This is a genomic window from Citrobacter sp. KTE151 (genome assembly GCF_000398845.1).
Classification (GTDB): domain Bacteria; phylum Pseudomonadota; class Gammaproteobacteria; order Enterobacterales; family Enterobacteriaceae; genus Citrobacter; species Citrobacter braakii.
The window spans coordinates 575,815-633,485 of sequence record NZ_KB976059.1 but is presented as its reverse complement, the minus strand read 5'-3'; the positions used below and the strand labels follow the sequence as shown (position 1 = coordinate 633,485).

Annotated in this window: 50 protein-coding genes and 1 pseudogene (1 of these 51 running past the window's edge); 21 read left to right on the top strand and 30 right to left on the bottom strand. The window is 53.7% G+C overall.

Features of this window, described 5'->3' with window-relative positions; translation table 11 throughout:
- Window positions 1-270 precede the first annotated feature (270 nt).
- From ispC to rpsB, 5 genes are all read right to left on the bottom strand, one after another.
- Complete coding sequence (ispC, locus tag WC7_RS21350; RefSeq protein ID WP_016151761.1) at window positions 271-1,467, bottom strand: 1-deoxy-D-xylulose-5-phosphate reductoisomerase; 1,197 nt, start codon at window positions 1,465-1,467, stop codon at window positions 271-273.
- Between the two features lie 218 nt (window positions 1,468-1,685).
- The gene (gene frr, locus WC7_RS21355) at window positions 1,686-2,243 is read right to left on the bottom strand and encodes a ribosome recycling factor (protein WP_016151760.1); all 558 of its coding nucleotides are present in this window, start codon (window positions 2,241-2,243) and stop codon (window positions 1,686-1,688) included.
- 139 nt (window positions 2,244-2,382) lie between these two features.
- Entirely contained in the window at window positions 2,383-3,108 is a 726-nt protein-coding gene (pyrH, locus tag WC7_RS21360) for a UMP kinase (RefSeq protein ID WP_005132114.1), read from the bottom strand.
- 145 nt (window positions 3,109-3,253) lie between these two features.
- Window positions 3,254-4,105 carry a translation elongation factor Ts gene (gene tsf / locus WC7_RS21365; protein WP_016151759.1) on the bottom strand — a complete coding sequence of 284 codons (852 nt, stop codon included), beginning with the start codon at window positions 4,103-4,105 and terminating at the stop codon, window positions 3,254-3,256.
- Between the two features lie 134 nt (window positions 4,106-4,239).
- Complete coding sequence (gene rpsB, locus WC7_RS21370; protein WP_016151758.1) at window positions 4,240-4,965, bottom strand: 30S ribosomal protein S2; 726 nt, start codon at window positions 4,963-4,965, stop codon at window positions 4,240-4,242.
- Between the two features lie 449 nt (window positions 4,966-5,414).
- On the opposite strand from rpsB, the gene map reads away from it, so the two are divergent.
- The 4 genes from map (at window position 5,415) to WC7_RS21390 (ending at window position 10,348) form a co-directional block, all read left to right on the top strand.
- Window positions 5,415-6,209: a type I methionyl aminopeptidase gene (gene map / locus WC7_RS21375; protein WP_016151757.1), complete on the top strand. Its 795-nt coding sequence runs from the start codon at window positions 5,415-5,417 to the stop codon at window positions 6,207-6,209.
- A 114-nt stretch (window positions 6,210-6,323) separates the two neighbouring features.
- Entirely contained in the window at window positions 6,324-8,996 is a 2,673-nt protein-coding gene (glnD, locus tag WC7_RS21380; RefSeq protein ID WP_016151756.1) for a bifunctional uridylyltransferase/uridylyl-removing protein GlnD, read from the top strand.
- A 31-nt stretch (window positions 8,997-9,027) separates the two neighbouring features.
- Window positions 9,028-9,852 (top strand): 2,3,4,5-tetrahydropyridine-2,6-dicarboxylate N-succinyltransferase, encoded by an 825-nt coding sequence (gene dapD, locus WC7_RS21385; RefSeq protein ID WP_003829186.1) that lies wholly within the window; start codon window positions 9,028-9,030, stop codon window positions 9,850-9,852.
- 109 nt (window positions 9,853-9,961) lie between these two features.
- Window positions 9,962-10,348: a DUF3461 family protein gene (locus tag WC7_RS21390; protein ID WP_003018562.1), complete on the top strand. Its 387-nt coding sequence runs from the start codon at window positions 9,962-9,964 to the stop codon at window positions 10,346-10,348.
- A gap of 42 nt (window positions 10,349-10,390) precedes the next feature.
- Here the strand turns inward: WC7_RS21390 and cdaR are convergent, their stop codons facing one another.
- The 3 genes from cdaR to dgt all read right to left on the bottom strand — a co-directional run bounded on the left by cdaR (window position 10,391) and on the right by dgt (window position 14,777).
- A complete protein-coding gene (cdaR, locus tag WC7_RS21395; protein WP_016151755.1) occupies window positions 10,391-11,548 on the bottom strand; it encodes a DNA-binding transcriptional regulator CdaR in 1,158 nt (385 codons plus the stop codon).
- A 148-nt stretch (window positions 11,549-11,696) separates the two neighbouring features.
- Window positions 11,697-13,130: a serine endoprotease DegP gene (gene degP / locus WC7_RS21400; RefSeq protein ID WP_016151754.1), complete on the bottom strand. Its 1,434-nt coding sequence runs from the start codon at window positions 13,128-13,130 to the stop codon at window positions 11,697-11,699.
- A 129-nt stretch (window positions 13,131-13,259) separates the two neighbouring features.
- Window positions 13,260-14,777 (bottom strand): dGTPase, encoded by a 1,518-nt coding sequence (dgt, locus tag WC7_RS21405; protein WP_016151753.1) that lies wholly within the window; start codon window positions 14,775-14,777, stop codon window positions 13,260-13,262.
- 83 nt (window positions 14,778-14,860) lie between these two features.
- On the opposite strand from dgt, the gene mtnN reads away from it, so the two are divergent.
- Genes mtnN through WC7_RS21420 form a run of 3 tightly spaced genes read left to right on the top strand, consistent with a single transcriptional unit; the run spans window position 14,861 to window position 17,013 of the window.
- The gene (gene mtnN / locus WC7_RS21410) at window positions 14,861-15,559 is read left to right on the top strand and encodes a 5'-methylthioadenosine/S-adenosylhomocysteine nucleosidase (protein WP_016151752.1); all 699 of its coding nucleotides are present in this window, start codon (window positions 14,861-14,863) and stop codon (window positions 15,557-15,559) included.
- Window positions 15,552-16,352: a vitamin B12 ABC transporter substrate-binding protein BtuF gene (btuF, locus tag WC7_RS21415; protein WP_016151751.1), complete on the top strand. Its 801-nt coding sequence runs from the start codon at window positions 15,552-15,554 to the stop codon at window positions 16,350-16,352. Before mtnN ends, btuF begins: the two co-directional genes overlap by 8 nt.
- A 37-nt stretch (window positions 16,353-16,389) precedes the next feature.
- Window positions 16,390-17,013: a TRIC cation channel family protein gene (locus tag WC7_RS21420; protein WP_006686772.1), complete on the top strand. Its 624-nt coding sequence runs from the start codon at window positions 16,390-16,392 to the stop codon at window positions 17,011-17,013.
- A 119-nt stretch (window positions 17,014-17,132) separates the two neighbouring features.
- Here WC7_RS21420 and erpA read toward each other — a convergent pair whose 3' ends face one another.
- The 3 genes and pseudogenes from erpA to clcA all read right to left on the bottom strand — a co-directional run bounded on the left by erpA (window position 17,133) and on the right by clcA (window position 18,980).
- A complete protein-coding gene (erpA, locus tag WC7_RS21425) occupies window positions 17,133-17,477 on the bottom strand; it encodes an iron-sulfur cluster insertion protein ErpA (RefSeq protein WP_003018581.1) in 345 nt (114 codons plus the stop codon).
- Window positions 17,470-17,535 (bottom strand): annotated as a pseudogene (gene yadW / locus WC7_RS26910) (small protein YadW). The gene erpA and the pseudogene yadW overlap by 8 nt, the downstream one beginning before the upstream one ends.
- 23 nt (window positions 17,536-17,558) lie before the next feature.
- Complete coding sequence (gene clcA / locus WC7_RS21430) at window positions 17,559-18,980, bottom strand: H(+)/Cl(-) exchange transporter ClcA (RefSeq protein ID WP_016151750.1); 1,422 nt, start codon at window positions 18,978-18,980, stop codon at window positions 17,559-17,561.
- Window positions 18,981-19,148: 168 nt separating this feature from the next.
- Between clcA and hemL the strand changes: the two genes are divergently transcribed.
- Entirely contained in the window at window positions 19,149-20,429 is a 1,281-nt protein-coding gene (gene hemL, locus WC7_RS21435) for a glutamate-1-semialdehyde 2,1-aminomutase (protein WP_016151749.1), read from the top strand.
- Window positions 20,430-20,529: 100 nt separating this feature from the next.
- Here hemL and fhuB read toward each other — a convergent pair whose 3' ends face one another.
- The 6 genes from fhuB to hrpB form a co-directional block, all read right to left on the bottom strand.
- On the bottom strand, window positions 20,530-22,512 hold the full coding sequence (gene fhuB, locus WC7_RS21440) for a Fe(3+)-hydroxamate ABC transporter permease FhuB (RefSeq protein WP_016151748.1): 1,983 nt from the start codon (window positions 22,510-22,512) through the stop codon (window positions 20,530-20,532).
- Window positions 22,509-23,399 (bottom strand): Fe(3+)-hydroxamate ABC transporter substrate-binding protein FhuD, encoded by an 891-nt coding sequence (gene fhuD / locus WC7_RS21445; RefSeq protein WP_016151747.1) that lies wholly within the window; start codon window positions 23,397-23,399, stop codon window positions 22,509-22,511. Before fhuD ends, fhuB begins: the two co-directional genes overlap by 4 nt.
- Window positions 23,399-24,196, bottom strand: a complete 798-nt coding sequence (gene fhuC / locus WC7_RS21450) for a Fe3+-hydroxamate ABC transporter ATP-binding protein FhuC (RefSeq protein ID WP_003845793.1) — start codon at window positions 24,194-24,196, stop codon at window positions 23,399-23,401. The genes fhuD and fhuC overlap by 1 nt, the downstream gene beginning before the upstream one ends.
- Window positions 24,197-24,243: 47 nt before the next feature.
- Window positions 24,244-26,493, bottom strand: coding sequence for a ferrichrome porin FhuA (fhuA, locus tag WC7_RS21455; RefSeq protein ID WP_016151746.1), 2,250 nt, complete (start codon window positions 26,491-26,493; stop codon window positions 24,244-24,246).
- Window positions 26,494-26,725: 232 nt separating this feature from the next.
- Entirely contained in the window at window positions 26,726-29,266 is a 2,541-nt protein-coding gene (mrcB, locus tag WC7_RS21460; RefSeq protein WP_016151745.1) for a bifunctional glycosyl transferase/transpeptidase, read from the bottom strand.
- A 135-nt stretch (window positions 29,267-29,401) separates the two neighbouring features.
- Window positions 29,402-31,831: an ATP-dependent helicase HrpB gene (hrpB, locus tag WC7_RS21465; RefSeq protein WP_016151744.1), complete on the bottom strand. Its 2,430-nt coding sequence runs from the start codon at window positions 31,829-31,831 to the stop codon at window positions 29,402-29,404.
- A 73-nt stretch (window positions 31,832-31,904) separates the two neighbouring features.
- Here hrpB and thpR point away from each other — a divergent pair, with 73 nt between their 5' ends.
- The 9 genes from thpR (at window position 31,905) to panD (ending at window position 39,065) form a co-directional block, all read left to right on the top strand.
- Complete coding sequence (gene thpR / locus WC7_RS21470) at window positions 31,905-32,435, top strand: RNA 2',3'-cyclic phosphodiesterase (protein ID WP_016151743.1); 531 nt, start codon at window positions 31,905-31,907, stop codon at window positions 32,433-32,435.
- 15 nt (window positions 32,436-32,450) lie between these two features.
- Window positions 32,451-33,155 carry a DNA/RNA nuclease SfsA gene (gene sfsA, locus WC7_RS21475; RefSeq protein ID WP_016151742.1) on the top strand — a complete coding sequence of 235 codons (705 nt, stop codon included), beginning with the start codon at window positions 32,451-32,453 and terminating at the stop codon, window positions 33,153-33,155.
- 177 nt (window positions 33,156-33,332) lie between these two features.
- Window positions 33,333-33,788 (top strand): RNA polymerase-binding protein DksA, encoded by a 456-nt coding sequence (gene dksA, locus WC7_RS21480; protein WP_003018625.1) that lies wholly within the window; start codon window positions 33,333-33,335, stop codon window positions 33,786-33,788.
- Window positions 33,789-33,858: 70 nt separating this feature from the next.
- Window positions 33,859-34,755 carry a tRNA glutamyl-Q(34) synthetase GluQRS gene (gene gluQRS / locus WC7_RS21485; protein WP_016151741.1) on the top strand — a complete coding sequence of 299 codons (897 nt, stop codon included), beginning with the start codon at window positions 33,859-33,861 and terminating at the stop codon, window positions 34,753-34,755.
- Window positions 34,756-34,826: 71 nt separating this feature from the next.
- A complete protein-coding gene (gene pcnB, locus WC7_RS21490; protein WP_203457720.1) occupies window positions 34,827-36,221 on the top strand; it encodes a polynucleotide adenylyltransferase PcnB in 1,395 nt (464 codons plus the stop codon).
- Window positions 36,218-36,697 (top strand): 2-amino-4-hydroxy-6-hydroxymethyldihydropteridine diphosphokinase, encoded by a 480-nt coding sequence (gene folK / locus WC7_RS21495; RefSeq protein ID WP_016151739.1) that lies wholly within the window; start codon window positions 36,218-36,220, stop codon window positions 36,695-36,697. Before pcnB ends, folK begins: the two co-directional genes overlap by 4 nt.
- 120 nt (window positions 36,698-36,817) lie before the next feature.
- Window positions 36,818-37,609, top strand: a complete 792-nt coding sequence (gene panB / locus WC7_RS21500) for a 3-methyl-2-oxobutanoate hydroxymethyltransferase (protein ID WP_016151738.1) — start codon at window positions 36,818-36,820, stop codon at window positions 37,607-37,609.
- 125 nt (window positions 37,610-37,734) lie between these two features.
- Window positions 37,735-38,589 (top strand): pantoate--beta-alanine ligase, encoded by an 855-nt coding sequence (gene panC / locus WC7_RS21505; RefSeq protein WP_016151737.1) that lies wholly within the window; start codon window positions 37,735-37,737, stop codon window positions 38,587-38,589.
- A gap of 95 nt (window positions 38,590-38,684) precedes the next feature.
- Entirely contained in the window at window positions 38,685-39,065 is a 381-nt protein-coding gene (panD, locus tag WC7_RS21510; RefSeq protein ID WP_000621526.1) for an aspartate 1-decarboxylase, read from the top strand.
- Between the two features lie 6 nt (window positions 39,066-39,071).
- Here the strand turns inward: panD and WC7_RS21515 are convergent, their stop codons facing one another.
- The 4 genes from WC7_RS21515 to WC7_RS21530 all read right to left on the bottom strand — a co-directional run bounded on the left by WC7_RS21515 (window position 39,072) and on the right by WC7_RS21530 (window position 42,600).
- Complete coding sequence (locus tag WC7_RS21515; RefSeq protein ID WP_016151736.1) at window positions 39,072-40,301, bottom strand: polysaccharide deacetylase family protein; 1,230 nt, start codon at window positions 40,299-40,301, stop codon at window positions 39,072-39,074.
- A 61-nt stretch (window positions 40,302-40,362) separates the two neighbouring features.
- Window positions 40,363-40,803, bottom strand: a complete 441-nt coding sequence (locus tag WC7_RS21520) for a PTS sugar transporter subunit IIA (protein WP_016151735.1) — start codon at window positions 40,801-40,803, stop codon at window positions 40,363-40,365.
- Between the two features lie 103 nt (window positions 40,804-40,906).
- Entirely contained in the window at window positions 40,907-41,677 is a 771-nt protein-coding gene (locus tag WC7_RS21525; RefSeq protein WP_003829467.1) for an ABC transporter permease, read from the bottom strand.
- On the bottom strand, window positions 41,674-42,600 hold the full coding sequence (locus WC7_RS21530; RefSeq protein WP_016151734.1) for an ABC transporter ATP-binding protein: 927 nt from the start codon (window positions 42,598-42,600) through the stop codon (window positions 41,674-41,676). Before WC7_RS21530 ends, WC7_RS21525 begins: the two co-directional genes overlap by 4 nt.
- A gap of 101 nt (window positions 42,601-42,701) precedes the next feature.
- Between WC7_RS21530 and can the strand changes: the two genes are divergently transcribed.
- Window positions 42,702-43,391: a carbonate dehydratase gene (gene can / locus WC7_RS21535; RefSeq protein WP_016151733.1), complete on the top strand. Its 690-nt coding sequence runs from the start codon at window positions 42,702-42,704 to the stop codon at window positions 43,389-43,391.
- A 70-nt stretch (window positions 43,392-43,461) separates the two neighbouring features.
- Here the strand turns inward: can and hpt are convergent, their stop codons facing one another.
- Entirely contained in the window at window positions 43,462-43,998 is a 537-nt protein-coding gene (gene hpt, locus WC7_RS21540) for a hypoxanthine phosphoribosyltransferase (protein ID WP_016151732.1), read from the bottom strand.
- Window positions 43,999-44,201: 203 nt separating this feature from the next.
- On the opposite strand from hpt, the gene WC7_RS21545 reads away from it, so the two are divergent.
- A complete protein-coding gene (locus WC7_RS21545; protein WP_032931273.1) occupies window positions 44,202-46,592 on the top strand; it encodes a glucose/quinate/shikimate family membrane-bound PQQ-dependent dehydrogenase in 2,391 nt (796 codons plus the stop codon).
- Window positions 46,593-46,626: 34 nt separating this feature from the next.
- On the opposite strand, the gene WC7_RS21550 is transcribed toward WC7_RS21545, so the two are convergent.
- Together WC7_RS21550 and cueO are read right to left on the bottom strand one after the other, a co-directional pair.
- Complete coding sequence (locus WC7_RS21550; RefSeq protein WP_016151730.1) at window positions 46,627-47,148, bottom strand: hypothetical protein; 522 nt, start codon at window positions 47,146-47,148, stop codon at window positions 46,627-46,629.
- A 121-nt stretch (window positions 47,149-47,269) separates the two neighbouring features.
- Window positions 47,270-48,886, bottom strand: coding sequence for a multicopper oxidase CueO (gene cueO / locus WC7_RS21555; RefSeq protein WP_016151729.1), 1,617 nt, complete (start codon window positions 48,884-48,886; stop codon window positions 47,270-47,272).
- A 153-nt stretch (window positions 48,887-49,039) separates the two neighbouring features.
- Here cueO and WC7_RS21560 point away from each other — a divergent pair, with 153 nt between their 5' ends.
- On the top strand, window positions 49,040-49,387 hold the full coding sequence (locus WC7_RS21560; protein ID WP_003018667.1) for a YacC family pilotin-like protein: 348 nt from the start codon (window positions 49,040-49,042) through the stop codon (window positions 49,385-49,387).
- 30 nt (window positions 49,388-49,417) lie between these two features.
- Here the strand turns inward: WC7_RS21560 and WC7_RS21565 are convergent, their stop codons facing one another.
- The 6 genes from WC7_RS21565 to acnB form a co-directional block, all read right to left on the bottom strand.
- Window positions 49,418-50,185 (bottom strand): DeoR/GlpR family DNA-binding transcription regulator, encoded by a 768-nt coding sequence (locus WC7_RS21565; RefSeq protein ID WP_016151728.1) that lies wholly within the window; start codon window positions 50,183-50,185, stop codon window positions 49,418-49,420.
- Window positions 50,186-50,194: 9 nt separating this feature from the next.
- Window positions 50,195-51,178, bottom strand: a complete 984-nt coding sequence (locus tag WC7_RS21570) for a D-threonate 4-phosphate dehydrogenase (protein ID WP_016151727.1) — start codon at window positions 51,176-51,178, stop codon at window positions 50,195-50,197.
- Window positions 51,168-52,439 (bottom strand): D-threonate kinase, encoded by a 1,272-nt coding sequence (locus tag WC7_RS21575; protein WP_016151726.1) that lies wholly within the window; start codon window positions 52,437-52,439, stop codon window positions 51,168-51,170. The genes WC7_RS21570 and WC7_RS21575 overlap by 11 nt, the downstream gene beginning before the upstream one ends.
- Window positions 52,436-53,389 carry a 2-keto-3-deoxygluconate permease 1 gene (locus tag WC7_RS21580; protein WP_016151725.1) on the bottom strand — a complete coding sequence of 318 codons (954 nt, stop codon included), beginning with the start codon at window positions 53,387-53,389 and terminating at the stop codon, window positions 52,436-52,438. Before WC7_RS21580 ends, WC7_RS21575 begins: the two co-directional genes overlap by 4 nt.
- A gap of 179 nt (window positions 53,390-53,568) precedes the next feature.
- Window positions 53,569-53,931: a protein YacL gene (gene yacL / locus WC7_RS21585; protein WP_016151724.1), complete on the bottom strand. Its 363-nt coding sequence runs from the start codon at window positions 53,929-53,931 to the stop codon at window positions 53,569-53,571.
- A 174-nt stretch (window positions 53,932-54,105) separates the two neighbouring features.
- The gene (acnB, locus tag WC7_RS21590) at window positions 54,106-56,703 is read right to left on the bottom strand and encodes a bifunctional aconitate hydratase 2/2-methylisocitrate dehydratase (RefSeq protein ID WP_016151723.1); all 2,598 of its coding nucleotides are present in this window, start codon (window positions 56,701-56,703) and stop codon (window positions 54,106-54,108) included.
- 447 nt (window positions 56,704-57,150) lie between these two features.
- Between acnB and WC7_RS21595 the strand changes: the two genes are divergently transcribed.
- On the top strand, window positions 57,151-57,671 hold the beginning of the coding sequence (locus WC7_RS21595; protein WP_016151721.1) for a DUF3300 domain-containing protein. Its footprint extends 1,081 nt past the window's final position; the window shows 521 of its 1,602 coding nt (coding positions 1-521); it begins with the start codon at window positions 57,151-57,153; its stop codon lies beyond the right edge, outside the window.

Sequence of the window (57,671 nt, the reverse complement as noted above, 5' to 3'; positions counted from 1 at the left end):
ATACTGAAGCCTTTTGCGCTTCATCCTTCAGGCTGCTCCTTCGTCGGCTGTGATCTTCGCCCAAGTCACATACTCTTTGTATGCTCCAGGGGACTCATCCACTTGCCACCTTGATGCAACCTGAATGATTTTGTGCATCCACAAAAAAGCCGTGTCAAACCACGGCTTACCCGACCGAAAAAAAACAAATACCCGCGATCGAGTGGCGCAGACTATATCACTGAAGCCCAACGCTAACAAATAGCGCGATTCTCCGAGGAGGGATTATCATCAGCTTGAGCGTCGCATCACTTCTTTTCTGGCGACTTCCCGCGCGATAGCATCAACCTTCAGCACGTCATCAACGCTCTGTGGCTCCTGCAAATCCATCTTATCCAGTACGGATAAATTCAGGTCAGCAATATCGGTAAATCGGATCTGCTGCGCCAGGAATGCGGCAACGGTAATTTCATTCGCTGCGTTCAAAGCGGTCGTCGCCGCCTGCCCTTGCTCAAACGCGTCCATCGCCAGTTTCAGGCATGGATAACGCTGGTAATCAGGTGCGGAAAACGTCAACGCACTGAGCTTGCAAAAGTCGACAGGCTTAACGCCGGACGTCACTCGTTCTGGCCATGCCATCGTATGAGCAATAGGTGTACGCATATCAGGTTCCCCCAACTGCGCCAGAACGCTACCATCCTGATAACGCACCATCGAATGAATAACCGACTGCGGGTGAATCAGCACTTCCATCTGGCCTGCATTGGCATTAAATAACCAACGCGCTTCAATGTATTCCAGACCTTTATTCATCATGGTGGCTGAATCGACAGAGATTTTTCGTCCCATCGACCAATTCGGATGACGACATGCCTGATCGGGGGTCATAGAAACCAGATCGCGCAATGGCGTTTCACGGAAAGGGCCACCAGACCCGGTAAGCAAAACTGAAATGACGCCATTTTGCTCAAGGTCAGCGTATCCCAGATTGTGTTGGATAGGTTGCGGTAAACTCTGAAAAATCGCGTTATGTTCGCTATCTACCGGCAAAAGCTGTGCTTTGTGGCGTTGCACGTCGTCCATAAACAGACGCCCGCAGGTCACCAGAGACTCTTTATTCGCCAGCAAAATGCTTTTGCCCGCGCGGATTGCCGCCAGCGTCGGTAGCAAGCCCGCCGCGCCGACAATCGCCGCCATAACCTGATCAACATCATCCAGCGCAGCCATATCACAGGCAGCCTGCTGCCCGCTCATAACCTCAGTACGACTGCCCTGCTCCAGCAGAGCTGCTTTTACCAACGCAGCGCTTTTTTCATCGTCCATTACTGCATAGCGAGGAGAAAATTCCAGACATTGCTCAACCATACGGACGACATTTTTACCCGCCACCAACGCAGCAACACGAAATTTTTCCGGGTTATGGCGTACTACATCCAGCGTACTGCAACCAATGGAACCGGTTGATCCCAGGATGGTTAATTGCTTCATCAGACATCCAGAAGAATTTTACTCGTCATATTTCAAGTTGCATGTACGTTGGCTCTCCTCGTTCACCCCTGTCACGCACGGGTGTACGCTCCCGGGGATGCCCTGCGTCGCCGCCTTCCTGCAACTCGAATATTTAGAGTATATAGACAGAAAAAAGCAAAACGCCGCCATCCAGCCTTCTCAGGCCTTCTAAGCGGCGTTTTTAGCGTACAGGCGAATCAGAACTGCATCAGTTCCGTTTCTTTCTCTGCCAGCGCCGCATCAACTTTCTTGATAGCTGCGTCAGTCAGTTTCTGTACGTCGTCCTGAGAACGGCGATCGTCATCTTCGCTGATCTCTTTTTCTTTCAATAACGCTTTCACTTTGTCGTTGGCATCGCGGCGTACGTTACGTACGGCAACGCGCGCGCCTTCAGCTTCGCCACGCACGATCTTGGTCAGATCTTTACGACGTTCTTCAGTCAGCGGCGGCAGCGGAACGCGGATGTCGGAACCCGCAGAGCTTGGATTCAGACCGAGGTCGGAAGCCATAATTGCTTTTTCAACGGCTGGCCCCATAGAACGGTCGAACACGTTGATTTTCAGGGTACGGGAATCTTCAACCGTTACGCTTGCCAACTGGCGCAGCGGGGTCGGTGTGCCGTAATATTCCACGACAATACCATCCAGCAGGCTAGGAGAAGCACGGCCCGTGCGAATTTTGCTGATTTGGTTTTTGAACGCTTCGACGCATTTGTCCATGCGTACTTCAGCATCTTTTCTGATATCGTTGATCACGTTACGAATCCTTGAAAGCTTGTTTCAGTCAGACCATACCCACCACGCAAGATGTGACAAGTATAGTCTTGATTAATTTTGAGGGACGTATCCCGCGACATTAAAGCGGAATATTACCTGCATTTAGCCGCAACGGGAATTATTCCGTGATTAACGTGCCTTCTTTTTCACCCATAACAACACGGCGCAGCGCACCCGGTTTGTTCATGTTAAAGACACGAATCGGTAATTTGTGGTCACGAGCCAGTGTAAACGCCGCAAGATCCATCACTTTCAGCTCTTTATCCAGTACTTCAGCATAGGTCAACTGTTCGTACATAGTCGCCGTTGGATCTTTAGCCGGGTCAGCCGTAAATACGCCATCGACTTTGGTGGCTTTCAGTACCACATCCGCTTCAATTTCAATACCACGCAGGCAAGCCGCAGAGTCGGTAGTGAAGAACGGATTGCCAGTACCCGCAGACAAAATAACAACGCGGTTGTTACGCAGCAGGCTGATTGCTTCCGCCCAACTGTAGTTATCACACACGCCATTCAGAGGAATTGCGGACATCAAGCGAGCGTTCACATAGGCGCGGTGAAGCGCATCGCGCATCGCCAGACCGTTCATGACGGTGGCTAACATGCCCATGTGGTCGCCCACAACGCGGTTCATCCCTGCTTTCGCCAGACCAGCGCCACGGAACAGGTTACCACCACCAATCACTACGCCAACCTGGATACCCAGCTCAACCAGCTCTTTGATTTCCTGAGCCATACGGTCAAGGATGCTTGCATCAATACCGAAGCCTTCTGAACCTTGCAGAGCTTCGCCACTTAACTTAAGCAGAATACGTTTGTAGACGGGTTTTGCATTGGTAGCCATGTTTCTTTCCTGAGACTGTCAACGAATGAGATGAATTAATTCCGGCGACATTGTATGTCGCTTTTCAGCATGACCACTATAGCGGTTCGCTGAATTTACAAGCCAGACACAAAAAGAAGCCGCCCTCAGGCGGCTCCTTTAAAAATTAAGACTGCTTGGACATCGCAGCAACTTCTGCTGCAAAGTCAGTCTCAACTTTCTCGATACCTTCACCCACTTCAAAGCGGATGAAGCCTGTTACATCAGCGTTGTGCTCTTTCAGCAGCTGACCAACAGATTTGCTCGGATCCATAACGAAAGGCTGACCAGTCAGAGAAACTTCGCCGGTGAATTTCTTCATGCGGCCTTCAACCATTTTCTCTGCGATTTCTTTCGGCTTACCAGACTGCATCGCGATGTCCAGTTGAACCTGGTATTCTTTCTCTACCACTTCAGCAGAAACGTCTTCCGGCTTAACGAATTCTGGTTTGCTTGCAGCAACGTGCATTGCCAGCTGTTTAACCAGCTCTTCGTCAGCGCCAGTTGCAGCAACCAGAACACCGATACGAGCACCGTGCTGGTAGTTACCCAGAACTTCGCCTTCCAGGGAAGCAACGCGACGGATGTTGATGTTCTCACCGATTTTAGCAACCAGAGCAACACGTTCTTCTTCGAACTGCGCTTTCAGAACTTCAACGTCAGTGATTTTGCCAGCAACGGCAGCGTCCAGTACTTTGTCAGCAAATGCCTGGAAACCAGCATCTTTAGCAACGAAGTCAGTCTGGCAGTTAACTTCCAGAATGAAAGCGATGTTGCCGTCGATTTTGGTTTTGATTACGCCGTCAGCAGCAACGTTGCCTGCTTTTTTCGCCGCTTTGATTGCGCCGGACTTACGCATGTTTTCGATTGCCAGCTCGATGTCGCCATTAGCTTCAGTCAGTGCTTTTTTGCAATCCATCATGCCTGCGCCAGTACGCTCACGCAGCTCTTTTACCAGGGATGCGGTAATTTCAGCCATTCTAAAATCCTCGGAAGATTTGATCTGCCCGGCATGAAACCGCACAGATTTAAAAGTGAAAAAGGGGCCTAAAGGGCCCCTAACCAAACGTGATACTACCTGGTTTATAAGGGGGCTCGAACGAGCGTGCCTTATTATTCAGCTTCTACGAAGCTTTCTTCCGCCTGGGAAGCCAGATCCTGAGAACGGCCTTCACGAACGGTAGTAGCTACAGCGCCCAGGTACAGGGTCACAGCACGGATTGCGTCGTCGTTACCCGGGATAACGAAGTCAACACCGTCCGGATCAGAGTTGGTATCAACAATAGCAAATACTGGGATACCCAGGTTGTTTGCTTCTTTGATAGCAATGTGCTCGTGGTCAGCATCGATTACGAACAGAGCGTCCGGCAGACCGCCCATGTCTTTGATACCGCCCAGGCTGTTTTCCAGTTTCTCAAGCTCACGAGTACGCATCAGCGCTTCTTTCTTGGTCAGCTTTTCGAAAGTACCGTCCTGAGACTGAGTTTCCAGATCTTTCAGACGTTTGATGGACTGACGAACGGTTTTCCAGTTAGTCAGCATGCCGCCCAACCAGCGATGGTTCACGAAGAACTGGTCGCAGTTGTTAGCAGCTTCTTTCACCGCTTCGCTTGCAGCGCGTTTAGTACCAACGAAAAGGATTTTACCTTTACGAGCAGAGATCTTGTTCAGTTCAGCCAGAGCTTCGTTGAACATCGGTACAGTTTTCTCAAGGTTGATGATGTGAACTTTGTTACGCGCACCGAAGATGAACGGCTTCATTTTCGGGTTCCAGTAACGGGTCTGGTGACCGAAGTGAACACCAGCCTTGAGCATGTCGCGCATGGAAACAGTTGCCATGATTAAAACCTCTATATATAAAAGTTGGGGTTAAGCCTCCACGCATCCCATATTACCGACCCCAAAGGGCACCCCGGAATATGTGCCGATACGTGTGTGTTGTTACACAAAGTGAGATTTGTCGCTCCCGTCCATCGTGTGTAGTCTTCAAATGGATCGGAAGTCCGGCGCGCTTTATACCACAAATACGCTACCGACACCAATAATTGTTGGCGGTGCGTGCTGAATGAACGATGAATTTCGTGTTACGGGGAGGCAGCCAATTTTTGCATCTCCGGGAGCCTACATGCAGTAAGCGGCTGGAGTGAAAAATTACGGCCAACGCACCTGTGGCACGAAAGGCGAAGTTCAGAATGATTCTCAATTTGGCAGCATGTATGCCGGACTGATACCATTGGCACCACTTAAACAATTATTGCCGATATCATCGGCACTGATGGACAGAATTCATGGCTATCTCAATCAAGACCCCTGAAGAAATCGAAAAAATGCGCGTCGCTGGCCGTCTGGCCGCCGATGTACTGGAAATGATCGAACCGTTTGTTAAGCCAGGTGTCAGCACCGGCGAACTGGATCGTATCTGTAATGACTACATCGTGAATGAGCAGCAGGCCATTTCCGCCTGCCTGGGCTATCACGGTTATCCAAAGTCCGTGTGCATCTCTATTAATGAAGTGGTGTGCCATGGGATCCCGGACGACGCCAAGCTCCTGAAAGACGGCGATATCGTCAACATCGACGTAACCGTGATTAAAGACGAGTTCCACGGTGATACCTCGAAAATGTTCATCGTCGGCAAACCAACCATTCTGGGCGAGCGTTTGTGCCGCGTCACGCAGGAAAGCCTGTATCTGGCGCTGCGGATGGTAAAACCGGGTATTCGCCTGCGCACGCTGGGCGCTGCGATTCAGAAATACGCGGAAGGCGAAGGCTTCTCTGTGGTTCGTGAATATTGCGGTCACGGCATCGGTCGCGGCTTCCATGAAGAGCCGCAGGTTCTGCACTACGATGCAGACGACGGCGGTGTGGTACTGCAGCCGGGCATGACCTTCACCGTAGAACCCATGCTGAATGCCGGTGATTACCGCATCCGCACCATGAAAGACGGGTGGACGGTGAAAACCAAAGATCGGAGCTTGTCTGCTCAGTACGAGCATACTATTGTGGTGACGGAAAAAGGCTGTGAAATTCTGACATTACGCAAGGATGACACCATCCCGGCGATTATCACACACGACGAATAATGTTTTGCCTGATGGCGATGCACCCGCATCTTATCAGGCCTACAAATTGTACTACTTCGTAGGCCGGGTAAGGCGTTCACGCCGTCATCCGGCTTTTTTAATGGGTGGCGCATAATGAATACTCTTCCTGAACAACACGCAAATACTGCCCTCCCCACCCTGCCAGGCCAACCGCAGAACCCCGGAACCTGGCCGCAGCACGATCTCAACTGCCCCGGCATTAAAGCGCATATCGACACTTTCCAGCACTGGTTAGGTGACGCGTTTGACAGCGGGATTTCCGCAGAGCAGCTGATTGAGGCCCGCACCGAGTTTATTGACCAGTTACTGCAACGTCTGTGGATTGAAGCCGGTTTCGGTCAAATTGCCGACCTGGCGCTGGTTGCCGTTGGCGGTTACGGGCGCGGCGAACTGCATCCGCTTTCCGATATTGACCTGCTGATCCTGAGTCGTAAAAAGCTACCAGACGCGCAGGCCGAAAAAGTTGGCGAACTGTTAACGCTGCTATGGGACGTGAGGCTCGAGGTTGGGCACAGCGTGCGCACGCTGGAAGAGTGTCTGCTGGAAGGATTGTCAGATTTAACCGTCGCCACCAACCTGATTGAAACACGCCTGCTGATTGGTGATGTGGCGCTGTTTCTTGAGCTACAAAAGCATATTTTTAGCGAAGGTTTCTGGCCGTCCGATAAGTTTTACGCAGCCAAAGTTGAAGAGCAGAATCAGCGCCACCAGCGCTATCACGGCACCAGCTACAACCTGGAGCCGGATATCAAAAGTAGTCCCGGCGGCCTGCGCGATATTCATACCCTGCAATGGGTGGCCCGCCGCCATTTTGGCGCCACCTCACTGGATGAAATGGTCGGTTTCGGCTTTTTGACGCAGGCAGAACGTGCCGAGCTGAATGAATGTTTGCATATCCTGTGGCGCATTCGCTTTGCCCTGCATCTGGTCGTTAGTCGTTACGACAACCGTCTGCTGTTTGATCGTCAGCTCAGCGTGGCGCAACGCCTGAACTACGGCGGTGAAGGCAACGAGCCTATCGAGCGGATGATGAAAGACTATTTCCGCGTCACACGACGGGTCAGCGAACTGAACCACATGCTGTTGCAACTGTTCGACGAGGCGATCCTCGCCCTGCCCGCCGATGAAAAACCACGTCCGATTGATGACGACTTTCAACTGCGCGGCACGTTGATTGATCTGCGCGACGACGACCTGTTTATTCGTAAACCCGAAGCGATATTGCGGATGTTTTACATCATGGTGCGTAATAGCGCGATCAGCGGAATTTACTCCACTACGCTGCGCCATTTACGTCATGCCCGCCGTCATTTAACGCAGCCACTGTGCTACATCCCGGAAGCGCGTTCGCTGTTTCTCAGTATGTTGCGCCATCCGGGCGCGGTGAGTCGCGGCCTGCTGCCTATGCATCGCCACAGCGTGTTGTGGGCCTATATGCCGCAATGGTCGCATATTGTCGGCCAAATGCAGTTTGACCTGTTTCATGCCTATACGGTGGATGAACACACCATTCGCGTAATGCTCAAGCTGGAAAGTTTTGCTAACGAAGAGACCCGTCAGCGCCATCCGCTGTGCGTGGATCTGTGGCCGCGTCTACGACAGCCGGAGCTGATTCTGATTGCCGCGCTGTTCCACGATATCGCCAAAGGTCGCGGCGGCGATCACTCGGTTCTCGGCGCCCAGGATGTGCTCAAATTCGCCGAACTGCACGGTCTGAACTCCCGCGAAACGCAACTGATCGTGTGGCTGGTGCGCCAGCATTTGCTGATGTCGGTTACCGCTCAACGCCGCGATATTCAGGATCCCGAAGTCATTAAGCAATTCGCCGAAGAGGTGCAAACGGAACATCGTCTGCGCTTTTTGGTGTGCCTGACCGTCGCAGATATTTGCGCCACCAACGAAACGCTGTGGAATAGCTGGAAGCAAAGCTTGCTGCGCGAGCTGTACTTCGCGACGGAGAAACAGTTACGGCGCGGGATGCAAAACACGCCGGATATGCGTGAGCGCGTACGCCATCATCAGCTTCAGGCGCTGGCGCTACTGCGCATGGACAACATTGATGAAGAAGCGCTACACCATATCTGGTCGCGCTGTCGCGCCAACTATTTTGTACGTCACAGCCCAAATCAGTTGGCCTGGCATGCGCGTCATCTGCTGCAACACGATCTCAGCAAGCCGCTGATCCTGCTCAGCCCGCAGGCCACGCGAGGCGGGACGGAAATTTTCATCTGGAGCCCTGACCGCCCTTACCTGTTTGCTGCCGTCTGCGCCGAACTGGACAGGCGCAACCTTAGCGTCCACGATGCGCAGATTTTCACCACCCGCGATGGGATGGCGATGGATACGTTCATTGTGCTGGAACCAGACGGTAGCCCGCTGTCGTCAGACCGACACGAAGCGATCCGTTTTGGGCTGGAACAGGCGATCACCCAGCGTAGCTGGCAGCCGCCGCAACCGCGTCGCCAGCCGGCAAAATTACGTCACTTTACCGTCGATACCGAGGTCACTTTTCTGCCGACCCATACCGACCGAAAATCATTTCTTGAGCTTATCGCTCTCGACCAGCCAGGACTGCTGGCGCGGGTCGGGCAGATTTTTGCCGATCTGGGAATTTCGCTGCATGGCGCCCGAATTACAACTATTGGCGAGCGAGTAGAAGATTTATTCATAATCGCCACCGCCGACCGGCGCGCCCTTAATAATGAGCTGCAGCAGGAAGTGCATCAACGGTTGACAGAGGCCCTCAATCCAAACGATAAAGGGTAATGTTTTTATTTATTATGGAAAGAGTTTAACAATGCAGCAGTTACAGAACGTTATTGAGTCCGCTTTCGAGCGCCGTGCCGACATTACTCCGGCAAATGTAGATACCGTAACCCGCGAAGCGGTGAATCAGGTTATTTCTTTACTGGATTCCGGTGCACTGCGCGTCGCAGAAAAGATTGAGGGTCAGTGGGTCACGCATCAGTGGCTGAAAAAGGCGGTCCTGCTCTCTTTCCGTATTAACGATAATCAGGTTATCGAAGGTGCGGAAAGCCGTTACTTCGATAAAGTGCCGATGAAATTCGCCAACTACGACGAAGCGCGCTTCCAGAAAGAAGGTTTCCGCGTGGTTCCGCCTGCGGCAGTGCGTCAGGGCGCGTTTATCGCCCGTAACACCGTGCTGATGCCGTCGTACGTGAACATCGGCGCTTATGTTGATGAAGGTACGATGGTTGATACCTGGGCGACCGTGGGTTCCTGTGCGCAAATCGGTAAGAACGTACACCTGTCCGGTGGCGTTGGTATCGGCGGCGTACTGGAACCGTTGCAGGCTAACCCGACCATCATCGAAGACAACTGCTTCATCGGCGCGCGCTCTGAAGTGGTTGAAGGCGTGATCGTCGAAGAAGGCTCCGTCATCTCTATGGGTGTGTATATCGGCCAGAGCACCCGTATTTACGATCGCGAAACCGGCGAAGTGCATTACGGCCGCGTTCCGGCGGGCTCCGTGGTCGTCTCCGGCAACCTGCCGTCGAAAGATGGCAAATACAGCCTGTACTGCGCGGTGATTGTGAAGAAAGTCGATGCCAAAACGCGTGGCAAAGTGGGAATCAACGAACTGTTACGCACCATCGACTAACAGCGATTTGAAAAAGCGGGCTTAGCCCGCTTTTTTTACATCTGCGAGTGGCATAAACAAGGCTTTTCGTTAATTATTCAATGGTTATAGTGAGCTTAAGGGTACCGCTATGTATGACAATCTGAAAAGTCTGGGCATTACTAATCCTGAAGAGATCGATCGTTACAGCCTGCGGCAAGAAGCCAACAACGATATCCTGAAAATCTATTTCCAGAAGGATAAAGGCGAGTTTTTTGCCAAGAGCGTGAAGTTCAAATATCCCCGTCAGCGTAAAACGGTTGTCGCCGATGGCGTCGGTCAGGGTTACAAAGAAGTGCAGGAGATCAGTCCCAACCTGCGCTACGTGATCGACGAACTGGATCAGATCTGCCAGCGAGATCGCAGCGAAGTCGATCTTAAACGCAAGATCCTCGATGATTTACGTCACCTGGAAAGCGTCGTGACCAACAAGATCAGCGAGATTGAAGCCGATCTGGAAAAACTGACGCGCAAATAAGTAGATTGTTGCCTGATAGCGCTACGCTTATCAGGCAATTAATCAATGCTGCTCATCCAGCTGCAACGCCACATACAGCAGCAGTCGATCGTCAAAATTCCCCAGATCCAGCCCGGTCAGCTCTGAGATACGGTTCAGGCGATACTCCAGCGTATTGCGGTGAATAAACAATGCTTTTGAGGTCGCTAGCGGCTGAACGTTATGTCGAAACCATGCTGATAATGTTCGACGCAGCAAACCGTTGTTATCCATCGCTTTCAGCCTTACCAGCGGGCGCGCCAGCTCATTGGCCTGCCAGCCGCCGCGCAGGCTGTCCAGCAGCACCGGCAGCATCAAGTCCTGATAGAAATAGCTCCGGCTTTCCGGCATTCGCTGCTTGCCGACCATCATGGTGGTGCGCGCCGTACGATACGAACGGGCAATGCTGCCGGGCCCGGTAAAATAGTTGCCCAGCGACACGCGAAAACGCAGTTGTCCATTCTCTTTCATGCGGGCAATCAGTTGCTCAACGCGCTTGCGATGATCTTCAGCGTCCCAGCGGCCAAACTGATTGAGGGCTGGTTTCAGCACCACCATCTCGGTCAGAGAAACAATCGCAATCAGATTATTACGTTCGGGTGTAGTCAACGCGTTCTGCAATTGCTGTAGCTCCGCCATCGCACTATCAACGCCAAGCTGACCGCTGTCGACCTCCACTACCGCCACCACGCGCGGCTGGTTCAAATCAATGCCCAATCGCTGTGCCCATTCCATCAGCGCCGGGGTATTCTCTTCAGCCTGAATCAGGTTCATCACCAGCTCTTCACGCAGACGGCTATCCTGCGCTAACAGATGCATCAGACGCGACTGTTCCAGCATCATTTCGGCGGTCATGCACACCAGTTCGCCATACTTGCGCAGATGTTCCGGCTCGCCGGTAAGACCGATAACGCCAACGATTTCGCCTTCCAGACGCAGCGGCAGGTTTATCCCCTGACGCACACCATGTAAATGCCGGGCTACCGCATCGTCAATATCGACCACCCGACCTTGTGAAAGCACCAGCAGCGCGCCTTCGTGCAATTCACCAATTCGTTCGCGATCGCCGCTGCCAATGATCCGCCCGCGGGCATCCATTACGTTGATATTGGTATCAATGATGCGCATGGTTCGCGCTACGATATCCTGCGCCATTTTGGTATCAAGATGCCAGCCAGCCATAAACCCCTCCTGTGAGCAGAGCTCAAGCATAGGGAAGATAATAAGCGGCGGCATTGTGCAACTGCACAAAGCGAGAGGGAGAAGTATGGAGTTGTGGGAAGTATCACAAAAAGAAACCCCTTCCTGTGCAGGAAGGGGTTTAGTGAGATTACTGCATCAACAGATAGATGGAGCTGTCACCACGCTGAATGTTCAGCGCCAGTACAGCCGGTTTGCTGTCGAGGATTTTGCGCAGTTCGGCGATATTTTTCACCGGCTGCTGGTTCGCGCCGATAATCACATCCCCTTTCTTCAGGCCAATCCGTGCAGCCGGAGAATTCGCTTTCACCTCGCTGACCACGACCCCTTTGTCCTGGCCTTTATTGCTCATATCGGCACCTTCAATGCCTTTGAAGATAGAGCTGGAATCAACCTGAGTCTGGCTGCTCTGCTGCAGTTCCAGATTCACAGTGACCGGCTTACCGTCACGCAACAGGCCAAGGTTAATTTTGCTGCCTACCGGCATCGTACCCACCTGCGCACGCAGGGCGGCGAAGCTGCTGATCGGTTTACCGTTCAGGGAGGTAATCACATCCCCAGCTTTAATACCAGCTTTCGCTGCGGAAGAGTTCGGCATCACCTGGCTGACAAATGCGCCACGCTGAGCATCAACTTTCATCGCTTTCGCCAGCTCAGAGCTCAGCTCGGTACCCATAATACCCAGCTCACCGCGTTTAACCTGACCAAACTCAACCATCTGCGACGTCAGGTTTTTCACCATGTTGCTCGGGATTGCAAAGCCAATACCGATGTTACCGCCGTCCGGCGCAAGGATCGCGGTGTTAATACCGATCAGCTCACCGTTCAGGTTGACCAGTGCGCCACCGGAGTTACCCCGGTTGATCGCGGCATCCGTCTGAATAAAGTTTTCGTAGTTTTCCGCGTTCAGGCCGCTACGGCCCAGCGCAGAAACAATACCGGACGTCACGGTCTCACCGAGGCCAAACGGGTTACCAATTGCTACGGTGTAATCACCCACACGCAGCGCGTCGGAATCTGCCAGCTTAATCGCCGTCAGGTTTTTCGGATCCTGAATTTGGATCAGCGCGATATCGGAGCGCGGATCTTTACCCACGATCTTCGCATCAAATTTACGACCATCGCTCAACTGAACCTTAATCACCGTGGCGTTATCCACCACGTGGTTGTTGGTCACGACATACCCTTTCGCGGCATCAATAATTACGCCGGAACCCAGCGCCATAAATTTCTGCTGCTGGCCGCCGCCGTTGTCAGCGCCCGGCGCGCCGCCCTGGCAGAACGGTGAACTCTGGAACGGCGAACCGTCCTGGCAGAATGGTGAATTATCACCGAAGAACTGCTGGAAATTACGCGGCATACGCGGCGTATTTACCGTCGTGCTCCCCTCGACGTTAATGCTTACCACCGATGGCATCACTTTTTCGAGCATCGGGGCCAGGCTTGGCATCTGTTGGGCGGTCATTGCTGAAGACGACGTCTCAGCCGCTGTGGCAGACAGGGGGGACAACGCCAAACCTAAACTCAGAGCCAGTGCACTCATTGCTAATGTGGTTTTTTTCATGTGTTTCGTTCTCGATTAACAGGTAACGCAAAATTGCTGTATACGTCAGAGTCGTTTTATAGCGCTAAGTTCCAGAATTGAGTTTAAGGAAAAAGTAAAATTTTATTGGCCGTCTTTACAAATGAGTATTTATTGTTCTACGGCCATCAAGCGACGATATTCATCCCAGGCATACAGATCGGTCATCCCGCTGATATAATCCTGAATCAGCCGGCAGCGATAATAATATTCCATTACCGAAAACTCAGCGCAACCCGTTGATATTTTACTAACCGCCTCGACATAAGCAAGACGATGGCGAGTAGACAACTTCTGAAATAATCGTGATTCGATAGGAAAACGTTTAACTCTTTCATTGTCGACCAGCTCAGTAAAATCTGACTGGGACATTTTTAATAAAGGCTGATAGATCTCCAGCAACCCGCTGATCACCCGATACCCCTGCAATTCCAACTGCTCAACGTCCGGATGACTAAATACGTGTTTTACCGCCACATTTTTATAGACCCCCAGCAACTGACTAAAGCTACTGGCATCTTCTAACAGCGCGTGATTAAAGCTGCCGTCAAAAACCTGCGATAAATTATCAATAAACCGCTGGGCTGCATACGGCACCAGTTTATTCAGCGTATTGACGCGTAAATACATAAAGAACTGATCTTCCGTGCTCCGGCTTAATGTATTTGAACGTGATTTCTCCCAGGCATTCTCAACAACCAGGCTAAACAGGGAACCTTTTTCGTGATGCCCCCACGCCTCATGCAGATGGTGATAAAGTTGCTCGACGCTAAAGATTCTTTTCTCAACAGCATCTTCCAGGTCGGCCACGCAATAAGAGATATCATCGGCAGCTTCCATTATCCAGGTTAATGGAAAGCGACTGTAGGGCGCTAATGATAATTCTTTACGTAACCGTTCAATATACGGTTCTTCAGAAAGGTAATAGCCCGGTTTCTTCATTAAATAGTCATGCGTCGTAGGCGTACTTCCGCGCCACCACGCCGGACGGGTATATTTTAAAATACCGCCAACCTGGGCCCAGGTAAGATTCATACGCATCAAAGTATGCACCAGACGAATCCCCTGGGCATTACCTTCAAAATGGCACAGGTCCTGGCGCACCTTACGGCGAATATCATTCAGCGACTCTTCGCCTTCGCGCAAACGTAACGCCGCCACCAGGCAGCGGTCATCGCTGAGGGGCTGACTTTCCGCGTCGGCGGGATACAGCCGCTGGCGGAACCAGTCATTAATCGCCGCTTCACCAAAATGACCAAACGGCGGATTGCCGATGTCATGCATCAGGCACGACATTTCGACAATACTCTCAAACGGTCCCGTCAGTTCATCCAGACCATACTGCTCCAGCAGTTTTAGTTCTTTCAGTCGGCTGAGGATCTCTTTAGCGATATAGCGCCCAACTTGCTGAACTTCCATCGAGTGCGTCAGGCGCGTGCGCACCGCCGCGTTACGTTCCAGCGGAAAGACCTGGGTTTTTTGTTGCAGTCGGCGAATAGCCGGAGAATTGATAATACGTCCACGATCGCTTTCGAAAATACGCAGGATCTCATGCTCCGTCTTCACGCCCTGCGGCGAACGGTAACGACGATGCCAGTTTATTTTTTTTCGGAAATCGATCTGTACCATATCCTCTCCCGCCTGAGAAATGCGCTACCCCTTAAGCGCATGATAGACTATGCCCTCAAATCTGGCTTATCGCGAGTAAATCTATGAAAATCGGCATCATTGGTGCAATGGAAGAAGAAGTTACGCTGCTGCGTGACAAAATCGAAAACCGTCAGACCCTCTCTCTCGGCGGTTGTGAAATTTACACCGGCCAACTGAACGGTACAGAGGTTGCGCTACTGAAATCAGGTATCGGTAAAGTGGCGGCGGCGCTGGGCGCTACGCTGCTGCTTGAACGCTGCAAGCCGGATGCCATCATTAACACCGGTTCCGCGGGCGGCCTGGCCTCTACGCTGAAAGTCGGCGATATTGTGGTTTCTGACGAAGCGCGCTATCACGATGCTGACGTTACCGCCTTTGGCTATGAATTTGGTCAGTTACCGGGCTGCCCGGCTGGTTTTAAAGCCGATCCTGCGCTGATTGCTGCAGCAGAATCCTGCATTGCGCAACTCAATCTGAACGCCGTTCGCGGACTTATCGTCAGCGGCGATGCCTTCATTAATGGCTCCGTGGGTCTGGCTAAAATTAAGCATAACTTCCCGCAGGCCATTGCCGTTGAGATGGAAGCGACCGCGATTGCGCACGTTTGCCATAACTTCAATGTGCCGTTTGTCGTGGTTCGCGCCATCTCTGACGTCGCCGATCAGCAGTCCCATCTCAGCTTTGACGAGTTCCTGGTTGTTGCCGCGAAACAGTCAAGCCTGATGGTTGAAACGCTGGTACAGAAACTGGCACATGGCTAAATTACTCTCCAGGGCGCTGGTCGCCCTGCTTTTCACTCTTCCGGCGTTCCTGTACGCCGCACCGCGTGTTGTGACGCTTTCTCCTGCCAATACCGAACTCGCCTTTGCCGCCGGCATTACGCCCGTAGGCGTCAGTAGCTACTCAAACTACCCGCCAGCGGCCAAAAATATCGAGGAGGTTTCCACCTGGCAAGGTATGAACCTTGAACGCATTGTGGCGCTTAAACCGGATTTAGTCGTCGCCTGGCGCGGGGGAAATGCTGAGCGGCAGGTGAATCAGCTGACCGCCCTGGGAATTAAGGTCATCTGGGTGGACGTCGTTACCATCGAGCAGGTCGCCGATGCGCTCCGCCAGCTGGCAGCGTGGAGCCCAAAACCTGAGCAGGCCAAACAGGCGGCGCAAACCTTGCTTGATGACTATGCTTTACTAAAATCTCGGTATGCCAACAAACCGAAAAAACGCGTGTTTCTCCAGTTTGGCGCAAATCCTCTGTTTACCAGTGGAAAAGGCTCCATTCAGCACGAAGTTCTTGAGGTATGCGGTGGAGAAAATATCTTTGCCGGCAGTCGGGTCCCCTGGCCACAGGTTAGCCGTGAGCAGGTCCTGGCACGAGCGCCCCAGGCTATTGTTGCAACCGGAGGGCCAGGCGAAACTCTGAAAATTGAACAATACTGGGGAAACCAGCTAAAAATACCCATTATTACACTTAATAGTGACTGGTTCGAACGCGCGAGCCCGCGTATTATCCTCGCCGCAAAACAACTCTGTAATGCGCTTTCACAGATAAATTAGCGCCTGCCCCCACCAGGTCTGTTGTGAGGATTTAAAAATGCTCGTCTATTGGCTGGATATTGTCGGCACCGCGGTATTTGCTATCTCTGGCGTCTTACTGGCCGGAAAATTGCGGATGGACCCGTTTGGCGTCCTGGTCCTCGGGGTGGTTACCGCCGTTGGCGGCGGAACGATCCGCGATATGGCGCTGGATCATGGGCCGGTATTTTGGGTTAAGGATCCCACCGATCTGGTGGTGGCAATGATCACCAGCATGCTGACAATCCTGCTGGTACGTCAGCCACGACGTTTACCGAAGTGGATCCTTCCGGTGCTGGATGCCGTTGGCCTGGCGGTGTTCGTGGGGATTGGCGTCAATAAAGCATTTCTCGCCGGGACGGGCCCCCTGGTGGCGATCTGTATGGGGGTGATTACCGGTGTCGGCGGCGGGATCATTCGCGACGTGTTAGCTCGTGAAGTCCCGATGATTCTGCGCACCGAAATCTACGCCACGGCATGTATTATCGGCGGGATCGTGCATGCGACGGCGTTTTATACCTTTAATGTATCGCTGGAAAACGCCAGTATGATGGGGATGATCGTCACCCTGCTGATTAGGCTTGCCGCCATTCGCTGGCATTTGAAATTGCCGACGTTTGCACTGGATGATAACGGGCGTTGATGTGATGATGCAAAACATGTAGGCCGGATAAGGCGTTTACGCCGCCAACCGGCACATTGCCCGGTGGCGCTACGCTTACCGGGCCTACACCATCAGACCATCGGTATTACAGGCAGCAATCAGATGCTGAAAGAAGAACCACACCCGCAGGTGCTTTTCGCATTGGGGTTAGTCACAACGAAGCGGGAACCTTCCAGACCTTCGGTATAGTCAACCGCGCCGCCCACCAGATATTGCAGGCTCATCGGATCAACCACCAGACCCACACCTTGTTTCTCAATGGTCATATCACCATCGTTCACCTGATCATCAAAGGTGAAACCGTACTGGAAACCGCTGCAACCACCGCCGGTGATATACACGCGTAATTTCAGATTCGGGTTATCTTCGTCAGCGATCAGGCTTTTTACTTTATTGGCTGCTGCTTCAGTAAATTGCAGTGGCAGCGCTACGTCATCACTCATATTTTGCTCCAAACGACATTGGCAATTGGGCAAATTATAACCCAATGGTTAAGGCCATTATCTAATACCCTGGTATTTCGTTCAAGTATTCTCGCCAGCGGCGGTACTCTGGTTTTTTGCCGCCTGCTCCGCTTCCTGTTTTGCCAGCGTGCGGGCAAGGATAGTCGAGTATAGCGGCTTTCCACCCATAAATTGGGCTAATAGTGTTGCGCCAAGACAGGTAATAATCATTGGCAAAATGAGCTGATAGTTATCGGTCATCTCCAGCACCAGTACAATACCGGTTAGCGGTGCACGTACCGAAGCCGCCAGCAAAGCCCCCATTCCGGCAATGGCAAAGGTTCCGGCCTCCAGATGATACTGTGGAAAAGAGGCCGCCGCGGCCATACCGAACGCGGTGCCAAGTAACGTACCCAGCGCCAGCATCGGGGCAAAAATCCCACCGGGCGCGCCGGAAGAGAAGCACAGCAGCGTGGTGATCACCCGGGTAATAAATATAAACAGCAGTAAACCGACGCTAAAATTACCCGCCGCGGCGATAGGAATCAGGTTAAACCCGCCGCCTGCCGCTTCCGGTTTAATTAATCCCAGGATCCCGCACAGGCCACCAATCGCGCCGCCCATCAGCACCCATTTTTTAATTTCACCGCCGTGGAAGCGCTGGAACATATCCTGGGTACGCAACACCATGGTGTTGAACAACGGCCCGACACAGCCAAAAATAAGCCCGAGTACAAGATACAGCCACAGCGTATTTACCGGTGCATTAGACAGCTTCCCGACTTCAATAATCGGTGCTTCACCGTTGAACACACGAAACACGATGCTCGACATAATAACGCCGGTAAACACGGCTTTGATCGAGACGAGGTTATAGCGAAACTGCGGGCGCATCTCTTCAATAATGAACAGGATCCCCGCCAGAGGCGCATTAAACGCCGCCGACAAACCCGCAGCCGCACCGGTGGCCAGCAGGGTATGTCGCGCTTCGGCGCTGCGCATGCGGAAAATATCCAGCACCATACGCCCAATGTTCCCGCCTATCTGTACGGTCGGCCCTTCTCGCCCGAGCACCATACCGGCTCCCAGCGTGCCCATGCCGCCAATAAATTTCACCGGCAGAACACGCCACCAGCGCACAGGTCGTAGCTCTTCCAGCGCGCCTTCAATCTCAGGGATCCCCGAGCCTCCCGCTTCCGGCGCAAATTTACGAACCAGAAAATAGCCGACCATCGCCAGCAATGCAGAGAGAATAAACGCCAGCGGCCACAGCAGAATGGCATGGTCCGCAACCTGGGCCAGGGCGCCAATGCGCTGATTTTGCACCCAGGTCACCGCTTTCTCAAATGCCACGCCAACAAGCCCCGTCACGGTACCGACAACGGCGGCCATCAACAGGATCGCCAACGGCGTTTTGTCGCGTTCCAGGAGTCGACGGATTTGATCCCTGCGGCGTAAACGCACAATTTGTTGTGCTTCAAAAGAGGGAGAGTCAGTCTTCATCAGATGATCATTAATTGGTAATACAAATACGGAATCGGCATTCTACTCGCACATTTCACGAAAATCCCCTGCAAATCGCATTGTTTCAATTGCGTAAAACTTTCATAACCTTCTCTGAATAACTAGAATAGCGGGCATTTACTTTTTCTACGAACCAGGACCCCATCCATGAGTAAGTCTGAAAATCTCTACAGCGCAGCACGCGAACTTATCCCTGGCGGCGTTAACTCCCCCGTTCGCGCCTTTACTGGCGTGGGTGGTACTCCGCTGTTTATCGAAAAAGCGGACGGCGCGTATCTGTACGATGTCGATGGTAAAGCCTATGTCGATTACGTCGGTTCCTGGGGACCGATGGTACTAGGCCATAACCACCCGGCAATTCGCAATGCGGTGATTGAAGCCGCAGAACGCGGTTTAAGCTTCGGCGCGCCGACCGAGATGGAAGTGAAAATGGCGGAGCTGGTCACTGAACTTGTGCCGACCATGGATATGGTGCGTATGGTGAACTCCGGTACGGAAGCGACGATGAGCGCAATCCGTCTGGCGCGCGGTTTCACCGGTCGCGATAAGATCATCAAATTTGAAGGTTGCTATCACGGTCATGCCGACTGCCTGCTGGTTAAAGCTGGTTCCGGCGCGTTAACGCTGGGTCAGCCAAACTCTCCGGGCGTTCCAGCCGATTTCGCGAAACACACCCTGACCTGCACCTACAACGATCTCTCTTCCGTTCGCGCGGCATTCGAACAGTATCCGCAGGAGATCGCCTGCATTATCGTTGAGCCGGTCGCAGGCAACATGAACTGCATCCCGCCGCTGCCAGAATTCCTGCCGGGCCTGCGTGCCCTGTGTGATGAGTTTGGCGCACTGTTGATCATCGATGAAGTCATGACCGGTTTCCGCGTGGCGCTAGCCGGTGCGCAGGATTATTACGGCGTCGTTCCGGATCTGACCTGCCTTGGCAAAATCATCGGTGGCGGGATGCCCGTTGGCGCATTCGGCGGTCGCCGTGATGTGATGGACGCGCTAGCGCCGACCGGTCCGGTTTATCAGGCGGGTACGCTTTCAGGTAACCCGATTGCGATGGCAGCAGGTTTTGCTTGTCTGAACGAAGTGGCCCAGCCAGGTATTCATGAAACGCTGAACGAACTGACGACGCGTCTGGCGGAAGGTCTGCTGGAAGCCGCCGCAGAAACAAATATTCCGCTGGTGGTTAACCATGTGGGCGGGATGTTCGGGATTTTCTTCACCGATGCAGAAACCGTGACCTGCTATCAGGATGTGATGGCATGCGACGTTGAACGCTTCAAGCGTTTCTTCCACATGATGCTGGATGAAGGGATTTACCTGGCGCCGTCCGCCTTCGAAGCGGGCTTTATGTCCGTCGCGCACAGTGAAGACGATATCAATAACACCATCGACGCCGCGCGCCGGGTGTTTGCGAAATTGTAAAAGAGAACGTCCAGAAATAATGTAAGCCGGGTAAGGCGAAGCCTCCACCCGGCTTTTTTATTGCCGAATGGCGACGCAACCTAGATAGAAGGGATAAACCTCAGCGACTCTGCTTACGTAGCAGATAGATAAAGTACGGCGCGCCAATAAACGTCGACAGTAATCCTGCCGGGATCTGATACGGAAACAGCACCATCCTGCCGCACCAGTCAGCAAAGACCAGCAGCACACCTCCCGCCAGCGCCGAAATCAGCATATGCGGCATCGCGCGACGAAAACCCATCATTCGGGCAATATGCGGAGCCATCAGCCCGACAAAACTCAACGGTCCAATGGTCATGGTTGCTGTCGCCGTTAGCCCCGCAGCCAACAGCAGTAATTCCACGCGTGACGGCGTGATCGCCATACCCACCGCACGCGCCGTATCGCCGCCGAGCGGTAAAATCGTCAGCCAACGACGGCACAGCGGCGTCAGCGCCAGCAGGATAACCATCACAATCCCGGTGCGCAGTACCTGTTCGCCCGTCGCGTTATAGGTTGAGCCGGAGATCCAGGTCAGCACGCCCGCCATACGCGGATCGCCGCTGGCCTGCAGCATCATCAACAACATAGTAAACGCCGTACTGAGCGCCATCCCTGCCAGCAGCATACGGTGCGGCGAAAAACCACCGCGCCCGGCGGCAATCATAATGATAAGCAAGGTGACCGCAGCCCCGAGGCTCCCTGCGGGCAGCAGCCAGCCAAAGGCATTTCCGGGGACCAGAAACAGCATTAACACCACGCCAAATGCCGCGCCGGAGCTAATGCCCAGAACTTCCGGGCTAGCCATTGGGTTTCCGGTCAGACGCTGAATAATACAGCCCGCTACCGCCAGCATCACCCCGGCAATCAACGCCGCCAGAATACGTGGCCAGCGCCAGGGCATCAGTTCATCCAGCATCGCGCCGCTGGCCCATGTCCAGCCGTGCGCATCGCGGCCAAACGACAGCGCCACCACCAGAGTCAGCAGCAAAACCACCCCGCCCGCCAGCGCAAACATCAGTACATTCTGACGCTCCGCGGCGATACGGTTGCTGGCATTCATATCCGGTGCGCTCATACTTCTAAGGCGCGGCAACAACCACAGCAGCAATGGCGCGCCAATCAGCGCCGTCACCGAACCGGTGGAGACCTCCATCCATACGCGGGTCAGCCACAGAATGATTTGGTCAGAGAGCCAGAGGATCAACGCACCAATCAGCGGGGCCAGCATCAGACGCGCCAACAGACGCCGCGCGCCGAGCATTTTCGCCAGCAGCGGTGCAAACAGGCCAATAAAGCCGATAATCCCAACCGCGTTAACCAGCAAGGCGCTGATGACAATCGCCAGCGATAAGGCCGCCAGGCGCGCCAGCGACAACGCCAGACCGAGGTTACGCGCCACGCCGTCATCCAGTCCCATCAGCGTCATTGGACGCAACAGCAGCAGAGTCAGCATCACGCCGCCCAGCAGCTGTGGCCACAGTCGCTGTACGCCGCTCCAGTCGGTTTGGGTTAGCGTGCCGCTGCTCCACAAAAACATGCTTTGCAGTTGATCGTGATGGAAGATAACCATCAACTGGTTAATCGCCCCGCAGTACAGGCTGACCACCAGTCCGGCGAGGATTAACGTCACCGGAGAAAGACGTTTGCCCCAGGCGACGCCAAACACCAGCGCCCCAACGACACAAGCACCTGCCAACGCAGCAAATTGCGTGGTGAGCGCACCGGGAATAGCCCACAGCGTCGAGACGGTAATGCCCAACTGCGCACCGGTCGCAACGCCTAGCGTGGTTGGCTCCGCCAGTGGGTTACGCAGCACCTGCTGAAATAATACGCCGACCAGTCCCAGCCCGGCACCGACCAACAGCGAAATTGCCAGCCTCGGCAGCAGGCTGTAGTGGAAAACCATCTGTTTAATGGCATCGATATCCGGTGACCAGATAGCCTGTTGCCATTGGCTGCGCGGTAGCGCAACGGAGAAGTTAACCCATGTGAGCCAACAGGCAGCAACAAACAGAACCGTCAGCAGGAGAATGGGGAACAGCGCGATACGTTTACTCACGCTTTGCCTCCCAGCGCATTATCCAGAATGCGGGCAAAATGCATGGCTGATAGCGTTGCGCCATAGAACCAGACGGCCGGCACGCGCTGAAAACGTCCGCTGCGAACAAAGGGCATCGCCTGCCACAACGGCGTAGACATCAGTGCAGCCATCTCTTTATCGTTGCCGTGATCAAAGCACAATACATCGACATCCTGAAAAGCAGCCAGACGGTCAATACTCACGGCAGTGCTGCCCCAAAAGTTTGTCTCTCCCTGCCAGGCGTTGGGGATCCCATATTCGTCCAGCACGTCCTGAAACAGGCTGTTTGGGCCAAACACCAGCATATGCCGCGAATCAAGCAGAGAGGTGAGAAGCACAGGGCGCGCACCGCGTTGAATGAAGCGCGGCTTCAGGCTGGCAATAAAACGATCATACTCAGTCAGATGGCGTTCAGCAGAGTCCTGCAGATTGAACAATTGCGCCATTTCCTGCAGCGATTGTCGCGCAACGATCAGCGGTTTTTTACCGTCGCTGAAGTTAAATCCCCGACCAGGTGCAATACGCGCCAGCTTTTCCGGGGAAGGACCATAGCCTGCCGACCAGAGCAAAAACGAGGGTTTCATTTCGGTCAGCAGTTCGAGATTGGGTTCCGTGCGTAGCCCGACATCAATCACCGAGTCCGGTAGAGGTGGCTCACTGACCCACAGCTTGTAGTTAGGGATATCCGCAATGCCATACGGCGTAATACCCAGCGCCAGCAACAGCTCTACCGGCAGCCATTCCAGCGCCACAATACGCTGCGGATCAATCGCCGCGGCGGACGCCGTATTCATCCGCCACAGCAGCGGCGAGAGCGCCATCGCCGTAAGCAGACGCCGACGGGTAATATGATGTAATTCAATCATTAATAGACAAAACTCACGGGTGCGGCACCGGCCGGATGCGGCAAAATGCCCATCGGGATACCGTAAATCTGTTCCAGAGTTTCACTGCGCATCAGTTCAGCAGGCGTTCCTTGCGCAATCATTTCACCACCGCGCAGCGCAACTAAGTAATCGCAGTAGCGGGCCGCCATGTTGATATCATGCAGCACCGCAATAACCGTTAGCCCACGCTGCTGGCTTAAGCGATGCACCAGCGCCAGCACGTCAACCTGATGAGCGATATCCAGCGCGGAAGTCGGCTCATCAAGCAGCAGACAGCGGCTGTCCTGCGCCACCAGCATGGCAATCCACGCACGCTGGCGTTCTCCGCCGGACAGGCTATCCACCAGGCGGTGCGCCAGCGGTTTTAAGCCGACCAACGAAATAGCTTCTTCTACTTTCTCTCTGTCGGCAACGCCAAAACGTCCCAGCGCCCCGTGCCACGGATAGCGGCCAATCGCCACCAGTTCACGCACCGTCATCCCTTCGGCCTGCGGCAACTGCTGCGGCAGATAGGCGACCTTGCGGGCAAACGCTTTACTGCTCCAGTTCTCCAGCGGCTGTTCGTCGAGCAGGATTTCACCTTCCGACGGCGGCTGATGACGTCCCAGCATTTTCAATAACGTCGATTTTCCGGACCCGTTGTGGCCGATAAGGCCGGTTACTTTCCCTACCGGAAAAGTTAATGAGAGAGGATGCAAAAGCGTGCGGCCAGGCACACGAAAGGAGACATTACGCAACGCGAAAGTGGTGTCGGGATGGGATCTGTTTTCCTGCATAGCAGCCAACTTGTAAAACGGGCACGCAAAGCGTGCCCAAAAAGAAATTAGAAACGGAAGGTTGCGGTTGCAACGACCTGACGTTCTGCGCCCCAGAAGCAGCCATAGGTATTGAAGCAGCTGGCGACGTACTCACGGTCAAACAGGTTGTTCACATGCAGCGCCACGTTGGAACCCGCCATGCCGACGCGCGCCAGATCGTAACGTACTAACGCATCCACCAGCGTATAGCTTCCCACTTTGAAGGAGTTTGCCGGATCGCCATAGCTGGAGCCAGTATAACGAACCCCCGTACCCAACGTCAGCCCGGAAAGCGCGCCGTCATAAAGGGTGTAATCTCCCCACAGTGATGCCATATGTTTTGGCACCTGAGCAGGCGTGTTACCTTTGTAGTTGGTGTCAGTGGTGTATTCCGCATCGGTATAGGTATAAGAACCGACCACGTTAACGCTGGCTGAGAGCGCCGCTTTCGCTTCAATTTCCACACCACGTGAGCGAATTTCACCGCCTTCAACTGACCAGAATGATCCGTTCGGGTCGGCCATCAGGTTGTTGGTTTTGGTCAACTGGTAAACAGCACCGGTGATCACGATCGGACGATCGCTCGGCACATACTTCACGCCCGCTTCGTACTGCTTACCTTTAGATGGAGTAAAGATATTACCGCTTTCCCCGACCTGAGAACTAGGTTCAAACGATTCGCTGTAGCTGAAATACGGAGTCACACCGTTGTCGAACAGGTAGTTAACACCGCCACGCCAGGTGAACTGTCTGTCATCACGGGAATCCAGCACGCCAGAAACGCGGTTCAGTGAGTCCTGCTTAGCCCAGTCGTAACGACCGCCCAGAGTGACCAGCACCTTATCCCACTGCATCTGATCCTGAGCGTACAGGCCCGTTTGTTCCTGTTTATTCAGAACTCGGTAGGCAGCACCCGGTCCAGTATGTGCCCCAAAATCAAAGTCGCTGCGATCAAGGTTATAAATATCTGAAGGCGCTACCGAACCAGCCCAACCAAACCAGGAGTTGATATCGTTACGCATCCGCATATAGTCAACGCCGGTCAGCAATGTGTGATCCACGGAACCGGTAGCGAATTTGCTCTGCAACTGGGTATCAACAGCGAAGTTCTGCAATTTCTCATTATCGTCAACATACTGACGAGTCAGCGTGTGAGCCCACTCGGACTGAGGAACGCTGGCGCAAGGACTGTTAGCCGGATCCTTTGTATAGAGCGGATCAGAGCACATACCGTAGCCATACACGCTGTTCTGCGAAACCTTGTTTTGCGCGTAACGCAGGTTCTGACGCACGGTAAAGGTGTCGTTAAATTCGTGGTCGAAGCTGTAGCCCACCATCTTCTCGTTACGAGAGTAGGTATTGTTGTTCGCACCTTCGTTGAAATCGGTAGGCAGACGCTTGCCGTTCGGCAGCTCAGTCACCGTCCCCTCTTTCGGCAACCAGCCGTAATAGCCAGTTTCCGGCTCGTTCTGGAAGTAGGAGAGGAAGGTAAAGTTCGTTTTATCATCCGGACGCCATGTGAACGATGGCGCGATGGCGTAGCGTTGTTCTTCCGCGCCCTGCTGCTGCGCATTCGCGGAACGCGCCAGGCCGGTCAGGCGGTATGAGTACACACCATCGTCATCCAGCGCATCGCTGAAGTCAAAACCGGTCTGGAACAGGCTGTCAGTGCCCATCTTGAACTGAATTTCTTTTAACGGCTCTGTGGTCGGGCGTTTGCTGACCATGTTCAACAAGCCACCAGGGTTACTCTTTCCGTAAAGAACGGAAACCGGACCGCGCATCACTTCAGCGCGTTCCAGCATATACGGGTCGATTACCGCATCGTTGTAGAAGTTACCCTGCATCTTCAGGCCATTCAGATAGTTATTCTGACTTTGGCCGTCGGCGGCAAATCCGCGAATAATCAGGTAGTCATAGGTGTTAGACGCGCCGCGGGTGCCTACGGCTACGCCTGGCGTGTAGCTGAGCGCCTCTTTAACTGATTTCGGCTGATGCAACGCCATCTCTTCGGCGGTGACCACTGAAATAGACTGAGGAACTTTTTGAATCGGGGTGTCAGTTTTGGTCGCCGTAGCAGACTGTCGTGCGGCGATGGTTGCCGCTGGCCCCCATGCGCTTTCTTGTGCGGCAGGAGCAGCAGTTACGGTGATGGTTTCTTCTTTCGGGTCAACCGCCGCCTGTGCATAGACAGACATGCCGCTAACCGCTGTGGCTACCACTACTGCGATTTTACGCAGCGATGAACTTGGCTGAGCAGTTTTAAGACGCGCCATTGGTATTTCTCTGATGAAAGTGAATGATAACGTAAACGAGAATTATTATTATAACGGCAGCATAATATTCGAAACTCTGGCGAGATAGCAAGCAATACGCGTCCCTACTAAAACTGAGGGGTTAAGAAATAACCAGATGAAAAGAAAGGGTTAATAAATTAGGCTGGAATGTTATTCGGCCCTGAGAATGGACCAAAGAAGAAAAACCCGCCGAAGCGGGTTTTGAGCAATATCAGTTACTGCCGAACATATCCTTTATCCAGCCAGCGACACCGTCGCTATCTTTCTTTTCCTGCTGCGCCGGTTGTTGCTGCTGCTGTTGAGGCTGCTGCTGCGGCGTTGACTGATCGAACGGATTCCCAGTCGGCTGTTGCATCATTTCACCCTGCTGACACAGCGAATCAGGATCGGTAGTCCATACCGGAAGCGTACGCATCCCCCCGCTACAAACGAAGTTACCGTCGTAGTCCACGCCCATATCCACCACATCTTCCGGCGGCGTCAGCACCAGCGGTGTTGGCGTCTGGTTAGCCAGATAACGCTGATAAATCGACATCGCACCGCTGGCACCGTACAGCTTGGTTGGCTGGTTGTTATCACGGCCCACCCAGGTGATGGTTACCTGGCTGCCGTCGATCCCGGCAAACCAGGTATCCACGTTGTTGTTAGTGGTCCCGGTTTTCCCTGCCAGATGAAGCCCAGGATATTTCGCGCCAAGCTGACGCCCCGTACCACGCTGAACCACCTGTTGCATGGTCCACAGCGTCATATACGCCGCCTGCGCCGGAACGGCACGCTCGGCCTGCGGGAAGCTCTGATACAGCACCGTCCCATCTTCGGCAATCACCGAACGCAGCGCCGACAGCGGCGCGCGGTTCCCGCCGCTGGCGATAGTCTGGAACGCCTGCGCCACTTCGATCGGCGTCAGGTTCAACGCCCCCAGCAGCATGGCTGGAACCGGATTAAGCTGATCTTTCGGCGCGCCCAGCTTCAGCCAGGTATCGGTGACGGCAGGCAGGCCCAGCGCCATCCCCAGATTTACCGTTGGCACGTTCATTGAGCGCGTTAACGCATCCACCAGCATCACTTTTCCGCTTTCGCTATAGCGACGGTCATCGTTCTGCGGCGACCACACCTGGCCGTTAGGCTGGCGCAGCGCAATCGGGGCATCGGCAATCCAGGTATTTAGACGATACAGCTTCGGCTGGCTGAGCGCGGTCAGATAGGTCGCTGGTTTAGCCAAAGAACCAATCGAACGACGTGCCTGCATCGCACGGTTATAACCAGCGAACTGCGGTTCTGCCCCACCAACCATGGCACGCACTTCGCCGCTAAAGCGGTCGACCACCACAATCGCGGTTTCCAGATCGCTTAGCTTACGTTGTTTCTTCAGCACCGGAATACCTTCCACCGCCGCTTTTTCTGCAGCATCCTGCGCCACGGAATCAAAGGTGGTGAAAATCTTCACGCCGGAGAGATCTTTAACTTTATCGCCCAGCTTCGCCTGTAGCTCCTGGCGCACCATCTGCATAAAGGCGGGCTGCGGTGAGATCACCCCACCACGCGGCTGTACGCCTAACGGACGCGCGCTCAGCATGTCATACAGATCCTGGTCGATAATCTGCTGCTGTTGTAGTAAACGCAGCACCAGGTTACGACGCTCCAGTGCCAGCTTCGGGTTACGCCACGGGTTATAGATTGACGCTCCTTTAACCATCCCTACCAGCAGCGCCTGCTGGTCGAGGCTCAGCTCTTCCACCGGACGGCCAAAGTAGTAGAGGCTCGCCAGCGGGAAGCCGCGGATCTCATTGTCACCGCTTTGACCGAGATAGACTTCGTTCATGTACAGCTCAAGAATGCGGTCTTTGCTGTAACGCGCATCCATGATCAGCGCCATATAGGCTTCGTTGGCCTTACGCCAATAGGAACGTTCGCTGGACAGGAACAGGTTTTTCACCAGTTGCTGGGTCAGCGTACTGGCCCCTTGTACCGTGCGCCCCGCCGTCAGGTTCGCCAGCACCGCACGGCCAATGGAATAGAGGCTGATACCGTCATGCTCATAGAAGTGACGATCTTCGGTCGCCAGCAGCGTGTCCACCAACAGATCCGGGAATCCACTGCGCGGGACAAACAGGCGCTGCTCACCGTTAGGCGAAGAGAGCATGGTAATCAGTCGCGGATCGAGACGGAAGAAACCAAACTGGCGGTTGTTATCCATATTCTCGATGGTATCCAGATGGTCGCCATCAAAGGTCAGACGCGCGCGCACCTGCCCTTCTTTACTGTCCGGAAAATCAAACGGACGACGGATCATCTCGATGCTTTTCGCCTGCACGGTGAATTCGCCAGGGCGCGTCATCTTCGTCACCTGACGATACTGCGTAGCCTCCAGCAGTTTCACCATCTCGTTCTTGCCGATCGGCATTTCTGGCTCAAGGTTAACCATACGGCCATATACTGCCGCAGGAAGCTGCCAGACTTTACCATCTATACGGCTGCGGATTTTTTGGTCCAGATAAACGCCGTAAATGGCGATCAGCACCAAAAAAACAATCGACAGTTTTACCAGCAGCCAGAACCAGCCGCGTTTACCACGAGGCTTACGCCCTTTGCCTTTACCCTTACGCGGCATCGGTTCTTCATCCTCATAGTCATCATCATCATAATCGTCGTCATACTCTTCATCTCTGAGTTGACGACGGCTCACCTTTTGTTTCACCGGACGCGAGGGTTTCCCTTTACGTCCAATTGGCTCGCGGTCATTCCCCGCCATGCTTTTTCTCCGCAACATTCAGGCGCAAGGGCCCGATTCTCTGTTCTTCCGTCAGTTAACAGAAGAAGAAATCTCTCAATTTACTGCCGTGTTTATACCGGATGACGGCTTCGCTTTATCCGGCCTACAGTTTCATTACGAATACTTCTTTGTTCGCCGCGTTGGCGCGGTATTCGCCGGATCGTCCGGCCAGACATGTTTGGGATAGCGCCCTTTCATCTCTTTTTGCACCTCACGGTACGATCCCTGCCAGAACGCGCTCAAATCACTCGTTACCTGCAGCGGTCGTTGGGCCGGAGACAGCAGTTCCAGCACCAGCGGCACGCGCCCCTCGGCGATGGTTGGGGTCTTCGCTTCACCAAACATTTCCTGCATCCGAACCGCCAATACCGGAGGGTTATCCTCATGATAGCGAATGGCAATCCGGCTTCCCGTCGGCACAGTGTAATGCGCTGGCAGTTCACTATCCAGACGTTGCAGCATTGACCAATCCAGCAAACCGCGCAACGCCTGACCCACATTTAGCGCTTTTAACGCACGTAACGAGTGCACACCGCTCATGTGCGGCAGCAGCCAGCTCTCCAGCGTCGCCAGCAGAGAATCCTCATCTACCGCGGGCCAGTTATACTCTGGCAACCAGTTTGCCGCACATTGCAGACGCAGGCGAAACTGCTCGGCTTCCGGCGTCCAGTTGAGCACACTTAGCCCTTTATCGCGAATGCCGTTCAACATCGCCAGATGCAACTCCTCTTCCGAGGGTTTGGCCAGCGCCTGTACTTTTACCGTTAGCTGGCCAATGCGCGACCGACGCAATGCTTTTAACGTTCCCTGAGTTTCATCCCATTCGATGGTGTCAGATTGTTGTAGCAGTTCAGGGCATGCCTGTATCAGCACCTCGATATCCAGCGGCAGAGCCAGCAGAATACGCGCATCCGGCGAAGCGCTGCCCTGCAGTAACAGCGGCGCAATCAGCCATTCATGGCGTCCGGAGGCGTCATCGGCATCCAGCATTGCCCCCATGCCATTCGCCAGTTGATAGCGCCCTTCCTGCCCGCGCCGACGCGCGATCCGATCGGCAAACGCCTGCGCCAGTAATGAGGGGAGCAGCGCGCTGTCCGGCTGTCCGCTGCGAACGTTAAGCCGTTTCAGTAATTGTTGGCTGCGCTGCTGCCAGGCGGGCTGATTTCGTGAAAACGCTACAGCCAGATCGGTACTGCCACCGCGCGGCGGCTCTTCCAGAATCGCAGCCAGTTTTGCCGCCGTTGCCGCTTCATTGTCATTGTTGGCGCTAACCAGCATAGCCGCTAAACGGGGGTCGTTACCCAACGTCGCCATTTTCTGCCCAATGGCGCTGAGCCTGTCACCCTCAAGCGCCCCCAGCATCTGCAGCAGCCGTTTTGCCGCCTGCAGGTTGATGGCGGGCGGGGTATCCAGCCAGTTCAGTTGCTCAGGGTCGGAACATCCCCATTGCAGTAACTCCATCAGCAGTCCGGACAGGTCGCACTGTAAAATCTCCGGTTCTCCCTGTGCAGCCACTCTTTCCGCCTGCTCTTTGGCAAGCAAATGTAGGCAGATACCAGGTTCCAGACGGCCCGCGCGTCCCGCTCGCTGGGTCATCGAGGCCTGGCTTATGCGTTGGGTAATCAGTCGCGTCAAACCGGTACGCGCGTCATAGCGCGCCACGCGCTCCTGGGCGCAGTCCACCACCAGCCGGATGCCTTCGATCGTTAAGCTGGTTTCGGCAATATTGGTCGCCAGCACCACTTTGCGCTTGCCTTGCGGAGCGGGCAAAATCGCCTGACGCTGCTCGGCAAGCGTCAGCGCGCCGTACAGTGGGCACAACAACACATCGCTGCCCACACGCGTTGCCAGTTGCTCCTGCACGCGCAGGATTTCCCCTACACCCGGTAAAAACAGCAGCAGCGACCCGCTTTCATGGCGCAGGAGTTCTGCCGTCGCTACCGCTACCGCTTCAGCAAAACGCAGATGCGCCGCCAACGGCTGATATCGTCGCTCAACGGGAAATGCGCGGCCTTCAGAAACGATCGTCGGCGCATCGGGCAACATCTGCTGCAAACGTCCGTTGTCCAAAGTGGCGGACATGATCAACAGTTTCAGATCGTCACGCAGCCCATGCTGCACATCCAGCAACAGCGCCAGCGCCAGGTCGGCCTGCAAACTCCGTTCGTGAAATTCGTCGAGAATGACCAGCCCAACGCCCGTCAATTCGGGGTCGCGCTGGATCATGCGCGTCAGAACCCCCTCCGTCACCACCTCAAGGCGGGTCAGCGGCCCTACGCAGCTTTGCGCACGCATGCGATACCCCACGGTCTCGCCAGGCTTTTCATTCAGCAATTCCGCCAACCGCTGCGCCACATTGCGTGCTGCCAGACGCCGCGGCTCCAGCAAAATAATCCGTCCCTTGATACCGCGATGTTCAAGGAGTCGCAACGGCAGCCAGGTTGATTTCCCGGCACCGGTCGGCGCCGTCAGCAAAACCTGCGACGAGGCATCAAGGGCGGTAAGTAGTTCAGGCACTACGGCGGCAACGGGCAACGACGTCACAAATGGCTCCAGAGGGTTAACATTCTTCGCGCTGCATTGTAGCATCGCGTTAATTCATAACCGAGTATCCATCATGTCTGAGCCAAAAAGGCTGTTCTTTGCGATTGAATTGCCTGGCGAGGTTCGGGAGCAGTTAATCCACTGGCGGGCCGCGCAGTTCCCCCCTGAAGCGGGTCGTCCCGTCGCCGCCGATAATCTGCATCTGACGCTCGCCTTTTTGGGCGACGTCAGCGCTGAGAAGCAGCATGCGTTAATGCAGCTTGCGGGGCGTATTCGCCAGCCGGGTTTTACGCTCAAACTCGACGATGCCGGGCAATGGCTGCGCTCGCGAGTCGTGTGGTTGGGAATGCGTCAGCCGCCGCGCGGGCTGCTGCAGTTGGCGAACATGTTGCGGGCACAAGCCGCACGCAGTGGGTGCCACCAGAGCCCGCAGCCTTTTCACCCGCATATCACGCTGCTGCGTGACGCCGGTCACGCAGTATCTATCCCTCCGCCAGGGTTTGGCTGGTCGTTTCCGGTAACGGAGTTTGGGCTTTACTCCTCCTCATTCATGCGAGGACGCACGCGTTACACGCAGTTGCAACGCTGGACGCTGACTGAATAATCAAAGGAACTGTTCATGCAATTTTCTCCACCTTTACAACCTGCAACGCTCATTCAGCGCTATAAGCGTTTTTTAGCGGATGTGATCACACCGGATGGCACAACGTTAACGCTACACTGCCCCAATACGGGAGCCATGACCGGCTGCGCAACGCCGGGAGATACTGTCTGGTATTCGACATCAGAAAATACTAAACGAAAATATCCACATACCTGGGAATTAACGCAAACCCAATCCGGTGCACTTATTTGTGTTAACACGCTGTGGGCCAATAGATTAACGAAAGAGGCTATTCAGCGTTCGTTAATTTCGGAAGTTTCAGACTACAGCACCTTGAAAAGTGAAGTAAAATACGGCGCCGAAGGGAGCCGCATCGACTTTTTGTTACAGGCGGATTCCCGACCTGACTGCTATATTGAAGTGAAATCAGTCACGTTGGCGGAAAAAGATCAGGGTTATTTTCCCGATGCCATCACTGAACGAGGTCAGAAACATCTTCGGGAATTGATGAGCGTAGCGGCCGAAGGCAAGCGCGCGGTGATATTTTTCGCGGTGTTGCATTCAGCCATTACACGGTTTTCACCCGCGCGCCATATCGATGCAAAATATGCGCAATTATTAGTTGAAGCACAGCTTAAGGGGGTAGAAATTCTGGTTTATAAAGCGGAACTTTCTGCCCATGGTATGACTCTTAAAGAGCCGTTGCCCATTACCTTGTAATGGTGTAAACATTCGGTTAATTAGTATTCTGGGCGCGTGGGCAAATACGCTTTTCCTCACAGGGTTGTCAAGTGTTACGTTTAGATAATTGCTATCCGGAAAAGCATCTGCTATTTATAGCGACCTGATTTTTCCCCCGAACATGGGGATCGATAGTGCGTGTTAAGGAGAAGCAACATGCAAGAAGGGCAAAACCGTAAAACATCGTCCCTGAGTATTCTCGCCATCGCTGGGGTGGAGCCGTACCAGGAGAAACCGGGCGAAGAGTATATGAACGAAGCCCAGCTGTCGCACTTCAGGCGTATTCTTGAGGCATGGCGTAATCAACTTAGGGATGAAGTTGATCGCACCGTATCTCATATGCAAGACGAAGCGGCTAACTTCCCTGATCCGGTGGACCGCGCCGCACAGGAAGAAGAATTCAGCCTTGAGCTGCGTAACCGTGATCGTGAGCGCAAACTGATCAAAAAGATCGAGAAGACGCTGAAGAAAGTAGAAGACGAAGATTTCGGCTACTGCGAATCATGCGGCGTAGAAATTGGTATTCGCCGTCTGGAAGCGCGTCCGACAGCCGATCTGTGCATCGACTGTAAAACGCTGGCAGAAATCCGCGAAAAACAAATGGCAGGTTAATTCCGGTCATTTTTACCACGTTTACTACAGGCGGGAGCTTCTCCCGCCTTATTATTTGTTAGCCCGCAAAATGAGCGATTCACATTATATTGGCCGCTTCGCCCCTTCCCCCTCTGGCGAACTCCATTTTGGTTCACTGATTGCCGCCCTCGGGAGTTACCTGCAGGCCCGTGCTCGTCGCGGAATCTGGCGGGTACGCATTGAAGATATTGACCCCCCTCGTGAAGTTCCCGGTGCTGCAGACACGATTCTGCGTCAGCTGGAACATTACGGACTGCACTGGGATGGCGATATTTTATGGCAATCCCAGCGTCATGACGCCTACCGCGAGGCGCTGGCCTGGCTGCATCAGCAGGATCTGAGCTATTACTGCACCTGTACGCGCGCGCGTATTCAAAGCGTCGGCGGTATTTACGACGGTCATTGCCGTGAGCTACGCCACGGGCCTGAACAGGCGGCGGTCCGTATTAAGCAACGCCATCCGGTGATGCAGTTTACGGACCAACTGCGCGGTGTGATTCTGGCTGATCCGCGGCTTGCGAAGGAAGATTTTATTATTCACCGTCGCGACGGGCTGTTTGCCTATAACCTCGCGGTGGTGGTGGACGACCACTTCCAGGGCGTGACGGAAATTGTGCGCGGTGCCGATCTTATCGAACCGACGGTACGGCAAATTTCGTTGTATCAACAGTTCGGCTGGCAAGCGCCGGACTATATTCATCTGCCGCTGGCGCTCAACGAACAAGGCGCTAAACTTTCAAAACAAAATCATGCACCTGCACTGCCGCAAGGCGATCCACGCCCGGTGATTGTTGCTGCGCTGCGCTTTCTCGGCCAGCACTCCGATATCCCGTGGCAGGAGATGCGCGTGGATCAGATTCTCACGTTTGCCATTGAAAACTGGAGTCTGACAGCGGTGCCAGAATCGGCGATCGTAAATCCGCCATTCTCAAATGCATCATGCTGAGCTATGATTAGCCGCTATTTTTACACAGCAACACTTGTTCTGATTGAAGTTTGACACTACCGAGGTGCACTATTTTTACCCGAGTCGCTAATTTTTGCCGCAAGGTGCTAAGCCGCGAGGAGCGCGAGGCCGAGCTCGCCGTCGCCCGTCCACATATGACGGTAATCCCGCGTGAGCAGCACTCTATCTCCCGCAAAGATATCAGTGAAAATGCCCTGAAGGTAATGTACAGGCTCAATAAGGCCGGATACGAGGCATGGCTGGTTGGCGGAGGCGTACGCGATCTTTTGCTGGGCAAAAAGCCGAAAGATTTTGATGTCACGACTAACGCCACGCCAGATCAGGTGCGAAAACTGTTTCGTAACTGTCGTCTGGTTGGTCGCCGTTTCCGTCTGGCCCATGTCATGTTTGGCCCGGAAATTATCGAAGTGGCAACTTTCCGTGGTCATCATGAAGGCAGCGAGTCCGATCGCACAACCTCACAGCGCGGACAAAACGGTATGCTGCTGCGCGACAACATCTTCGGTTCCATCGAAGAAGATGCCCAGCGTCGCGACTTCACGATTAACAGCCTGTATTACAGCGTGGCCGATTTCACCGTGCGTGATTACGTTGGTGGCATGCAGGATCTCGAAGAGGGCATCGTTCGCCTGATCGGTAATCCGGAAACGCGCTACCGCGAAGACCCTGTACGTATGCTGCGGGCCGTGCGCTTTGCCGCCAAGCTCGACATGCGTATCAGCCCGGAAACCGCTGAGCCAATCCCGCGTCTGGCAACACTGCTTAACGATATTCCCCCCGCACGCCTGTTTGAAGAAGCACTCAAACTGTTACAGGCGGGCTATGGGTATGAAACCTATAAAAAACTGCGTGAGTACAGCCTGTTCCAGCCGCTGTTCCCCACCATTACGCGCTATTTCACCGAAGACGGTGACAGCCCAATGGAACGCATCATCGCTCAGGTGCTGAAGAATACCGATAACCGCATCCACAATGATATGCGCGTTAACCCGGCGTTCTTGTTCGCCGCCATGTTCTGGTATCCGTTACTGGAAGCTGCGCAGAAAATTGCCCAGGAAAGCGGTCTGGCTTACTACGATGCCTTCGCACTGGCGATGAACGACGTACTGGATGAAGCCTGCCGCTCGCTGGCGATCCCGAAACGTCTGACCTCGCTGACCCGTGATATCTGGCAGTTGCAGCTACGCATGTCTCGACGCCAGGGCAAACGCGCCTGGAAGCTGATGGAGCATCCGAAGTTCCGCGCCGCTTACGATCTGCTGGCCCTGCGTGCCGAAGTGGAAAACAACGCTGAACTGCAGCGTCTGGCGCAGTGGTGGGGAGAATTCCAGGTTTCAGCACCGCCGGAACAAAAAGGCATGCTCAACGAACTCGACGAAGAACCAGAACGCCGTCGTCATCGTCGCCCGCGTAAACGCGCCCCGCGCCGTGAAGGTTCCGCGTGACCATCGCCTATATCGCTCTCGGCAGTAATCTGGCCTCTCCTCTGGAGCAGGTTAATGCTGCCGTAAAAGCGATTGGCGACATTCCCGACAGCCGTATCGTCGCAGTTTCCTCCTTTTACCGCACACCGCCATTAGGCCCACAGGATCAGCCAGATTACCTGAACGCTGCCGTGGCGCTGGAAACCACTCTCGCTCCCGAAGAATTGCTTAATCATACCCAACGCATTGAGCTGCAACAGGGACGCGTACGTAAAGCCGAACGCTGGGGGCCGCGCACTCTGGACCTCGATATTATGCTGTTTGGCGATGAAGTGATTAACACCGAACGTCTGACCGTGCCGCACTACGACATGAAAAACCGTGGTTTTATGCTGTGGCCGCTCGCTGAAATCGCACCTGAGCTTATCTTCCCGGAGGGTATCAGCCTGCATCAGCACCTCACCCATCTTGGTGCCGCAAAACCTGCACACTGGTAAAGTATCCCCTCCCCTTCAGCGTTTACTACTTTAGTGCCAAACGGTTGCTTAAAACAATTGCCCCCCTGAATGTGACTGTTAGAATGCCGATAAATATGACTTTCATCATCAGGAAATGTTATGAAACCCACCACCATTTCACTGCTGCAGAAATGCAAGCAAGAGAAAAAACGCTTCGCGACCATTACCGCCTACGACTACAGCTTCGCTAAGTTATTTGCCGACGAAGGCATTAATGTGATGCTGGTTGGCGACTCACTGGGCATGACGATTCAGGGGCATGACTCCACCCTACCGGTCACCGTTGAAGATATTGCTTACCACACTCGTGCCGTACGTCGTGGCGCTCCCAACTGTCTGCTGCTCTCCGACCTGCCATTTATGGCTTACGCCACGCCGGAACAAGCATTTGAAAACGCCGCGGTGATGATGCGGGCGGGCGCTAATATGGTCAAAATTGAAGGCGGCGCCTGGCTGGTGGATACGGTAAAAATGCTCACCGAACGCGCCGTACCGGTTTGCGGTCATCTGGGATTAACACCGCAGTCGGTGAATATTTTCGGCGGCTATAAAATTCAGGGCCGCGGCGACGCCGGGCAGGTATTGCTGGATGACGCGCTGGCCTTAGAAGCCGCTGGCGCTCAGTTGCTGGTGCTGGAGTGCGTGCCGGTTGCGCTGGCGAAGCGCGTCACCGAAGCGCTGTCGATTCCGGTTATCGGTATCGGCGCTGGTAACGTCACCGATGGACAAATCCTCGTCATGCACGATGCCTTTGGTATTACCGGTGGCCACATCCCGAAATTTGCGAAGAATTTCCTCAATGAAGCAGGCGACATGCGCGCCGCAGTGCGGCAGTATATGGCTGAAGTGGAGTCCGGCGTTTATCCGGGCGAAGAACACAGTTTCCACTAATTTTTCAGGCCATATATCGGCCTGAAAAGCGTAGCGCCATCAGGCGGTTCGCTGCATGTTGCCGGATGGCGGCGTAAACGCCTTATCCGGCCTACGGTTCCTCAGGCAACTCAAGGAGTCTTGTCGTGTTAATCATTGAAACCCTGCCGCTGCTGCGCCAGCATATTCGTCGTCTGCGTCAGGAAGGCAAACGCGTCGCTCTGGTTCCCACCATGGGCAACCTGCACGACGGCCATATGAAGCTGGTCGATGAGGCAAAAGCGCGGGCTGATGTGGTGATCGTCAGCATTTTCGTCAACCCGATGCAGTTTGACCGACCGGACGATCTGGTGCGCTATCCGCGCACGCTGCAGGAAGATTGTGAAAAGCTGAACAAGCGTAAAGTCGATTATGTTTTTGCGCCAGCCGTTGAGGAAATCTACCCGCAGGGTCTGGAAGGCCAGACTTTCGTTGAAGTTCCCGGTCTCTCCACCATGCTGGAAGGCGCCAGCCGTCCAGGCCACTTCCGTGGCGTTTCCACTATCGTCAGTAAGCTGTTTAACCTGATCCAGCCAGATATCGCCTGCTTTGGCGAGAAAGATTTCCAGCAGCTCGCACTGATCCGCAAAATGGTGGCGGATCTGGGTTATGACATTGAGATCGTTGGCGTGCCGATTATTCGCGCCAAAGACGGTCTGGCGCTTAGCTCACGTAACGGTTATCTGACCGCAGAGCAGCGAAAAATTGCGCCGGGTCTGCACAAAGTGATGAACGGCATCGCTGAAAAGCTGCTTGCCGGCCATCGTGACCAGGAAGAGATTATTGCCATTGCCGAGCAGGAACTGAATGAAAAAGGCTTCCGTGCCGACGATATTCAGATTCGTGATGCCGACACGCTGCTGGAGCTGACGGAAACCAGTAAACGCGCGGTGATTCTGGCCGCCGCCTGGCTGGGTCAGGCACGTCTGATCGATAATCAAAGCGTTACATTAGCCCAGTAGACAGGGGTTAAAAATCAGGCAATACTGCCTGAGAATTTCTCAAAGCAGGCCAGTAGTGCCTGCTTAGCCAAGGTAAACGACAGGGTATAGAAGTTATGATTCGCACCATGCTGCAAGGCAAGCTCCACCGCGTAAAAGTCACGCAGGCGGACCTGCACTACGAAGGCTCCTGCGCCATCGACCAGGATTTCCTCGATGCCTCTGGTATTCTGGAAAACGAAGCTATTGATATCTGGAACGTGACCAACGGTAAACGTTTCTCAACCTATGCGATTGCGGCTGAACGCGGCTCCAGAATCATCTCGGTGAACGGCGCAGCGGCACACTGTGCTGAAGTCGGCGACATTGTGATTATCGCCAGCTTCGTCACCATGTCTGATGAAGAAGCCCGCACCTGGCGTCCGAAAGTGGCCTACTTTGAAGGCGACAACGAAATGAAGCGCACCGCGAAAGCCATTCCGGTACAGGTTGCCTGACAGCCCTTACCCCTGCGGCTGATTACTTATCAGCCGCGACATCGTCTCCAGCGAATCCGTTCTTAAAATATAAAGTCTTTTCAATAAGAACGGATTATCCCCCGGTTTAACCTTCCCTCTCACCGTGGTGACCGCCATGTGGAATCCCGCGTCGCCTGCCGCTTTTACTGCGGTGGCGTTATAGCCGCCAAACGGGTAAGAAAGATAAAGAACGTGAGGGTTAAACTGGGACAACGCCCGACGCGAACGGGCAAAATCAAACAGAATATTGTGATAGCTGCGACTCAGCAGGATTGGCCGGTGATTCGCATCAACCCGATGTAAAAAATGTGTATGCGACTGGAAGTCGAACACGTCCCTAATCTCATTCAGTTCCGCGATGCTCATGAACTGCAGTGATTTCGGATCCCACTTCTGCGGGTGGCGCTTGATACGTGAGGAGATAATAAACGCCGTTGCCTTCATGCCGTGCTGCTTCAGAATCGGGTAAGCATAACGACTCACCGACTTCAGACCATCATCAAAAGTCAGCACCACCGCCCGCGCCGGGAGATTCATATTGTTGCGAACATAGCCTTCCAGTTGGTACATCGTCAACGTGGTGTAGCCGCGGTCCTGTAGCCAGGCCATCTGGTTGCTGAAGGCGCGTACGGAGGTTGTCGTGGAGGTGTGGCGAAAACGGGTATTCTCTTCATCGCGCAGAATATGGTGATAGGTTAACACCGGGATACCGTTGTCTTCCTGCGCATCCAGAGCGCTGATATAGGCCAGTCTGCCGCCAATACGGATCTGGTACCAGGTTTGGTTGAGACGGTCTTTAAGTTTGCTGATAACCGGATAACGCAGATTATCCGCTAGCACGCCAAACGGGGCGCTACCAACATCCGGAGCGTTATAAACCGGCGTATCTTTCCAGGTGATCAGGCTTTGGTTGCTGAGGGGTTTATTGAGATCGCCCAGACCATCATCGACTTTCTGCCGCCCCTGCACAGGCTCCAGATGCCCCTTATCAATAAACCCGGTACCAAAACCAAAGGTAAATTCGTAATAGTCTGCCGCAATTGGCTCAACGGCGAGGATCTGCCCGGCGCGAATATTTCCTACCGTCACCATCTTGTTGCCAATCTGCGCCCACACGGCGGCTGCTTCGGTGGTTTGCATGTAGCGAGCAGGCAAAGCCGCAGCTATGCTGCCAGAAAACAGGAGCAATAAAACAAGCAGAACGCGCATCACCATATGAGATAACCGAGGCGAGAAACCCCGGCTATTGTAGCAAAAGCGCCATCAATACCAATGATTAATACTCATACAAATCATGCTTCAACACGAAGGGGGGATTTTTCTGTTGTTGATGCCAGAGGCTAGAGACTTCGGGCCCGCCAAGCGCAACGATGCTATCACGAAACGCAGAACTGCTCATCGATTCCCGCGACGAAAGCATTCGCTCAAGCAATGGATAACTGATACCTGAAATCACTTCACACTGGGGATGTTTATGGCTCATTAACGAAGCCACGCGGTAAGGCGCGGCCCCGGCCATATCCGTCAGGAATATCACACCCTCGCCAGAGTCTGTAGCATGCAGGGCATGGCACATCATGCGGCTTAGCATATTCGAGCTAAGCCCACGCCAAAAACTCACCGCCTGGCATTGAACCAACGGGCCGTACTTTTTCTCCAGACGATGCAGCATATCCTGTGCCTTATCATCATGACAGGTAATTACCCAACCTAGCATTGCCTACCTCCTTAGCAGGCAAGTAGTTTATCAGGGTGATAAATCCGTAATGGTGATAAGCATCAAAAGTCTTCCTCTCCCGGGTAAGGAGAGGAAGAAAGACTTAGCTGCGCAGGCCGCGTCCGCGCTGAATCAGGTACCAGCACAGCAAATAAAACGCCGCGATAAACACCACCAGCACGCCAAAGGTGGTGACCAGCGGAACATCGTGGATCCCCAGGAAGCCGTAACGGAAACCGCTAATCATGTAGACAATCGGGTTCAGATGCGATAGTCCCTGCCAGAACGGCGGCAACAGCGTTAACGAATAGAAAACGCCGCCCAGATAGGTCAGCGGAGTCAGCACGAAGGTTGGGATCAGGCTGATATCGTCAAAGGTTTTAGCGAAAACCGCGTTCAACAGACCGGCCAGCGAAAACAGCACCGCTGTTAACACCAGCGTAAGCGCCACAAAGACCCAGGAATGCACCTGGAACGGCACGAAGAACAGCGAAATCGCTGTTACCAGGATCCCTACGCACAGGCCACGCGCCACGCCGCCGCCAACAAAACCGGCGATGATCACGTGCGTCGGTACCGGAGCGACCAGTAGCTCTTCAATGTTGCGTTGAAACTTGGCGCTGAAGAATGACGATGCCACGTTGGCGTACGAGTTGGTAATTACCGCCATCATAATCAGCCCTGGCACGATAAACTGCATGTAGCTAAAACCATGCATTTCGCCGATACGCGAGCCGATCAGGTTACCAAAGATAATAAAATAGAGCGTCATAGTAATGACGGGAGGAACCAGAGTCTGGACCCAGATACGCATAAAGCGGTGGATCTCTTTCGCCCAGATGCTTTTCAGCGCAACCCAATAAAGCTGCATCATGCGCGATCTCCTTGTTTTTCATGCACCAGAGAAACAAACAGTTCTTCCAGTCGGTTTGCTTTGTTTCGCATACTCAATACCTGAATGCCCTGGGCGCTCAGCTGTGAGAACACGCTGTTGACCCCCTGTTCACGCAGGACTTCCACTTCCAGCGTGGAGGTATCCACCAGCCGGTATTGATAGCCCTCCAGTTTTGGCAGCGGGCTTTTCGGTGCCAGATCGAGAATAAAGGTCTCGGATTTCAGCTTAGAGAGCAGGCTCTTCATCGAGGTGTTTTCCACCAGCTCGCCGTGCTGAATAATGCCGATATTGCGACACAGCATTTCCGCTTCTTCGAGATAGTGAGTGGTCAGAATAATCGTGGTGCCTTTGTCGTTTAAATCCTTTAAAAAACCCCACATTGAACGACGCAGCTCAATGTCGACCCCCGCCGTCGGTTCATCAAGGATGAGTAATTTAGGCTCGTGCATTAGTGCGCGGGCAATCATCAGACGGCGTTTCATCCCGCCGGAGAGCATGCGCGCGCGCTCGTTACGTTTTTCCCATAAATCGAGCTGCTTTAAATATAGTTCGCTGCGTTTGACCGCCTCTTTATACTCAACGCCGTAATAACCCGCCTGGTTGACTACGATCTGCTGCACGGTTTCAAACGGGTTAAAGTTAAACTCCTGCGGTACCAGACCAAGCTGGCGTTTCGCATTAACGGTATCTTTTTCAAGATCGTATCCGAAGACGCTCACCCGCCCAGAGGTTTTATTCACCAGCGAGCTGATTATCCCGATGGTGGTGGACTTGCCTGCGCCATTCGGTCCCAAAAGCGCATAAAAATCCCCCGCTTCGACTTGCAAATCTATTCCGCGTAACGCCTGAACGCCACCGGGATAGTTTTTTTTAAGTTGTTGAAGTTCCAGAGCAATGGTCATGGTTTTTTACTTACCTTACATTCTAATGCTTGATATTTGGTTTTAATAAATCAGGAGTTAACCTATATTAGCGCAACGCAATTCAATTGGTTACAGCCTCCATGAAAGACATAGATACACTCATCAGCAACAACGCGCTATGGTCAAAGATGCTGGTAGAAGAGGATCCCGGATTTTTTGAAACGCTGACTCACGCACAAAATCCGCGCTTTTTATGGATTGGATGTTCCGACAGTCGCGTTCCCGCAGAACGTTTAACCGGTCTTGAGCCGGGTGAATTATTTGTTCACCGTAATGTTGCCAATCTGGTTATTCACACCGACCTGAACTGTCTCTCAGTGGTTCAGTATGCGGTGGATGTGCTGGAAGTGGAACATATTATTATTTGCGGCCACTATGGATGTGGTGGCGTACAGGCGGCTATTGAAAATAAAGAACAGGGGCTGATTGATAACTGGTTACTGCATATTCGCGATATCTGGTTTAAACACAGTTCACTGCTGGGGGAAATGCCGCAGGAACGTCGCATTGACACCCTGTGCGAACTGAATGTAATGGAGCAGGTCTACAACTTGGGCCACTCAACCATCATGCGTTCAGCCTGGAAGCGCGGTCAGAAAGTTACCATTCACGGCTGGGCTTACGGTATTCATGATGGCCTGCTGCGCGATCTGGACGTCACCGCCACCAGTCGCGAGACGCTGGAGCAGCGCTATCGCCAGGGGCTGTCTAACCTCAGCCAGAAACATACCAATCACAAGCAGATACCAACAAGCGGCAGCGACGCTTAAGTCGCTTTTCGGCCTGCGGGGAAGTATCGTGCAGGCCGAATAAGCAAAGCGCCATCAGGCGCTCCCGACATTACTCGTCCAGCAGCACCACTTTGCCAACGTACGGCAAATGGCGATAACGCTGGGCATAGTCAATGCCATAGCCGACAACAAACTCATCTGGGATAGAGAATCCGATAAACTCAACCGGAACATCCACTTCACGACGGGTAGGTTTGTCCAGCAGCGTACAAATAGCCAGGGATTTCGGCTCGCGCAGGCTCAGAATCTCACGCACTTTGGACAACGTGTTACCGGAGTCGATGATGTCTTCGACAATCAGCACGTCCTTGCCACGAATGTCTTCATCCAGGTCTTTCAGGATTTTAACATCGCGCGTGGTGGACATTCCGCTGCCATAGCTGGAAGCAGTCATGAAATCGACTTCGTGGGAGACATGCACTTCACGGCACAGGTCGGCCATAAACATAAATGAGCCGCGTAACAGACCAACCAGCACCATATCGCTGCCGCTGTCCTTGTAACGTTCGTTAATCTGACGTCCCAGTTCAGCAATACGCGCTTTGATCTCCGCTTCCGGGATCATGACTTCAACAGTATGTTTCATATCTCTAACCATATGATTTAAAAACAAATCACTCAATGCTAACTTTTAATAAGCCAGCATCTAAGCGCAAGGCACGCAGTATACCAGCAAAAGCATTCATACGCGGCATCTGTTGATAAAGTTCATAATGTGACGTTTATCACGCGTTTTAGCTCCTATAATTAACTGCTATTAAAGAAATAACACCTGTGATGGTATTTTTTATGGCAAATAACAACGTACGTTCTCAACGGCTTATCGTGACCCTAAGCGCCCTGTTTGCGGCACTTTGTGGACTATATCTCCTGATTGGTGGAGGCTGGCTGGTCGCCATCGGTGGCTCCTGGTATTACCCGATCGCGGGCCTTGCCATGCTCGGTGTGGCTCTCCTGCTGTGGCGCAGTAACCGCTCCGCCCTTTGGCTGTATGCCGCCCTGCTTCTCGCCACCATGATTTGGGGCGTCTGGGAAGTCGGCTTTGATTTCTGGGCGCTGACGCCGCGTAGCGACATCCTGGTCTTCTTTGGTATCTGGCTTATCCTGCCTTTCGTCTGGCATCGCCTGATTATCCCTTCCAGTGGCGCAGTAGCGGCGCTGGTGGTGGCCCTGCTGATTAGCGGCGGTATCCTGACCTGGGCTGGCTTCAACGATCCACAAGAGGTTCACGGCACGCTGAGTGCAGATACCTCTCAGGCCGATGCAATCTCAGCGGTTGCCGACGAGGATTGGCCGGCTTACGGTCGCAATCAGGAAGGTCAGCGCTACTCACCGTTAAAACAAATTAACGCTGACAACGTTCATCAGTTGAAAGAAGCCTGGGTATTTCGTACCGGGGATTTAAAACAACCCAACGATCCCGGTGAAATCACCAATGAAGTCACGCCAATAAAAGTGGGGGATACTCTTTATCTGTGTACCGCCCACCAGCGGCTGTTCGCCCTGGATGCGGCCAGCGGTAAAGAGAAGTGGCATTTCGATCCCCAACTCAATACCAATACCAGCTTCCAGCACGTAACCTGTCGCGGCGTTTCTTATCATGAAGCCAGACCGGATACGGCTTCTGCAGAGGTGATGGCCGACTGTCCGCGCCGCATCCTTTTGCCGGTCAATGATGGTCGACTGTTTGCCTTGAATGCCGAGACCGGCAAGCTGTGCGAAACCTTCGCCAATAAAGGTATTTTAAATCTGCAGACCAATATGCCGGATACCTCACCGGGCCTGTACGAACCAACGTCTCCCCCGATAATCACCGATAAAACTATCGTTATTGCCGGGTCGGTAACCGATAACTACTCAACCCGCGAAACATCCGGGGTGATACGTGGTTTTGACGTCAATAACGGCAAGCTTCTGTGGGCGTTTGATCCCGGTGCCAAGGATCCTAATTTCATCCCGTCAGATGAACATACCTTCACCTTTAACTCACCCAACTCCTGGGCGCCTGCGGCCTACGACGCGAAGCTGGATCTGGTGTATCTGCCCATGGGCGTTACCACGCCGGATATCTGGGGCGGTAACCGCACACCGGAACAGGAACGTTACGCCAGCGCCATTCTGGCGTTAAATGCCACGACCGGGAAATTGGCCTGGAGCTATCAGACCGTCCACCACGATCTGTGGGATATGGACTTACCGGCGCAGCCAACCCTGGCGGATATCAACGTCAATGGAGAGAAAATTCCGGTCATTTATGCCCCGGCAAAAACCGGTAATATCTTTGTGCTCGACCGTCGTAATGGTGAACTGGTGGTGCCTGCCCCGGAAAAACCGGTGCCGCAAGGTGCAGCCAAAGGTGATTATGTCAGCAAAACCCAGCCGTTCTCCGATCTCAGTTTCCGTCCGCAAAAAGATCTCAGTGGTGCGGATATGTGGGGCGCAACCATGTTTGACCAGTTGGTGTGCCGCGTAATGTTCCACCAGTTGCGCTATGAAGGCATTTTTACCCCGCCTTCAGAGCAAGGCACTCTGGTGTTCCCGGGTAACCTCGGCATGTTCGAATGGGGCGGTATTTCCGTTGATCCCAACCGTCAGGTAGCCATTGCCAACCCGATGGCGCTGCCGTTCGTTTCTAAGCTGATCCCACGCGGTCCCGGCAATCCGATGGAGCCGCCGAAAGATGCCAAAGGTACTGGCACGGAGTCCGGTATTCAGCCGCAGTACGGCGTACCGTTCGGCGTAACGCTTAATCCATTCCTTTCACCATTTGGCCTGCCGTGTAAACAGCCAGCATGGGGCTACATTTCCGCCGTAGATCTGAAAACCAATCAAGTGGTGTGGAAAAAACGCATTGGCACGCCACAGGACAGCATGCCATTCCCAATGCCGGTTCCGGTGCCGTTCAATATGGGGATGCCGATGCTGGGTGGACCTATCTCCACCGCGGGTAACGTGCTGTTTATTGCCGCGACTGCCGATAACTATCTGCGCGCATACAACATGAGCAACGGTGAAAAACTGTGGCAGGGTCGGCTTCCGGCAGGCGGCCAGGCAACGCCGATGACGTATGAAGTTAACGGTAAGCAATATGTGGTGATATCCGCCGGGGGCCACGGCTCATTTGGCACCAAGATGGGCGATTATATCGTGGCATACGCGTTGCCGGACGACGCGAAGTAAAATGGACAACGCCCGCTAATCAGCGGGCGTTTTTTTATTCAAACTTCAGTGACAGTAACGACGCTTTTGCGGCTTCCTGATACTGAGCCACCAGATCTTTGGTCATATTGAAGGAGACCTGCACCGCTTTCTCGTTTTGCGAGGTAATCAGCAGCATATTGAGAATTTCAGTATCCGGCGCTTGAGAACGGAAAGTAATCAGCCACGCTTTATGTCCATCAACCGTGACAGGTTCCGCCTGCGGCTTGAAGTTGGTCAGCATCTTCAGCGTCGCATCCTTTGCCATATCCAACTGAGCGGCAGGCAACGCGTTGCGCCCGGCGGTAATACCTAGAGACGCTTTACCGCGTTCGTCACCGTAAATCACCTGTGGACGGTTTTCAGAGGGGTATTTGATTTTTGCCATTTCGTCCGGCATCGGCGTGAGTGTCTGCGGAATTTCGAGACTTAAATTCAGTTTTGAAATCTGTTGACGTTCCATCTTTATCGCAGCCTGTGCCGAAACCGCCAGAAGCATAATAAAAGATGCCGTCAGTACTTTACGCAAAAGGGTCATGAATACCTCGTGATGAGTGATTAACCTCATCAGTATATGAATGCTTTTACTCGACGATAAAGTAATAATCCGTTTTTGAAATAAACATTTAGCGGATAGCGCCACCGCTATCCGCCGCTGTTTATACGGTAAAACCGAGCATCATCCCGGTGTCTTCATGCTCTAACAAATGGCAGTGCGCCATATAGGCATGTTCCTTTGGCGCGTCGTGGTCAAATTTCACCAGCACCTCGCTCACGCCGCCCTCTACCCGCACCGTATCTTTCCATCCCGCGCGGTGCGCAGCAGGCGCTTTGCCATTTTCAGACAGAATACGGAACTGCGTGCCGTGAATGTGGAACGGATGCAGCATCATGTCGCCCTGACCGGAAATCACCCAGCGTTCGTGCTGACCTTTCGCCGCGGCAAACATCGGTTTATTCATATCAAACGCCTGACCATTAATCCGGTTGGCATTATGGAAATCGAATGTTCCATGCTTCATGTTGCCCATGTCGCCATGCTGCATATTCCCCATCTCACCGTGGTTCATATTGCCATGCTTCATGTTCCCGTGGCCCATATTGTCATTATTCATATGGCCCATCATCTTGCCATGATCCATACCCGCCATAGCCTGAGCGCCGTACTTCTTGATCAACATTTGCATGCCCATCATGTCGAGCATTGGGTCCATCGATAATTGCAGTTTGCGCACCGTCAGCCCCTCAAGCGATGGCAGCGCCAGCATGGATGTCAGCGTATCCGGTAACGTGCCGGAAGCGGTAATCAGCAGCGGCTGAACGCGCATCACCGGATGCGGCTTATCAAATGGTGCAATCGCCATGCCCATCTGACCCACAGGCAGAGTGACCAGATCAAACGCTTTACCGTCGCTCACATCCACCAGCACTTCAAAGCGTTCGCCCATCAGCATAGGAAGTTCGGTTACTTTTACTGGCTCCGCCAACAGTCCGCCGTCGCTGGCAATAACGTACAAAGGACGATTGTCGCTGGCCGCGATATTCAGTGAGCGTGCGTTACAACCATTTAGCAGACGCAGGCGCAGCCAACCGCGCGGTGCAGCATGCTGAGGATAAATCGCCCCATTGGTCAGCAGCGTATCGCCAAACCAACCGACGGCAGCGGTCATGATGTCCAGTTGATAGTTAACCTGACCATCAGCAGAGAACTGTTTATCCTGAATAATCACCGGCACATCATCAATGCCCCACTGCTTAGGCAGCAGCAGCTTGCGAATCTCTTCATCTTCAATCAGCACCAGCCCGGCCAGGCCCATCGCCACCTGATGACCGGTCTTCCCATGCTGATGCGGGTGGAACCAGCAGGTTGCCGCGCGCTGATCCGGTGTGAAGGTCACAGAACGTTTCCCACCCGCCGGAATAATACCTTGCGGGCCACCGTCGACTTCACCGGGGATTTCCAGCCCGTGCCAGTGCAACGTCGTCTCTTCGGCAAGCTGGTTATGGATATCCACCGTCACCGATTGCCCTTTGCTCAGCTTGACCGCCGGCCCGAGCAAACTGCCGTTATATCCCCAGGTCGTGGCTGTTTTGCCTGCAAAACTCGACTGTCCGGCTTGCACGATCAGCTGCATACGGTTAGAGGCATCTGCGGTTAACAGGTCTGGAATGGGTAATGCGGGACGGTCTGCAGCAAATACGCTTCGGCTCCACAGAGGTAACGCTGACGCGACGCCCAGCGCCACGGAGTACTTTAAAAAGTCACGACGTTGCATAATCACTTCCTTATATTCAGCAGCTTAAGCAGGCTATCTTTTAAGCATAAGCCTTCCCCTTACGGGAAGGTCAAGTAAACGGCTAATAATAAAGGTCGTCGCTTCGCTCGCAGTGTGCTAACGTTTAAATTCCGTGATGCAGTGGTAGAAGCAATGAAGACGTTTTTCAGAACCGTTTTGTTCGGCAGCCTGATGGCCGTATGCGCAAACAGCTACGCGCTTAGTGAGTCCGAAGCCGAAGATATGGCCGATTTAACGGCAGTTTTTGTTTTTCTGAAAAATGACTGTGGATACCAGAATTTGCCAAATGGGCAGATTCGTCGCGCACTGGTCTTTTTTGCCCAGCAAAACCAGTGGGACCTAAGTAATTACGACACCTTCAATATGAAAGCGTTGGGTGAAGACAGCTACCGCGACCTCAGCGGTATAGGCATCCCAACGGCCAAGAAATGCAAAGCGCTGGCACGTGACTCCCTGAGCCTGTTGGCTTACGTAAAATAATCTCCGGCACGACCACGGTTGATATTACCGTTACTCTGGCTGAACCAGCGTGAGGGCAACGGATTGCGCTTTTAATTCAGCCTGCGCGTTTGGCGCTAAATTCACATCGGTAACAACATCGGTAAAGCGGCTGAGCGGCGCGACGTTAAATAACGAATGCGCACCGTACTTGCTGCTATCCGCCAGTAATACCTTGCGTTGAGCATTAGCAATAATTTCCTGCTTTAATCCCGCTTTGTCTTCCGTGGGCGTGGTTACGCCCTTTTCCATACTCCAGGTGTTACAGCTCATAAAAGCGATATCAGGATAGACGCTGCGCAACATTTTCCGGCCAAACTCGCCAATACAGGACTGGCTACTGTCATCGATGCGCCCACCGACGATCGTCACCTCTATCTGGCGAAATTCTGACAAAAACAGGGCAATGTGTAGATCAACGGTAATGACGCGCAGCGGCAAATGCGTCAAACATTTTGCTAGTTCCAGCATCGTGGTACCGGCGTCAAGCACCACAGCATCGCCCGCGCGCACCATTGAGGCGGCAAAACGCGCAATCGCCCGTTTCTCAGCACGCGAACGCAGTTGCTTTTCGTTCGTGGTCGGCTGCGCCGCTTCAAAGCGTCGTAACGCAACACCGCCGTGGCTACGGCTGATCACACCCTGTTCATCCAGCTTAATTAGATCGCGTCTGATCGTTGCTGGTGAAGCGTCAACCGCATCAACCAATTGTTCCACGGTAACCAGCGTATGATTTTTCAAATACGCCACTATCTTATCCAGACGGTGTTGCCCTTTCATAACAGTAAATTACGCCAGTTGCATTGCCAGTTTGATCGATACGGCCATGCTCTCAGATTTTGCTTTTCCCGTCCAGGCGATATCAAATGCCGTACCATGATCGGCAGAAGTACGAATGAACGGCAAACCTGCTGTGATATTTACGCCATCATAAAAACCGAGCAACTTCAGTGGGATATGTCCCTGGTCGTGGTACATCGCCACGACCATGTCATACTGGCCTTCATGAGCCTGTAAAAACACGGTATCCGGTGGGCACGGACCGTAAACATCCATCCCCTTCGTCTTCATATTCTCAATCGCAGGCCCGACAATACGGATTTCCTCATCGCCAAACAGACCATTCTCACCGGCATGTGGGTTCACTCCCGCAACGGCAATACGCGGATGCGCAAAGCCTACGCGCTTCAGGAAGGTATCGGCAATGCCAATCACCGTTTCGACACGTTGCCCATTGAGCGTATCGAGGAATTTGCGCAGAGCGATATGCGTGGAAACATGGATAACTTTCAGTTTGTCTGTGTACAGCACCATTGCGTAATCACGACTTTCCGTCAGCGTTGCCAGCAGTTCCGTATGTCCGGGATAATTGTGTCCACCAAGATGCAATGCTTCTTTGTTCAACGGCGCGGTCGCAATCGCATGCACATCACCCTTCATTGCCAGTTCCGTCGCGCGTTTCACACAGCGATAGGCCAGATCGCCCGCCTGCGCCTGTACGGTTCCCGGAACAAGTTCATCGGGTTGTGCCAACGGTTCATCAATCACATGAATCGTATCTGGTGTAAATCGGGCATCGGCGACCTGTTCAATAGCGCGAAATGTCACCCCTTCGGCCAACCCCTGGGCCTGCAATCGATGCAGCGTTTTCAGGCACCCAACCACCACTAACGGCGCACCGTTAAGCTCATCCTCGCGTAGCGCTTTAACAATAATTTCCGGACCAATCCCCGCCGGATCTCCCATCGTAATCGCAATTGTTTTAGTTACCACGGTACATCTCCTCAATAAAATACAGCGCATCACAAAGGGTCGTGTCAGAACCGAATCCGCCCGCTTTGGTAATCACAGGCAAGTCATCAATCTCGCTATTCACAAACGTTCCACACGGAATACAGGGGGCAACCTCACTTTGAATGCGATACCCTTCGGCTCCCAACGCACTGGCGACCGCCGTGGCAATATCACCTCCGGTCAGGAACAAGCCGCCGATACGTGCCTGTTCAATAATGTGCAGCGTTATCATTCCGAGACGCTGGCTCAGCAGTTCTCCTAGCTGTTGTCGGCTCATTTCCACGTTACGACACAGCGCGTCGATCATATCCCGGTCTTCAGCACGCCGACTGGTGCGCAGGATCGTGTGGTGTTGTTGACTCAACAGCCCACAAGCCTGCTCAATAACGGAGGCCATTTCCTGCTCGAATGCTGACCCTGCCAGGCGTGCGGCATCAACGTCCACCACCTTTGCCCGGTCCTGACACAAGGCCTTTTCCACCTGACGTCGCGTTGCTTCGCTCATTGAGCCCGCCACAACCAACACCGGCAATTCCTGCTTTTCTTGCATAAACGTTCCGGCCGGTAGCGCATTGGCAAGCCCCGCCGCCCCGACCAGTAGTGGCATCTGTTTTTGCTCACAGACCGCCTGAGCAATCAACGCGAGATCTCGTTCCTCTTGCGCATCCACCACCACCATACATTCACCTGCTGTCGCGAATCCGCTCAGCAACGCACTCAAGCTTCCCCGACGCACATCCGCTAGCGACACCTCATGTACCGGGATATCGCTTTGTAACGCGACCAGTTCAGCAATACGTGAAGAGAGAATTGGCGTTTTCGGATCGCTGGCGAATTCCGTCTCCAACAGCGGTACGCCATGAACCAGGCATAATCCATCCCGTGTGGTACGCCCGGCGGCAGGAATCGCCGCCGCAATAACGGCCTGAGTCCGACCAGCTGTGTGCATGGCAGCAGTAACTTCAGCCCCTACGTTGCCACGGAATGTCGAGTCGATTTTTTTGTACACCAGCGGTTTTATTGCTTCTTCACACCATGGCGCTAACGCCTGTTGTACAGCGGCTGCGGCCTGCATTGCAGGCATCGCCCGACTTTCCGTGTTGATGACCAGAACATCGACGCGACGAGAAGGCTTCTGTGCCGATGTAAGCATGACCTCAGTGCGTGCGCCTTTTTTCGCCAACTGTACGCCGGTATCGTTAGACCCCGTAAAATCATCGGCGATAACGATCATTTTCATGCTTTCTTCTCCTGCACCGCCTGACGCGCCTGTTTTTTCGCCACCCACGACGTAAGAATTGGCGTCAGAATAGCGGTGGTAATTACCGACGCAGCAATCAACGGCGCAGCCGCAGCGGCAACCTCTGCCAACGATGGATCGGCTTGTGCTATCGCCAGCGGCGTCGCGACGGCGTTCCCCGCTGTACTGGATGCAGCGGCGCCAGCAATACCACTTCCGCCTACCAGACGATCGGCACGAATGTTAAAGAAGCCGCCAACAAAGGTGGTCAGCACGCCAAGCAGTATGCCTGCCAGACCACCCTGCAGCAGCATTTCCAGATTAATGCCAGCCCCAAGTGCAAACGCAAAGAAAGGAATGAGCAACGGACCGCCTTTGGTCAGGAAGTCACGCATATTGGCATCGAGGTTACCGAGGATCATACCTACCGCCAACGGTACCAGAACTGCCACCAGCGCCATGACAGGAATGTTTGCCATACCCGCAGCACCCAGTGCAATCATGGTAAAGAAAGGTCCGTCATTCAAAGACAGAATGGAAATCGCACCGACATCACGTTCGTTGCCAAATTCCCCAACCAGCGCCGCATAAAGCCCGCCATTGGAGTTACTCATTGCCGCAATAATGGCGACACCGCTCAAGCCAAAGATGCCTTCTGCACCAAACAGGTGTTCAACCCCGAGACCAATCGCGATTGCGACCAGCAATTTCGTCAGCGTAATCGTACCGCCTTGTAACAAAGCCTGTGGTGCCGCCTTTACACTAATTCCCGCCCCCATGCAGAGCAGGAACGCGCCGATCAAAGGAGCCGCACCATTTTTAAATAAAGCCGTGGTGAATCCACCGATCTGCAACGCCTGCGGGGCAAAAGTGTTGATAATGGCACCGATAACCAACGGCACTACCATCATGCCGCCGGGTACGCGTTCTATTGCCTTCTTGATGTTCATGGTCTTCCCGCCTGTTGTTGTGTTGTGATTAAATAAAATCATAACGATTATATTCAATCAAAAACAGATCGCAAACGCGGCAGATCACAGTTTTAAAATGATTAATAAAAATCAAATAATCATTTCAATGAAAAAAAGCCGGGTTCGTCTCACCCGGCTTCATTGATATCTGAAATATCTCAGGATTGTTGTACAAACTCGCGGTACGCCGCCACGACCTGAAGAAAGTCCTCTACGCCGCAAAGTGAAAAGCTCTCTTCGTCGTAGTAGCTCATCCCCTCTTCCATTTCATCTCCGGAGAATTCCAGCTGATTGGCGCGCACCATCACCTCTTCACCATCCAGCCAGAGCGTGTATTCATGCCCTGCTCGCTGCCAGGAGCGCTCACTGCCCTTCACCGCATGCGCCGCCTGTTCCACTTCATCAAGTAAGGCCAGGTTCTCTTTCACTTCTTCGTTAAACCAGTGCCCCACCACCTCGTGGCCCATGGACATACGCACTTTTACCACTCCGGTAATATCGCGCAGAAATTCGTAATCCATAATGTCTTCCTCTGCTCCCGGCAATGCGCCAATACCGCATTGCACCTTGCTGTAATTATCGCAGCAGCGCGGCAGAAAAAAAGCGTAGCGGGTATAAGGAATAGAAATAAAAATGCCCGGAGAAGCAGACTTCTCCGGGCATTGATGCGTTTTTACACAAATCGCGTTAGCGTATTACACCGCGGTCTGGAAAATCACACCATCGGCTTTCTCAGTATACTGAGACAGCTGGTCGAAGTTCAGATAACGGTAAGTATCCACCGCCGTCTTATCAACCTGCGCCACATAGGTCTGATACTCTTCCGCCGTCGGCAGTTTGCCAATCAGCGCCGCAACCGCCGCCAGCTCCGCAGAAGCCAGGTAGACGTTCGCCCCGGTACCTAAACGGTTCGGGAAGTTACGGGTAGAGGTCGAAACCACCGTTGCGCCGTCAGCCACACGCGCCTGGTTACCCATGCACAGCGAACAGCCTGGGATCTCAATACGCGCACCGCTCTTACCAAACACGCTGTAGTAGCCTTCTTCGGTCAGCTGCGCCGCATCCATACGGGTTGGTGGAGCCACCCACAGACGCGTCGGCAACTGGCCTTTGTGTGCATCCAGCAGTTTACCCGCCGCACGGAAGTGGCCGATGTTAGTCATGCAGGAGCCAATGAAGACTTCATCGATCTTCTCGCCCTGCACGTCAGACAGCAGACGCGCGTCGTCCGGATCGTTCGGTGCACACAGGATTGGCTCTTTGATATCCGCCAGATCGATGTCGATCACCGCCGCGTATTCTGCGTCAGCGTCGGCTTCCAGCAATTGCGGATCCGCCAGCCATTTTTCCATCCCCTGCACACGACGCTCCAGCGTACGGCGATCGCCGTAACCTTCAGCGATCATCCACTTCAGCAGAACGATGTTAGAGTTCAGATACTCAACGATCGGCTCTTTGTTCAGTTTGATGGTACAACCGGCAGCGGAACGTTCAGCGGAGGCATCGGTCAGTTCGAACGCCTGCTCCACTTTCAGATCCGGCAGACCTTCGATTTCGAGGATGCGGCCAGAGAAGATGTTTTTCTTACCTTTCTTCTCAACGGTCAGCAGACCCTGTTTGATCGCGTACAGCGGAATGGCGTGTACCAGATCGCGCAGGGTAATCCCCGGCTGCATTTTGCCTTTGAAACGCACCAGAACGGATTCCGGCATATCCAGCGGCATCACGCCGGTCGCAGCAGCAAACGCCACCAGGCCAGAACCCGCCGGGAAGGAGATGCCAATCGGGAAACGAGTATGGGAGTCACCGCCGGTGCCGACGGTATCCGGCAACAGCATGCGGTTCAGCCAGGAGTGGATTACGCCATCGCCCGGACGCAGCGACACGCCGCCACGGTTCATGATGAAGTCCGGCAGAGTATGGTGCGTGGTCACGTCAACCGGCTTCGGATACGCGGCAGTGTGACAGAAGGACTGCATCACCAGGTCAGCAGAGAAGCCCAGGCACGCCAGGTCTTTCAGTTCATCACGGGTCATCGGGCCGGTGGTATCCTGAGAACCCACGGAGGTCATCTTCGGTTCGCAGTACGCGCCCGGACGGATACCTTTCACACCGCAGGCGCGGCCCACCATTTTCTGCGCCAGAGAGAAGCCGCGGCTGCTTTCCGCCACGTCTTTCGCCTGACGGAATACGTCGCTGTGCGGCAGTCCCAGCGCTTCGCGCGCTTTGGTGGTCAGGCCACGACCGATGATCAGCGGAATACGGCCACCAGCGCGCACTTCGTCGATCAGCACATCAGTTTTCAGCTCAAAGCTTGCCAGCAATTCGCCGGTTTCGTGGTTACGCACTTCTCCTTTGAACGGGTAAACGTCAATCACGTCGCCCATGTTCATGTTCGAAACGTCCACTTCGATTGGCAGTGCGCCCGCATCTTCCATGGTATTGAAGAAGATCGGTGCAATTTTGCCGCCGAGACACAGACCGCCGCCGCGCTTGTTCGGTACATGAGGGATATCATCGCCCATGAACCACAGTACGGAGTTGGTTGCAGATTTACGCGAAGAGCCGGTACCAACAACGTCACCCACATAAGCCAGCGGGTAGCCTTTTTTCTGCAGTTCTTCAATCTGTTTGATCGGGCCTACCGCGCCCGGCTGGTCCGGTTCAATACCTTCACGGGCGTTTTTCAGCATCGCCAGCGCGTGCAGAGGGATATCCGGGCGAGACCATGCGTCCGGTGCCGGAGAGAGGTCATCGGTGTTGGTTTCACCCGTCACTTTAAACACGGTAACGGTGATTTTTTCAGCCAGAGCAGGACGGTTCAGGAACCATTCGGCATCGGCCCAGGACTGCATTACCTGCTTCGCATATTCGTTGCCCGCTTTGGCTTTTTCTTCTACATCGTAGAAGTTATCGAACATCAGCAGCGTTGAAGAGAGCGCTTTGGCGGCGATCGGCGCCAGTTTTGCGTCGTCAAGCGCGTCGATCAGCGGATGAATGTTGTAACCACCCTGCATGGTGCCTAGCAGTTCAATGGCTTTTTCTGGAGTCACCAGCGGGGAGGTGGTGTCGCCTTTCGCGACGGCAGCGAGAAAACCCGCTTTAACATAAGCGGCTTCATCTACGCCAGGAGGAACGCGGTTGATCAACAGGTCTAACAGGAATTCTTCTTCGCCCACAGGCGGGGTCTTCAGCAGCTCGACAAGTGCGGCCATTTGGGTTGCGTCTAACGGTTTTGGCACAATCCCCTGGGCAGCACGCTCAGCTACGTGCTTACGGTATTCTTCTAGCACGACGATATCTCCTCGCTCTCATTGTCATAATGCGGCGCTTTTGTAGATGGGCGATTCTCTTCACGCTCCTGTGAGACAGTAGTTAGTAGGGTAAATGCCCGGTACCGCGTAAGGCACAATAACAGGATTTTCATTAAGTGTTAATCCGTTTACAAAAAAGCAACATAAAAAATTGGCTGAATCGTTAAGAATGGTGTAGCGACAAGGCGGGGCGTAATTTAGGCTCCCTAAAAACGATGTAAAACGGTTAATTTTCAAGCGTGACATGCTGAATATTCCAGCGATTTTTCAGCCATCAGATATAATTGTGTAATAAATCTTCACACTCTTTTTCCGGACCTGCCGGGTGAATCCCCAATAAAAGTCAAAACTATCTAACACGGGTGAATAATACTCGCGGCAACAGAACGCCTCACGGCACAGCGCTTGTCTCGTTGGAGTCATTTTATGAAGTTGCCCTTTAAGCCACATCTGCTTGTCCTTCTGTGCAGTGCCGGGCTGTTTGCCGCCTCTGGCGTGATGTTCGTTAAAAGTCGCGCAACGGAGCCAGCAGCTCCAGCCCCCGTCGCACAGCAACCGTCCGCACCGGCTCCAGCTCCCGTAGCGGCCCCTGCCCCGGCCGATCAACCAGCGCCCACCGCAGCCCCTACGTACACATCGGCACAAATCGATCAGTGGGTTGCGCCTATCGCGCTCTATCCGGATTCACTGCTGTCGCAAATTTTGATGGCCTCAACCTACCCGGCCAACGTCATCCAGGCCGCGCAGTGGTCAAAAGACAATCCCAAAATGCAGGGTGATGCCGCCATTCAGGCCGTTGCCAGCCAACCCTGGGATCCCAGCGTGAAATCGCTGGTGGCGTTTCCGCAGCTGATGTCGCTGATGGGTGAAAATCCGCCGTGGGTACAGAGCCTGGGCGATGCATTCCTTGCGCAGCCGAAAGAGGTTATGGATTCCGTTCAACGCCT

Excerpts from the sequence above, each read along its gene's own strand:
- ispC (WP_016151761.1), bottom strand. The coding sequence starts at position 1,467 with ATGAAGCAATTAACCATCCTGGGATCAACCGGTTCCATTGGTTGCAGT.
- sfsA (WP_016151742.1), top strand. The coding sequence starts at position 32,451 with ATGCAATTTTCTCCACCTTTACAACCTGCAACGCTCATTCAGCGCTAT.
- WC7_RS21545 (WP_032931273.1), top strand. The coding sequence starts at position 44,202 with ATGGCAAATAACAACGTACGTTCTCAACGGCTTATCGTGACCCTAAGC.
- mtnN (WP_016151752.1), top strand. The coding sequence starts at position 14,861 with ATGAAAATCGGCATCATTGGTGCAATGGAAGAAGAAGTTACGCTGCTG.
- panD (WP_000621526.1), top strand. The coding sequence starts at position 38,685 with ATGATTCGCACCATGCTGCAAGGCAAGCTCCACCGCGTAAAAGTCACG.
- WC7_RS21560 (WP_003018667.1), top strand. The coding sequence starts at position 49,040 with ATGAAGACGTTTTTCAGAACCGTTTTGTTCGGCAGCCTGATGGCCGTA.
- WC7_RS21520 (WP_016151735.1), bottom strand. The coding sequence starts at position 40,803 with ATGCTAGGTTGGGTAATTACCTGTCATGATGATAAGGCACAGGATATG.
- can (WP_016151733.1), top strand. The coding sequence starts at position 42,702 with ATGAAAGACATAGATACACTCATCAGCAACAACGCGCTATGGTCAAAG.
- gluQRS (WP_016151741.1), top strand. The coding sequence starts at position 33,859 with ATGAGCGATTCACATTATATTGGCCGCTTCGCCCCTTCCCCCTCTGGC.
- fhuC (WP_003845793.1), bottom strand. The coding sequence starts at position 24,196 with ATGCAGGAAAACAGATCCCATCCCGACACCACTTTCGCGTTGCGTAAT.
- WC7_RS21420 (WP_006686772.1), top strand. The coding sequence starts at position 16,390 with ATGCTCGTCTATTGGCTGGATATTGTCGGCACCGCGGTATTTGCTATC.
- pyrH (WP_005132114.1), bottom strand. The coding sequence starts at position 3,108 with ATGGCTACCAATGCAAAACCCGTCTACAAACGTATTCTGCTTAAGTTA.
- thpR (WP_016151743.1), top strand. The coding sequence starts at position 31,905 with ATGTCTGAGCCAAAAAGGCTGTTCTTTGCGATTGAATTGCCTGGCGAG.
- WC7_RS21550 (WP_016151730.1), bottom strand. The coding sequence starts at position 47,148 with ATGACCCTTTTGCGTAAAGTACTGACGGCATCTTTTATTATGCTTCTG.
- WC7_RS21580 (WP_016151725.1), bottom strand. The coding sequence starts at position 53,389 with ATGAACATCAAGAAGGCAATAGAACGCGTACCCGGCGGCATGATGGTA.
- dapD (WP_003829186.1), top strand. The coding sequence starts at position 9,028 with ATGCAGCAGTTACAGAACGTTATTGAGTCCGCTTTCGAGCGCCGTGCC.
- cdaR (WP_016151755.1), bottom strand. The coding sequence starts at position 11,548 with ATGGCTGGCTGGCATCTTGATACCAAAATGGCGCAGGATATCGTAGCG.
- cueO (WP_016151729.1), bottom strand. The coding sequence starts at position 48,886 with ATGCAACGTCGTGACTTTTTAAAGTACTCCGTGGCGCTGGGCGTCGCG.
- fhuA (WP_016151746.1), bottom strand. The coding sequence starts at position 26,493 with ATGGCGCGTCTTAAAACTGCTCAGCCAAGTTCATCGCTGCGTAAAATC.
- mrcB (WP_016151745.1), bottom strand. The coding sequence starts at position 29,266 with ATGGCGGGGAATGACCGCGAGCCAATTGGACGTAAAGGGAAACCCTCG.
- WC7_RS21515 (WP_016151736.1), bottom strand. The coding sequence starts at position 40,301 with ATGGTGATGCGCGTTCTGCTTGTTTTATTGCTCCTGTTTTCTGGCAGC.
- degP (WP_016151754.1), bottom strand. The coding sequence starts at position 13,130 with ATGAAAAAAACCACATTAGCAATGAGTGCACTGGCTCTGAGTTTAGGT.
- WC7_RS21530 (WP_016151734.1), bottom strand. The coding sequence starts at position 42,600 with ATGACCATTGCTCTGGAACTTCAACAACTTAAAAAAAACTATCCCGGT.
- tsf (WP_016151759.1), bottom strand. The coding sequence starts at position 4,105 with ATGGCTGAAATTACCGCATCCCTGGTAAAAGAGCTGCGTGAGCGTACT.
- hemL (WP_016151749.1), top strand. The coding sequence starts at position 19,149 with ATGAGTAAGTCTGAAAATCTCTACAGCGCAGCACGCGAACTTATCCCT.
- WC7_RS21390 (WP_003018562.1), top strand. The coding sequence starts at position 9,962 with ATGTATGACAATCTGAAAAGTCTGGGCATTACTAATCCTGAAGAGATC.
- WC7_RS21565 (WP_016151728.1), bottom strand. The coding sequence starts at position 50,185 with ATGAAAGGGCAACACCGTCTGGATAAGATAGTGGCGTATTTGAAAAAT.
- WC7_RS21575 (WP_016151726.1), bottom strand. The coding sequence starts at position 52,439 with ATGAAAATGATCGTTATCGCCGATGATTTTACGGGGTCTAACGATACC.
- dgt (WP_016151753.1), bottom strand. The coding sequence starts at position 14,777 with ATGGTACAGATCGATTTCCGAAAAAAAATAAACTGGCATCGTCGTTAC.
- rpsB (WP_016151758.1), bottom strand. The coding sequence starts at position 4,965 with ATGGCAACTGTTTCCATGCGCGACATGCTCAAGGCTGGTGTTCACTTC.
- glnD (WP_016151756.1), top strand. The coding sequence starts at position 6,324 with ATGAATACTCTTCCTGAACAACACGCAAATACTGCCCTCCCCACCCTG.
- erpA (WP_003018581.1), bottom strand. The coding sequence starts at position 17,477 with ATGAGTGATGACGTAGCGCTGCCACTGCAATTTACTGAAGCAGCAGCC.
- yacL (WP_016151724.1), bottom strand. The coding sequence starts at position 53,931 with ATGGATTACGAATTTCTGCGCGATATTACCGGAGTGGTAAAAGTGCGT.
- panB (WP_016151738.1), top strand. The coding sequence starts at position 36,818 with ATGAAACCCACCACCATTTCACTGCTGCAGAAATGCAAGCAAGAGAAA.
- hpt (WP_016151732.1), bottom strand. The coding sequence starts at position 43,998 with ATGAAACATACTGTTGAAGTCATGATCCCGGAAGCGGAGATCAAAGCG.
- dksA (WP_003018625.1), top strand. The coding sequence starts at position 33,333 with ATGCAAGAAGGGCAAAACCGTAAAACATCGTCCCTGAGTATTCTCGCC.
- map (WP_016151757.1), top strand. The coding sequence starts at position 5,415 with ATGGCTATCTCAATCAAGACCCCTGAAGAAATCGAAAAAATGCGCGTC.
- WC7_RS21525 (WP_003829467.1), bottom strand. The coding sequence starts at position 41,677 with ATGATGCAGCTTTATTGGGTTGCGCTGAAAAGCATCTGGGCGAAAGAG.
- fhuD (WP_016151747.1), bottom strand. The coding sequence starts at position 23,399 with ATGATTGAATTACATCATATTACCCGTCGGCGTCTGCTTACGGCGATG.
- clcA (WP_016151750.1), bottom strand. The coding sequence starts at position 18,980 with ATGAAGACTGACTCTCCCTCTTTTGAAGCACAACAAATTGTGCGTTTA.
- btuF (WP_016151751.1), top strand. The coding sequence starts at position 15,552 with ATGGCTAAATTACTCTCCAGGGCGCTGGTCGCCCTGCTTTTCACTCTT.